A 57,671-nucleotide genomic window follows, 5' to 3' on the forward strand; every position below is an offset into this window, starting at 1 on the left:
CCCTGGCTGTCCATGACATTGACGTTGCAAGGCAAGATGGCCATTGCCCGGTCAACGATATCCTGCGCCAGGTCATGGTCGAGTTCGAACATTGCGGGGTCCTTTAGGTGTTTGGCTTTTGGGCTCGGGCACAGCAGCCTGGGCCAAGCGCTGTGCAAAAGCACAAAGACAGGCTGGCCGCAGTCCCCGAGACTCGTCAGGGCGAGCGCCGGAACAGGCGACGCGGCGAAAACCATAACAACAGAGAACCCGATCATGGCACACAGCCCCGCCCCTGACCAAGGCACGGACACCACCCGCAACGCGCTGTACCGGCGTATCACCTTGCGGCTGATTCCGTTCATTTTCATCTGCTACCTGTTCAACTACCTGGACCGCGTCAACGTCGGCTTTGCCAAGCTGCAGATGCTCGACGCCCTTAAATTCAGCGAAACGGTGTACGGCCTTGGCGCCGGCATCTTCTTCATCGGCTACGTACTGTGTGGCCTGCCAAGCAACCTGGCCCTCAACCGCTTCGGCCCACGGCGCTGGATCGCGCTGATGATGATCGCCTGGGGCAGCCTGTCCACCTGCCTGCTGTTCGTCACCACCCCTGCCGAGTTCTACACCCTGCGCCTGCTCACCGGCGCTGCCGAAGCCGGCTTCTTCCCGGGTGTGGTGCTGTACCTCTCGCGCTGGTTCCCGGCGGCCAGGCGCGGCCGAATCATGGCCCTTTTCATGTCGGCGATCCCGGTATCGGGCCTGCTTGGCGGGCCGTTCTCCGGCTGGATCCTCGAACATTTCGCCGCCGGCCAGCACGGCCTGGCCGGCTGGCAGTGGATGTTCCTGATCCAGGGCCTGCCGACTGTGGCCTTGGGCGTACTGGCGGTATTCCTGCTCAGTGACGGCTACCAGAAAGCCGCCTGGCTGAGCCCAGCTGAACGTCAGCTGATCGCTGCCGACCTGCAGGCCGATGCCGCAAGCAAACCGAGCACCACCAGCGACAGCGTGCTGGCCGTGTTGACCAACCCGCTGATCTGGACCTTCGGCTTCGTCTACTTCTGCATTCAGAGCGGCGTGTACGCGATCAACTTCTGGCTACCCTCGATCATCAAGAGCATGGGCTTCGACAACCCGCTGCTGATCGGCTGGCTCAGCGCCATCCCGTACCTGCTGGCGGGTGTGTTCATGATCCTTTGCGGGCGCTCGGCCGACCTGCGCAACGAGCGCCGCTGGCACCTGGTGGTGCCAATGCTGATGGGCGCCGTCGGCCTGCTGATTGCGGTGAACTTCGCCGGCAACCCGAGCATTGCCATTCTTGGCTTGTCGATCGCCACCATGGGCGCGCTTACCGGTTTGCCGATGTTCTGGCCAATGCCGACTGCGCTGCTCAGTGCCGGAGCCGCCGTGGCAGGTCTGGCGATCATCAACTCGGTAGGCCAGATGGCGGGGTTTCTCAGCCCGTACCTGGTCGGGTTCATCAAGGACCAGACCGGCTCAACCGATGCCGCACTGTATTCGCTCGCGGCGTTGATCGTATTGGGTAGCCTGGTGGCCTTGCGTGTAACGCGAGCGGGTTCGCTGAGTACTGCACGGGCGAGTTGAGGCATTGGCCGGCTTGCCCACACCCACAGGTTTTCAAGCCTGTGGGCGCGGGCAAGCCTGCAAAGAGGCCCACCCAATCCACACCCTCCACCGATCGTCAGCTCAACGCATCCCCTTCTCGCCCCAGGCGTCAAATGGTTCCAAAGGCCCCTTTGGAGAAGCCCCATGACCCAGTACGCCGTGGCCCGCTTGGCCCAGCTCGACGAACACCGCCCCCTGCGCGTGCAGGCCGGTAGCGAAGAACTCATCCTCGTCCGCCAAGGGGAGCAGGTACACGCTTATCAAGGCAACTGCCCCCATGCCGGGGCCCCACTCGACGAAGGTGTAGTCTGCGGTGGCCTGCTGGTCTGCCCTTGGCACAAAGCTGCGTTCGCCGTTGACGACGGCGTGGTTTGTGAGCCGCCTGCACTCGCCGACCTGCGCCGCTACAAGGCGTGGATCAAGGGCGATGAAGTCTGGGTCGATGACCAGCCCCTGCCGGCAACCGAACCGCCCAGACACAGCGATGCCCGCTGTTTTGTGGTGGTCGGCGCCGGTGCCGCCGGCAGCGCCGCCGTCGCCACCCTGCTGGCTCATGGCTTCGCTGGGCGGCTGGTATGGATCGATCAGGAGCGCCAGCCGGCCTACGATCGCACAGCACTGAGCAAATTCGTGATTGCCGGGCAGATGCCGCCCGATGAGGTCCCTGCGCTGCTCGAAGCCGACGCCCTGCGCAAGGGCCTGCTGGAGCGCAAGTACGGCAAGGTACGCACCCTGAACAGCCAGAAGCGCCAGGTCACCCTCGCCGATGGTCAGCAGATCGATTACGACGCCTGCCTGCTGGCAACCGGCGGTAAAGCACTGCGCCCAGACATTCCCGGTGCCGACTTGCCCGCGGTGTTCACCCTCCGCTCACTGGAAGATGCTGCACAGTTGCTCGATGCCGCCGAGCCTGGCCAACCGGTGGTCATTGTCGGCGATGGCTTCATCGGCCTGGAGGCAGCCTCGGCGTTGCGCAAGTATGGCTTGCAGGTGCACGTGGTCTCGCGCCACGAAGTCCCTCTGGCCCGACAGTTGGGCGAGCGGATCGGGCGCTGCATTCGCGCGCTGCATGAACGGAAAGGCATCACCTTCCACGGCCCCACCGAGGTCGAGCGGATCGAAGGCCTGGACAAGGTCGAAGCGGTGCAACTTGCCAATGGTGAACGGCTGCAGACCCCCTTGGTGCTGCTCGGCACCGGGGTAAGGCCCGCCACCGCGTTCCTTCAAGGCGTGCCGCTTGGCGAGGACAAATCGGTGAGGGTCGACGCAGAAATGCGCGCAGCCGACGGTTTGTGGGCCGCCGGTGACATCGCCACGTTCCCGCTCACGGGGCGCCCGGTGCGCATCGAGCACTGGCGCCTGGCCCAGCAACACGGGGTGATCGCCGCCGCCAACACGCTTGGCGAACAACGCCGTTATGCCGATGTACCTTTCTTCTGGACCTACCAGCATGGCCGTACCTATGAAGTGCTAGGCCATGCCAGGGACTGGAACCGCATCGAATTCGTCGGTGAGCCGGAAAAAGGCGATTTCGTTGCCTTGCAATGTGTGGATGAACGCGTCGAGGCCGTTATCGCCAAGGGTTACTCCGATGCCATGGCGACGCTGTCGCAACGCCTGAAGCGCCCATTGAGCCTGCAGGAGGCTTTGGCGCTCATTGGCTGAGGGGTGCCTTTCAATGCTTCCCGGTTGTGTGTAAAACAGGTAGGTCAGCCGACTGCATAAGGACCCACGCGCATGATCTACCGCCCCCTCGGCCACAGTGGCCTGCAGGTTTCCGCCCTTACCCTGGGCAGCATGATGTTCGGCGAGCAGACCAGTACCGAGGATGCCCTGCGCATCATCGACAAGGCCTGGGACCAAGGCATCAACTTCATCGATACCGCCGACGTGTACAACGCCGGGCGCTCGGAAGAAATCGTCGGTGAAGCCGTGGCGCGCCATCGCCATGACTGGATCGTCGCCAGCAAGGTCGGCTTCGGCCCGGCCGACGGCCTGCCTAACCGCAGCGGGTTGTCGCGCAAGCACATCTTCAATGCCGTGGATGCCACGCTGACCCGCATGGGCATGGACTACCTGGACATCTACTACCTGCACCGCGAAGACCACAAGGTACCGCTGGAAGAGACCGTGCAGGCCATTGGCGACTTGTTGCGCCAGGGCAAGATCCGCTACTGGGGGGTGTCCAATTTCCGTGGTTGGCGCATTGCCGAGGTCTGCCATGTTGCCGAGCGCCTCGGTGTGCCCAGGCCGGTAGTCAGCCAGCCGCTGTACAACATCGTCAACCGCCAGGCCGAGCCCGAACAGCTCACGGCCGCCGCCGCCCATGGTCTGGGCGTCGTACCCTTCAGCCCGCTGGCCCGGGGCGTGCTCAGTGGCAAGTATGCGCCGGGCGCGGTGCCGGATGCCGGTAGCCGCGCAGGGCGGCAGGACAAACGCATCATGGAAGTGGAGTGGCGCCAGGAGTCGCTGACCATTGCCCGGCAGATTCAGACGTATGCAGAGGCCAAGGGGGTGGGCGTTGTCGAATTCGCCATTGCCTGGGTGTTGAATAACCAATGGGTCAGTTCCGCGATTGTCGGGCCGCGGACCGAGGAGCAGTGGGATACCTATGGCGGCGCATTGGCGGTGAAGATTACCGCGGAGGATGAGGCATTCATCGATTCGTTGGTAACGCCAGGGCATGCGTCCACGCCGGGCTTCAATGACGTGGCGCATTATGTGAGTGGGCGGCAGGCACGCAGCTGACGCATTGGGGAGCCCTGAGCCGGGCTCCCGGTCCCCCCTTTCCCCAATCACCCCGGTATCGTGCGCACCATTGGTTTTCCTCCTCTGGAGCTGCAATGAAACTCTTGCAACCGCTGCAAATCGGCCCACTCACCCTGCCCAACCGCGTATTCATGGCCCCCCTCACCCGCCTGCGCAGCCTGGAGCCGGGTGATGTACCCACCGCACTGATGGCCGAGTACTACCGTCAGCGTGCCAGTGCTGGCCTGATCATCACTGAAGCCACGCAAATCTCCTTCCAGGCCAAGGGCTATTCGGGCTCGCCCGGCATTCACAGCGCCGAACAGATCGCTGCCTGGAAGCACATCAACGAAGGCATCCATGCCGATGGCGGCCACAGCGCCGTGCAGGTGTGGCACACCGGGCGGGTGTCGCATACCTCCCTGCAACCTGGCGGCGAGGCACCCGTGGCCCCTTCGGCACTGCCGGCGGATGCACGCACCACCCTGCGTGACGCGCAAGGCAACCTGACGCGCGTGGAAACCTCCGCCCCCCGGGCGCTCAGCGAAGCGGAGATCGCTGGCATCGTCGCCGACTTTGGCCAGGCCGCGATCAATGCCTGTGAAGCCGGCTTCGACTTCATCGAGTTGCACGCCGCCCACGGTTACCTGCTGCACCAGTTCCTCACCCCCAGTGCCAACCAGCGCGAAGACCGCTACGGCGGCAGCGTTGAAAACCGTGCGCGCATTGTGCTGGAGGCGGTGGATGCGGCCATTGCCAACTGGAGCGCCGACCGGGTCGGTATTCGCGTGTTCCCGTTGGGTGGTTTCAATGGTGTGGACAATGGCGAAGACCAGGAAGCCGCCGGCCTGTACCTGATCCGCGAGCTGGCCAAGCGCAACCTCGCCTATCTGCACCTGTCCGAGCCGGACTGGGCCGGTGGCAAGCCACTGCGTGACGAGTTCCGTCAGGCCATTCGCGCCGCCTACCCCGGGGTGATCATCGCGGCCGGTGCCTACACCGCCGAGAAAGGCGAAGACCTCATCGGGCGGGGTTTGATCGATGCCGTGGCGTTCGGGCGCGCCTACATTGCCAACCCCGACCTGGTGGAGCGTCTGCGGCTGCAAGCGCCGCTGAATGAGCACCGGGCGAAGTTCGATTACGCCAATGGGCCTGAAGGGTATACGGATTATCCGTTCCTGAAGCAGGCTTGATGCAAAAACGGGCGCTCTTGCGGGCGCCCGTTTTTTTTCGTGTCAGCCCAGTTCAGCCAGCGCCTGCGCGGCATAGGCATGTGACCGCTGCCGCGCCAGCGGGTCATGGATGCGGCAGTCGATCATCAGCTCGTCCGCCCCGGTCTGCTCGATCAGCGAGCGCAGCCCTTCCCTCACCCGTTCAGGCCCTCCGGCTACGGTGCAGGCCATCACCTGCTCGAGCACGGCGCGCTCGTGGTCCGGCAAGCGTTCGATGTAACCCTCTTGCGGCTTGGGCAGCAAGCCAAAGCGCCCGACATGCAGGTCCAGCATCCACTTGCGGTGGGAGCTGGCCAGGTAGTGCGCCTCAGCATCGCTGGCAGCGGCGAACAGGTTCATGCCAACCATCACATAGGGTTTGGCCAGTTGCGCGGAAGGCTGGAAGTTGGCGCGGTAATGGGCAATGGCCTGCAGCAGGTAACGCGGGGCAAAGTGCGAGGCGAAGGCATAAGGCAGGCCCAGCTTCGCCGCCAGGTCAGCACCGAACAGGCTGGAACCGAGGATCCACACCGGCACATCGTGCGCACCCGGTACGCCGCGCACCCGGCGTTTGCCGTTGTCCGCCAGGTAATCACGCAGCTCGGCGATGTCCTGGCTGAAATCACGCTCTGGCGCGGCGCCGCGCAATGCACGCACGGTCGGCCCCGACGTGCCTGGTGCACGGCCCAGGCCCAGGTCGATACGGCCCGGGTGCAATGTATCGAGGGTGCCAAACTGTTCGGCCACCACCAACGGCGCATGGTTGGGCAGCATGATACCGCCAGCACCCACACGAATGTGTCGGGTGGCGTTGGCGATTTCGTTGATCACCAGCGACGTGGCAGCCGAGCCAATGCCCGGCATGTCATGGTGCTCGGCGATCCAGTAGCGGCTGTAGTGCTGTTGCTCGACATGCCGCGCCAGCTGGCGGGATTCTTCGATCGCGTCGGCGAAGGTCTTGCCTTCGCCGATCATGACCAGATCCAGTACGGACAGTGCAGTCATGGGGTCTCCAGAGGGATTATCAGTGGCTGCCAGTTTCCATGCTGCGCCGCCAGCGATAAACCCAGTTTCAGGCCCGGCATAGGGGCCTGGCATTCCCCAATCAGTATTCCCAAGGCACGCCTGGCTCCCAGCTGGCCACCAACAAGTCGATGAAGCCGCGTACCCGAGGGGACAGGTGGCGCTTGCTTGGGTAGACGATGCGAATGGGGTCTGCCGGGGGGCGGTAGGCGTGCAGTACTTCCACCAGATTGCCAGCGCGCAGGTCGTCACCGGTGATATAGGTAGGCAGATGAATCAGGCCAAAGCCGGCCCGGGCGCCGTCAAGCATGGCCTCGGAACTGTCGATGTTCAGCCGCCCGGGATCTTCGCACAGGTGCAGCCCCGCTTCTGTGTGAAAGCGCCAGGGCATGGCCTTCTCGCCCGCCAGGAAGGCGATCTTGTCATGGCCATAGAGGTCGCCGGGCATCTGCGGTACACCGCGCTTCTCCAGATACGCAGGCGAAGCACAGGTCACGAACTGCTGCCAGGCGACGGTGCGCGTCAGCAATTGCGAATCTTCCTTGGGTGCACCGATGCGCACGGCGACGTCCACACCCTCTTCGACCAGATCAACGAAACGGTCGGTGAAGCGGATATCCGCCCGCAGTTCGGGCCATTGCTTGAGGTACTGGTCGAGGACCGGCAGGACATGGCGCTGCCCGAGCGACAACGGCGCGGTCAGACGCAGGGTGCCAGTGGGCTTGCCCCGGCGCAGGGCCATGGTGCTTTCGACCTCGTCCAGGTCATCCAGAATCTGCCGCCAGCGCTCGAACGCCACCAGGCCTTCATCGGTCAGGCTCAGCTTGCGCGTAGTGCGGTTGAGCAGACGCACCGCCATGCGGGCTTCCAGGCGGGCGATGCTCTTGCCCACCGCCGAACGGGTCAGGCCCAGGCTGGCAGCCGCAGCGGTGAAGCTACCGGCCTTCGCGGCGCTGACGAAGGCGGCGATGTCGCCGAAGCGGTTGGGTTCCATGGTGTTTTCCTGACGCTGATCGAACCGCCATAGATGGGTGCAATTTCAGGCAATGCAAGGTTCCTGATCTATGGGGGCGGCCTTGCAGCTTCGGTTTGCCAGAGGTAGCGATCTGTCCAGTTCGCCAGCGGCAGTGGCGGCTGCTGGTCGACAATGCGTCGCCAGATAAGCATCAGCTCTTGAGCGTTGAACAGCGAGCCAGGCCCGCTGCCTCGCCACGGCGAAGGCACACCGACCATCCACTGCCCTTGATGATCGCGCTGAGCCATGTTGAAGCGAAAGGTGTAATTCCCCGGGATCCCCATGCGCAGGTCGGTGACCACCAGTGCGTCGCCAATCTGGTCATAACGCAGCCAGTCATCGGTGAACCAGCGCAAGCGCTGGTGCAACGGGTCATCGTTCAGTGCTTGCGCCAGTTCCAGGTTGCGCGACAAGCGTTGCATTTCGGGTGGTTGCTGGTCGAGCATGCTGCTGATGCCTTCGTAGTAATCGCCATCCGGGGTCTTGGCCAGCACCCGCCAGACCAGGCTGTTGAATGCCATCGGCACGGCACGCACCTCACTCACGACGATACCTTGCTGATCCAGTGCCGACTGGAAGCGCTGTTCGGCAGCCATGCGCCCCGCCAGGCCGAAACCCAGGTAGCAGGTACTGAACACCAGGGCCATGGTCAGCAGGCGGGTAGCCCTGCGGGTCACGCCCTTCATGAGAGTGAAGACCACCGCAGCCAGCAGCGGCACGGTGTAGACCGGGTCGATAATGAACACCGCCGCCCAGCTTTCCGGGGTGGTGTGCAAAGGCCAGAACAACTGCGTGCCGTAAACCGTGAAGGCGTCGAGCACCGGATGGGTTACCAATACCAGCCAGAACGCCAAAAAAAGCCTGGGCAAGGTATACCCCTTGCCGGGCCAGCGCCTGTTGACCAGCCAGGCCAACAGCAAGGCCAGGCCGGTGAGCACGAACAACGAGTGGGAGAAGCCGCGATGATAAGTCATCTGCGACACCGGGTCGGCATAGCGAATGATCACATCCAGGTCCGGCAGCGTGCCCAGTGCTGCACCATACAGCAGCGAGCGTCGGCCCTGGATGCGCCCGAGCACGGTCCCTTGCAGCGCCGCGCCAAGTACGGCTTGGGTGATGGAGTCCAAGGTGGGGATTCCTGAAAGAGTCGTTTCCGCACGCTACCCCCATACACCCCTGATGCGCAATTCTTCTGGATGGCTCAGAACAGCTGCCAGGTGTACACCAGCGTCAGGCGGTTCTCGTCGATATCACTGCGGTAGTTGGAGCGCGCCATGGCGTTTCTCACCCGTATCCCCAACCCTTTCAGTGCCCCGCTCTGCACCGCATAGCCGATATCCAGATCACGCTCGCGATCACGCCCTTCGTAACCCAGCCCGGTATCGACATTGTTACCGGTTATGTAGCGCACGGTCGCTGTCAGGCCCGGCACGCCCATGGCGGCGAAGTTGTAGTCGTAACGCACCTGGTACGAGCGTTCGTCGGTGTAGGCAAACTCATAGGTCGGCACCTCGTTGCCCAACGGCGAGATGTTGGCGAATACCCGTGGGAACGGGCTATCGCCATAAATGCCCTGGTAGCCGGCATGGAAGCTGTGCCCGCCATGCCGGGCAGTGAACAGCGAGAAGAACGCCTGGTTGTCGATGTTGCCCAGCAGCGCATCGCCTTGCTCACGCGCGGTGAAATAACCCAGGTTGGCACTGAGTACCCAGTCGCCGACGGGTTTGCTGTGCTTCAGGCCAACAAAGCCTTGTTGGTAGATGTCCTCCAGCTGACCGTACCAAAGGCTGACGCTGCTCTGATTGGCATTGAACGCATAATCCCCACCCACATAGTTGAACGCGTCGCTTTCGGCCTGTCGCATCGGCACATGGCCGAGCATCGCGTTCATCTTGCCGTCGCCACCTTCGTTGCGCAGGTGGGTGCTTTTCAAGTGCCCGGCCTGCATAGTCAGCCCGTCGATTTCCGACGAGCTCAAACTCACGCCCTGATAGGTGGGTGGCAACAGGCGAATATCACTGAAGGTCAGCACCGGCAGGTTCGGTTGCAGTTCACCTGCACGCAGTTCGGTTTTTGATATCCGCGCCTTGAAGGTCGGCGCCAGGCGGCTGTACTCGTCGGCAGCGCGGCCGTCGCCATGCACCGGCAACAGGCCGGTGTTGGTGCGGTCTGGACTGCTGTCCAGCTTGATCCCCAGCAAGCCCAGGGCGTCCACGCCGAAGCCGACCGGGCCCGGGGTGTAGCCACTTTTGAAATCGAGGATGAAACCCTGGGCCCACTCCTCGGCCTTGGACTGTTTGTTGGCCCCGACAATGTCGGAAAAATCGCGGCTGAAGTAGTAGTTACGGGCACTCAGGGTGGCCTTCGAGTCCTCGAAGAAGCCGCCTTCGGCAGCCAGCAGTGGCTGGCTGAGCAATGTCAGGCCCAGGGCAACGCAAGGGGTGTGGTTCATTCCGAAGCTCTCTTGATCTTGTTTTTATGGGTAAAGCGTTGGAAACACGGCAGTTCATGGGGTACGGCGCAGCACCTCCCGGGCACGTGGCTGGCGCAGCCTCAGCAGCGCGTGCGCCAGCAGGCCGAACAGCAGCCCCCAGAACGCTGCCGACAGGCCCAGAAAAGCCACCCCCGAAGCGGTGACCAGGAAGGTGAACAGCCCGGCGTCGCGCTCGGCCGGTTCTGCCAGGCTGCGGACCAGGGCTTCGCTGATGGCGCCATACAGGGCCAAACCGGCCAGGGCCGCGATCAGTACGGCGGGAAAGGCGGCGAACAGCGACATCAAGGTGGCCCCGGCAATGCCCAGTAGCAGGTACAACGCACTGCCAGCCACCGCAGCTACGTAGCGCCGTTGCGGGTTTTCATGGGCCTCATGGCCGGTGCACAGGCTGGCGGTAACCGCCGCCAGGTTCAGCCCGTGGCAACCGAACGGCGCCAGTAGCGCTCCGATCAGGGCACTGGCGCTAATCAGCGGGCTGGCCGGCGTGGGGTAGCCAGCGTTGCGCAGTACCGCCATACCCGGCATGAATTGCCCGGTCAGCGCCACCAGCACCATCGGCAGCGCCAGGCTGAATACCGCCGCCAGGCTGAACTGGGGGGTGATCCACTGAGGTGAGGCCAGTTCCAGCACCAGTGCCTCGCTGCGCAACGTACCGCTGGCCACGGTCACCAGCATGCCCACGACCAGCACCGCAGCCACGGCATAGCGCGGCTGCACCCGACGCATCAGCACGTAGGTGACGAACATCGCCAGTACCAGCAGCGGTTGCACCGGCAAGGCGCGGAACACCTCGATGCCAAAACTGAACAGGATCCCGGCCTGCATACCGGCAGCGATAGAACCCGGCAGGCGCGCGATGATGCGGTCGAAGGCCCCGCTGATGCCGATCAGCAGCAGGACCAGGTTGGCCACCAGGTAGGCGCCCACGGCCTGCGCCAGGCCCAGTTGCGGCAAGGCGGTGACCAACAGCGCCGACCCCGGGATCGACCAGGCGATCACTATCGGCACGCGGTAGCGCAGGCTGAGCAGCGCACCGAGCACCGCACTGCCCATGGACACGGCCCAGACCCAGGATGACAACTGCTGGTGCGACAGGCCGGCCGCTTCGGCGGCGTGGAAAATGATCACCAACGGGCCGGCGTAGGAGATCGTCGTGGCAATGCTGCCGGCGACGATGGCCGACACAGAGCAGTCCTTGATCAGCGTATTCATGTAGCTTCTCGCAAGCCAGCGGCCGGCCTTTGTGGCGGGCTCTTGTTTGGGTGTTGGCTGCTTCGCGGGCTTGCCCGCTCCCACAACGACTGCACAGGCTTCACCTGTGGGAGCGGGCATGCCCGCGAAACAGCCCACTCGGTGGATCAGGCCTCCTGCAAAGCCCGCGGCCGCCCGCTGCGCTGCTCATCGGCACCGCCCTGGGCCTGCTGCAACTGGAAGTCGAACTTCAGCTCGGCATGCCGACCCTCCGGCCCTTCGACGAACACCACCTCCCCGACCAGCCCATCCCGTGTGGCATAGGCAAAGTCATCCCACAGGTACTTGTCCCCCGACAGGTTTATCTGCGTGGTCAGGTGCCGGTACCCTGGCGCCGAGATAAAGAAGTGCACATGCGCCGGGCGCTGGCCATGACGGCCCAGCAGGTCCAGGCATTCCTGGGTTGGCCCCTGCGGGTCGCAGCCATAGCCCGATGGCACGATGGAGCGCGCACGGTAGCGCCCCTGGGCATCGGTAACGATGCGCCGACGCAGGTTGTACGCCGACTGGCTTCGGTCGAAGAACGAGTAGGTACCACGGGTATTGGCATGCCACAGGTCGACCGTGGCACCCGGCAGCGGGCGTCCGTGCGGGTCCAGCACCTGGCCTTCCAGGAACATCACCGTGGCCACGCCCTCCTCGCTGCCGTCGTCCATGCGCACTTCACCTTGGGCAATCGGTGCGCCAGCCACGTACAACGGGCCTTCGATGGTGCGTGGAGTACCGCCAACGCGCCCTGCCTCCTGGTCCTTGGCATCCTGCAGAAGGTCGAGGAAGTGTTCGATGCCCAGCCCCGCCACCAGCAACCCGGCTTCGCCGCGACCGCCCAGGCGGTTGAGGTAGTCGACGGCGTGCCAGAACTCGTCTTCGCTGATGTCCAGGTCTTCGATCAGCCGCGCGGTATCCTGCAGCAGGCGCTGCACGATGCGTTTGAGGCGTGGGTTGCCGGCCGCATTACCAAAGCCTGCGGCTTGCTCGAAGAACTGCTGTACCTCGGCATTATGGGAAATGTTCACGGTCATGGGGGTTACCTCGTCTTGTTCTGTTCGGTTCAGGCCTGCGCCGCCAGGGTCTGGGCGTGGCGCCGACCACTGGCCAGGTGCACGGCCATGGCCAGCGCAGCGATGGCGCCAGGGATGGCAAAGGCGATGAAATTGAGTTGCAGTGGCAGGTTGATGCCCATCAGCGCACCGCCCAGCAGCGGGCCGACGATGGCGCCATTACGGCCAATGCCCGAGGCCCAGCCCAGGCCGGTAGAGCGCACCGACAGGCCGTACATCTGAGCGGCGCCGGCATACAGCAGAATCTGCGTACCAATGGTGGTGGCGCCGGCAATGAAGATCAGCAGGTACAGCACCGGCATCGGGCTGTTTACCCCCAGCAGGCTGATCGACAGTGCGGCGGCAATGAAGAACGCCACCTTCACCTTGACCAGGTTGTAGCGGTCGCCCAGCCAGCCGCCGAGGATCGCCCCGGCCATGCCGCCAAAGTTCAGTGCCAGCAGGAATGACAGGCTTGAGCCCAGGCTGTAGCCGGCGTTGGCCATCAGTTTTGGCAGCCAGGAACTCAGTGCATAGACCATCAGCAGGCAGCAGAAGAACGCAACCCACAGCGCCAGGGTGCGAATCGCCAGGCCATTGCGGAACAGTTCCAGCACCGAAGCGCCGCTGCCTTTGCGGTCGGCCGCCTGAAGCACATCATCGGCCTGGACATCGCAGTCCGGGTCCAGCCGTTTGAGCAATGTGCGTGCTTCCTCGATACGGTCTTGGCGCACCAGGAAGCCGATGGATTCAGGCAGGTAGTAGAGAATCACCGGTAACAGCAGCAGTGGCACCGCTGCGGCGAAGAACATCGACTCCCAGCCAAAACGCGGCAGCATGAAGATACCGACACCTGCCGACAGCATGCCGCCCAGCGAATAGCCACTGAACATGATCGCCACCAGCGTGCTGCGCAGGCGCTTGGGCGCGTATTCGTTCATCAGCGCCACGGCGTTGGGCATCAGGCCGCCACAGCCCAGGCCGGCGATGAAGCGGTAGATGCCAAACTCGCTCGGGCTGCTGGCAAAGCCGTTGAGGATGGTCGCCCCCGAGAACAAGGCGAAACAGATGGCAATGCCCTTCTTGCGCCCGATGCGGTCGGCCAGGCTGCCGAAGGCCAGGGCGCCGAACATCATGCCGAACAGCGCATAGCTGCCCAATGCACCAGCCTGCAACGGGGTCAGGCCCCACTCTTTCATGATGACCGGCAGTACCACACCGTAGATGAACAGGTCATAGCCGTCGAAAATCAGCAGCAGGCCGCACCAGGCCATGACCATCCAGTGAAACGGGGTAAAGCGCGCATTGTCGATGATCGGGTGTACATCAAGGGTTCGCATGGCATCTGTCGCTCTTGTTTTTGTTGTGGAAGAAAGCTTTTGCCTTGAGGTTGCAGTTCAGCCGAGGTCGCCGCCCCCAACCGGCAGGGTCACGCCGGTGATGTACGAGGCTTCGTCGGACGCGAGGAACAGAATGGCCCCCACCTGCTCGTCGATGCTGCCGTAGCGGTGCATCAGGCTGCTGTCGAGGGTCTGGTCGACGATCTGCTGGTACCAGCGCTTTTCCTGCTCGGTTTGCTCTGCACTGTTGCGCGGTACGCGCCGGGGCGGCGCTTCGGTGCCGCCGGGCGCAGTGGCGTTGACGCGGATGCCCCGGCCGGCGGTTTCGAAGGCCAGGCAGGCAGTGAGCGCGTTGACGCCCCCCTTGGCTGCGCCGTAAGGCACACGGTTGACGCCGCGGGTAGCGATAGACGAGACATTGACGATGGCGCCACTGCCACGTTCGAGCATGTACGGCAGCGCGGCGTGGCAGCACCACAGGGTGGGGAACAGCGAGCGGCGCACCTCGGCCTCGATCTGCTCGACTTCATAGTGTTCGAAGGGCTTGGCCCAGATGGTACCGCCCACGTTGTTGACCAGGATGTCCAGACGGCCATGGGTTTCCACCGCGCTGGCGATGACCCGGGCGCAATCGGCGTGTTGTTCCAGGTCGGCGGTGAGGGTGAGCATGCCCTCGCCAGCCAGTTCGTGGACCAGCTCGGAACGGTCTACCGCGACCACGTGTGCGCCTTCGGCCTTGAGCCGCCAGCACACGCCCCGGCCGATGCCTTGGGCGGCACCGGTGACCAGGGCGACCTTGCCTTGGAATCTGTTGTTCATATGCAAATCTCCAGTTCGCGAGAGCCCCTGTGGCAGCAATTGTCTTGCTCAAAGCCGGAAAGGCTGCGCGATCACTGTGGGAGCGGGCATGCCCGCGAACACGGGCGAAGCCCGCGCCATCCACCGCGCTGCCTGCTTCGCGGGCTCGCCCGCTCCCACAGGGTCGGCGTATTGCTTTGAATCAGGGGGCGTCAGGCCGCAGCCGCAAACTTCTCGTAGTAGAAGTTGGCCGGGGTAATGCCCTGCTCACGCACGTACTGGCTGACCGCTTCCACCATGGGTGGCGGGCCGCACAGGTACACATCCACATCGCCGTCATTGAGGTGGCGTGGCTCGATGTGCTGGGTGACATAGCCCTTCTGCGGGTACTGGCTGTCCGGGTTGGCGACGCAGGCGCTGTAGGTGAAGTTGGGGATACGTGCCGCCAGCGCTTGCAGGCGGTCGAGTTCGACCAGATCAAAGTCGTTGGTCACGCCGTAGATCAGGTGCAACGGGTGCTCGCTGCCCTGCTCGGCGATCTTCTCCAGCATCGCGGTGAACGGTGCCAGCCCGGTACCACCGGCCAACAGCAACAGCGGGCGCTGGATCGGCCGCAGGTAGAAGCTGCCCAACGGCCCGGCCAGGCTCAGGCTGTCGCCGGCTTTGGCAAGGTTGGTCAGGAAGCTGCTCATCAGCCCACCCGGTACGTTGCGGATCAGGAAGCTGACTTCGCCGTCCTTCTGCAGCGAGCTGAACGAGTAGGCCCGGCTCTGCTCGCTGCCCGGCACCTTCAGGTTGACGTACTGCCCCGGGAGGAAGGCCAGACGGCTCAGGGCCTCACCCTTGATCGACAGGGCAATGGTGCTGACTGACAGCTGGCGAACATCGCTGATGGCGGCCTCGAAAGTGGCCTGCTCGGTCTTGCACAGCTGCGACGAAGCCGGGATGCGGATGACGCAGTCGCTTTCGGCACGCATCTGGCACGTCAGCACGTAGCCTTCGGCGATTTCGTCTTCGCTCAAGGCGTCTTCGATGAAGTTGTCGCCAAGGTCATAACGACCGGACTCAGCCTTGCACTTGCAGGTCCCGCAAGCGCCATCACGGCAATCCAGCGGAATGTTCATGCCTTGGCGGTATGCGGCGTCGGCCACGGTTTCCTGACCGGTGGCTTCAATGAAACGGGTAACCCCGTCTTCGAAATTCAGTGCGATCTGGTAGCTCATGTTGCACCTCGCGGGCGAGCCGGGCCACGGCGCGTCACAAGACGCACCGGGCAATGCTCGAAAAACCCTGTATCAGATGTGGTAGATGTCGATGACCTGGCGGACGTAGTCGTTCTTCAGCACCACCTTCTTGGCCTTGATCAGCGGCTGCTCGCCGCGCAGGTCGAGGGTGTAGAAGCTGGTGCCGAAGTAACTGTCGGTGGTCTTGTAGCGGAAGCTCAGGGTGTGCCAGTTGAAGCGCACCTGGCAGCTGCCCTCGCCCTGCTCGACGATCTCGATGTTGCTGATGTTGTGCGAGGTGCGGGTGTCGGGCACGGTCGCACTGGAGCGCTCGGTCTTGATGCGGAACACACGGTCTTCCAGGCCGCCACGGTTGCCGTACCAGATCAGCGAGATTTCGCTTTGTGGGTCTTCGGTGAGGGTGTCGTCATCGTCCCAGCTCGGCATCCAGAAGCTGGCATCGCTGGCATACAGTTCCAGCCACTGGTCCCACTGGGCATCGTCCAGGTAGCGCGCTTCGCGGTACAGGAAGTCGCGCACGGTGTCATACAGGCTCATTGCACGGCCTCCACGGGGATCAGCTGCTGTTCGTCCTTGAGGGCCTGGATCATGGTGTCCTGCCAGTACTTGTGCTGCAGCACGAACAGGCCTTCGTCCTCGGTGCGCACGCCCGACAGCAGGGGTTCGAGTTCAATCTCCTTGGCCGCCTCATCGGCGCCTTCTACCCAGTGTTTGGCGCCACGGGACATGTCGTTCCAGCCAGTGCCGCCACCATAGCCGGTCTGGCACGAGCGGAATTCTTCCAGGTCGTCCGGGGTGGCCATGCCGCTGACGTTGAAGAAGTCTTCGTACTGGCGAATACGCTTGGCACGGGCATCGGCGCTCTCGCCTTTCGGCGCGATGCAGTAGATGGTGATTTCGGTCTTGTTCACCGAAATCGGCCGGGCAACGCGGATCTGCGAGCTGAACTGGTCCATCAGGTACACGTTGGGGTACAGGCACAGGTTGCGCGAGTTTTCGATCATCCAGTCGGCGCGCGCCTGGCCGAAATCAGCGGCCAGCTGGTCGCGGCGCTCATAGGCCGGGCGGTCTTCCGGGTTGGCCCAACGGGTCCACAGCAGCAGGTGGCCGTGGTCGAAGGAATAGAAACCGCCGCCCTGCTTGGCCCAGGCGCCAGCACTCATGGTCTTGATCTCGTCACCCGCCTCGCGCTGCTTGCGCTGGTTCTGGGTGGCGGCGTAGTTCCAGTGCACGGAGCTCACGTGGTAGCCGTCAGCGCCATTTTCGGCGGTGAGCTTCCAGTTGCCTTCGTAGATATACGAGCTGGCACCGCGCAGCACTTCCAGGCCTTCAGGCGACTGATCGACGATCATGTCGATGATCTTCGCCGACTCGCCCAGGTGCTCGACCAGCGGCTTCACGTCGGCGTTCAGGCTACCGAACAAAAAGCCCCGGTACGACTCGAAGCGTGCCACCTTGGTCAGGTCGTGGGAGCCGTCGCAGTTGAAGCTGTCGGGGTAGCCGGCGTTGCTCGGGTCTTTCACCTTCAGCAGTTTGCCGCTGTTGTTGAACGTCCAGCCGTGGAACGGGCAGGTATAGCTGGAACGGTTGCCGCGCTTGTGCCGGCACAGCATGGCACCGCGGTGGCTGCAGGCGTTGAGGAAGGCATTGAGCTCACCGTCCTTGTTGCGCGCGATGAAAATCGGCTGGCGCCCCATGGTCAGGGTGAGGAAGTCATTCTTCTCGGGGATCTGGCTTTCGTGGGCCAGGTAGATCCAGTTGCCCTCGAAGATGTGTTTCATCTCCAGGTCGAACAGCCGAGGGTCGGTGAACATCTCCCGCTTGCAGCGGTAGATTCCCTTTTCACGGTCGTCCTCGAGCATGGCATTGAGGTAGTCGAATCCCAGGGACATGGCCAGGGTCTCCCTTGTTATTGTTTAGACCTGGTCAGGTTAGGGAGACGGCTGGCGGGGGACTATCCGGATTGTGCAAAGCGCTATCCAAAAATTCTATTTCGGCGTATTCAACCACTCACGCTTGACTTTTGCCCGGCGTATCGACGCGATCATTCTTGAATGAAGAGATTTAATTTTCTGCAACTCAACAGAAAGTTTTTGCTCGGCCACCAATCTGGGGTCGGTGTTATCGAGAGTCTTGTAATTTCTTATATCTGTACGCAGCACATTTATATCCCTGGTAGTGCTCGCGCCCGCCGCTTCGACTGGGACAAGGTCTACGTCCACGAAATGTGTGCGGGTCCTTAATTCATCCACCCACTGGCCATTATTGGTCCTCTGATAGGCAAGCACATCTGCAGTGGAACCTCCAGACGATTTAGCCACACTCGATGCCATTTTTAAAATCGGGGCTCTGCGAGCCCGTGTTTCATCCGCTATGGTTTCCAGTCTATCGTCCATTAGATAATTTAATTTACGTTGCGCATCGGTAATCGTTATACCGACGTTTTGCCTGGCCTGCACAGGTTGTTTTTGCCTTCCAAATAAACCTTTGGGCATGTGTCCACTTGGGTCGATCTTGTTAATAGGATCCCCAGCACAATAACTGTAAGCATTAAATCCGCCCTCGCCGAATGGACTGAGACTGTCCGGAGCATTAAAGCGCATAACCCATCCTGAAATGAATGCTCGGTACCCGCTCCCGAGCAGATAGTATCCGGTCGATGGCTCTTTACGCTGACCACTGTATCGCAACAACGAAGCTCCAGCCTTGTCATTGTCGTAGCCATACGCGGTGTAATTCATCGAACACGGTTCGTACCCCATCAATCGCATAACCGAACCTTGTGCATCCGTAGCATAAATCGCTGCGTGACCATCATCACGTTGCGCTAGCGCGCGACCTGCAGCCCGCAACAAGACCGATGCACCGGTATGTTTGATCAGCGCGAGGCCCTCCGGGGAGTAGAAGTACAGATTTTGCGACTTCGCCATGATTGCCACCATTTAGCAGACATAGCGCAAATGATGGTTTGGCAGCAAACTTCTAGCAACTGGCAAAAATACCAGGTCGACACACCAGAGGCCTCACAGACGCCGTTTCAAGGTATGCGAAGGCAGCTCCCCAAACTGCTGCCGATAAATCTCGGAAAACCGCCCCAGATGAAGGAAGCCGTAATCCAGGGCCAATTCCGTCACGCTGCGCACGCCACACGTCGGGTCGCTCAGGCAGGCATGCACCCGTTCCAGTTTCCGCTGGCGTACGTAATGCTTGGGCGTGATGCCCAGGTGCTGGTCGAACAACGCATACAGCGAGCGTAAACTCATGCAAGCCTGCTCTGCCAGCACTTCAGCCGACAATTCCAGTTTCAGGTTGCGTTCGATGTAATCAAGAATGCGCTCTAGCCCGGCCTGCGGGGCACTGAGGCTCTCGCGGCGGATATTGGTGCTCATCAGGGTCAGCAGCTTGCTGGCGACAATCTGGCTGTAATGGCCCTGCACCCTGGGCAGCGAATCGCTCACTTCCGCCTCATGACAAACCATGGCCAGCAGGTTCACGAAGCCATCCAGCTCATCCAGCCGGTAATGATTGCGCAAGAACCGCACGCCCCCATCAGGCCGCTGCCAGCGCTGCTCATCGCAGATCGAGTCCAGCAGCCGGGTCGGCACCTTGAGGATGAACTTCTCGCAGTCTTCTGAGTAAGTCAGGTCAACCGGGTCGTCCGGGTTGATCAGCAGCAACTCGCCCGGCACCAGGTGCTGCTCGCGCTTGTGCCCGCGCCACAGGCAGTTGCCATTGAGCAAGACTTGCAGGTGGTAGATGGTTTCCAGCGCAGGCGACGTCACGCGAACACTGCCGCCATAGCTGATACGGCACAGGTCGAGCTCGGCGAACTTGCGATGGCTGAGGCTGGCCTGGGGGTGGGTGGTGCGGGACAGACCGATGCAATGCTGGCCTACATGCTGGTTCACATAATCGGACACAGCGTAAGGGTCGGCGTGGTGAAACACGCTACTGCGCTCGCTCAGCAGGCGGCTTTCCATAGGCAAGGCACTCGGTATCGTTATTGTTCTGGTCGCCGCGCCCTACCGCCTTGTGGGCTGTGGTTGCGGTCATCACGGTCATTCTATCGGGCTGGCAGCGCGTCGCAGGGGCAGGCGACAGCCGGCGGACAGGAACACTACAGCAAAAAGGCGGGGGTTGGGCAATGCAACGATGGGATTGGCTGGGCGGATACCGGACAGGTCCGGCGTCATGCGTGTTCGTTTATCGAACAGTATCTTCCGGTACTCGCGTGGCCTGCACATAGGGGCGGACCAAGCGCTCCAGGTGCCGGCGGTACGGGCTGGCGTGTTCAATAATCTCGTCGATGCCGATCGGGTAAATGTTGGCGCATCTCAGCTCTAACGTCAGGTGCAGGCCATTGGACAAACTTGCTTGCACTCCTCATGGCGGGTGATAGTGCCGACCATCCGCGCAACATACACCCCTCATTGACAGTGATGCTCTTGTCTCGGTCGAGTGCAGTATATAGGAGGCGGTCCACTAATTATGGCCTGACGGTTAATAAGCCCCTTTACGTAGAAAGCTGGAGACTTCAAATACTTAGCTACCAAGCGGCGAAAATAAGGTTACTCGAGATTGATACTCAACCTGGCGCCGCAAATTTCCGAGAACTACTATCCACCAAACATTTCACGCTCAGCCCTAATCCAAGCAGTAACTTTCATCAACTCAGGAATCCTAGCGCCGCCAGAGGCAATATTACTAGCATAAGCATCAAACAAATAATCATCTACATCACTCCCCCCGACAGGAGGGGCGACAACACGCTTGATAAAATTAAGAACATCCAGATCTTCCGGCAATATATTTCTGTCAGATGAAGGCGACCCCCTCAAGCGAGCAAGCACAGTCAACTTCGAATTACGCTCTACAAAAGGTCTTAATTCAGGGTTGGACTGAATTATATCTTGCGGCGGTATCTTTTTATTCCTCATTATTAAATATTTATCTCTTAATTCGGGACCCTCCAGTTTGAAGGTGATATTTTGCTGCTTGGGGTTCTTAACGGGAACATTACTGGGTGAGCTCGATGAGGGCTTCGATGGGGCTGTCTGTGATAATTTTATTACTAGCTTCGGCGACCCTGGGGACTGCCCTGTAGGGTCCGAGTAATTTACAGGATCTCCGGCGCAGTAAGAATAGCTGTTGATACCACCTTTCAAAAACGGGCTCAAGACATCGGGTGATGCGAAACGCATCAAAGCTGGTAGATACAATCGTTTACCTACCCCTAGATGATACCCGCTTACAAGCTCGTCTAAATGATCACCATTGTAATTCAACACGTAGCGATAGCCATCACCCCCAATAGCCCCGTAGGGCGTGTACGATTGCGAACGTTTCACGATCAATGACCTTAGAGAACACCATTTCCCTTGAATTCTAGGCTGTCATACACTCACTGCAACTGGCAAAAATGCCAGTTGCGGCCCGACGAAACGTTGATTCGCCCATGAACACTCATCAACTCAGTCCTCATTCATGCATGGTCATTTCGCAAAGGGCGTGCGGCAGAGACCTCTTACTGCACCGGCAGGAAGTTCATCAGCAACAGGCTCTGCGCGTAATTCAAGCCTATGCGCCGATAACGCTCATCCAGCAACTCGGCCAGCAAATCCAGCCGCGCGACGATCTTGCCGAACTCAACGGCAAAACTCAGGTTGCTGCCCTCCTCCGAGATTTCGTTCGAGAACAGCAGCAACACCCCATTGGCATCTTGCCGCTGGCTGAGCATCCATGTTGCCTTCTCGATATTGCGCGCGGCGTTGTTGACGAACAGGGGGTCGATGGTATCGGTCATGTAGAACTCGGTACGCCCGCCATGCGCGGTGATCAGCATGCTGCCAATGGCGTAGATGAAGGCACCGACCCGGTCCCCACGAAACTCCGGGCTCAGGGCGTAGCTCAATGCCGCCAGATCACGGCGGTTGCCCAGTTGCGGCAGCGGCCGGCGCTGTTCGATGGCAATGCGGATCTGTCGCTCGGCGGTGGCGGCGTCCAGGTAGCCAGACATCTTCCACTGGCTGGGGTTGCGCAGGTACAGCTTGTTCATCAGCAGGTACAGGCTTTGCAGGTTGTCGCGCATCGACAGCGTGGCCAGGCGGTCGACGCTGGTCTGGAACAGCTCGCTGGGTTTGCCGTTGCCGAGCTGGTTGACCATGTCACGGCCCTGCTGCTGCGTACAGGCGCACAGGCATGCCAGGGCACCTGTCAGTAGCAGGCGGGGGAGGAAATTCGGGTAGCTTGCAACCATCGGCACCGGGTCGATATTCGGCGGCTGCGCCGGGAGTCAGCGCGGCCTGGCCAAGCATAGAGCCCGAAAATGGGAAAAAGTGCGGTGGCTGGAGAGAATGGAAACCTGTGGCGGCCTCTTCGCGGGTAACCCGCTCCCACAAGAAGGGACTCGCCCGCGAAGAGCCTAGGAGCGACGAACCCGGATCACATGGCGTGGCGCAACATCTCCACCACCTGCGCATGCAGCGCAGGATCACCACAGGCCACCACGCACCCGCCATCCTGCGCCGAACTGCCATCCCACGCCGTGATCACGCCACCCGCCCCTTCGATGATCGGCATCAGTGCCTGTACGTCATACGGCTGAAGGCTCGCTTCGACAATCACGTCGACAAAGCCCGACGCCAGCATGCAGTAGGCATAGCAATCACCGCCATAACGCATCAACCGCGCCTTGCCGGCGACCGCTTCGAATGCCGCCTTGCGCTCGGCGGTGTCGAACATGTCCGGCGTGGTGCACATCAGTGTGGCGGCAGACAGGTCGGCGCAGGCACGCGTCTTCAGGGGCGTGCCACTGCGCCAGGCGCCTGCCGGGGTACCCACGAAACGTTCGCCGGTGAACGGCTGGTTCATCACCCCCAGCACGGGGCGGGTACCGTCATTCAGGGCAATCAAGGTGCCCCACAATGGCAAGCCGGTAATGAAGGCGCGGGTGCCATCGATCGGGTCCAGCACCCAGGTCAACGGGCTGCTGCCCACTGCAATGCCGGCTTCTTCGCCAAGAATGCCGTGCTCGGGATAACGCGCCTGGATCAACTCACGCATGGCGTCTTCAGCGGCCTTGTCGGCCACGGTCACCGGGTCGTACAGACGCCCGCCCTTGTCCTCGACATCCAGGCTGGCGCGGAAGTACGGCGCGATCGCTGCAGCGGCAGCATCGGCCAATTGCTCGGCAAAGGCGCGATACTCAACGATCTGTTCAGCACTCAGGGACATGGGACGGGCCTCGTGACAATGATGGGGCACGCATCATACCCGACACATCGCCCCGCTGTACGCTGCGGCAGTCTAGACTGAAACTGATCAGGTCACCGGGGGGCTGCCACACGTGGAGGTGTGCGATGAGCCAGTTCAAACGTCTGTTCGTCATGCTCGGCCCGCAAATGCGTCATACGCCTGCGCTGCAACGCGCGGCGGCGTTGGCAGAGTCCAGCGGTGCCCTGCTGGATATCAATGTGTTCGTCGACGACGTCGACACCTTTGGCTTGATGAGCGATGGTCGTGAGCGTGAGCGGCTGCTCAGCGACAACCGCCAATGGCTGGCGGATGAGGCCGAACAGCTGAGCGATGCCGGCGTGGACGTGTCCACCGAGCTGTTGTTGACCCGCGACCCGCTGGGCAGCGTACTGGAACGGGTCGAACGGCTGGGCTGCGATCTGCTGGTCAAGGACGTACAGCACGAGCCCGTACTCAAACGCCTGCTGGTCACGCCGCTGGACTGGCAGTTGCTCAAGGACAGCCCGGTCGCCGTGCACTTGGTCAGCGACATTCGCCTGCCCCTGCCACGGCAGATCGCCGCCGCGGTGGACCTGAACAGCCATGGCGCTGGCGAGCACCTGGACGAGCAGGTCATCCACTGCGCCCATGACCTGGCCCTGCAGTGCAACGCCGAACTGCACCTGCTGCATGTGTGCGACGCGGCCAAGACCCACATCGCCGACTTCGGCGCCGGTACGGTCACCATGCCCGGCTTCGACAGCAGTGTGCGAACCGCGCAGCGGGCGGCGTTCAACCGCCTGGGCGACCATCACCAGATCCCGCTGGAGCGCCGACACTTCCTCGAAGGGGCTGCGATCAGGGCCATTGCCCAGTTCGTCGGCCACAACCGGGTGGACGTGATCGTCATGGGCAGCCACCGGCATGACACCATGCAGACATTCCTCGGCGGGACAACGGCGCATGTGCTGGAACACCCGCTGTGCAATGTGTTGGCGATCAAGGCTGTTCGCTGAGCTTCAGCAGGCTGCCCCAGGGGCCAGGCAGGAATAACCTTGTATTGCGAAGAGGCACTTCCAGCCACGGAGCAGCTTATCACCTGTCGGCCCCTTCGCAGTGCCTGCAGGCACTGGTGCCACTGACGCTTCATCTTCCTTGGTTTCTGGTACACCAGTGCCACTCAAAATTAATGCATTTGATAATGATTCGTAGTATGTTCGCGGCATTTCCCGACCCAGCCCTTAGCGCCCTATTCAAGGACCGTACCGTCGATGCGCCGCACGTTCGTTTCGCTTTGTGTGCTTCATGCTGTCTCCCCGCTGGCCTTTGCCGAGCCTGAAACGCTCAGCGACCCTAACCAGATCGAACTCCAGGCCCTGAGCATCACCAGTACTGCCGACAGCGAACGCGCCGACGGCCCGGTCGAAGGCTACAAGGCCACCCGCTCGGCCAGTGCCACCCGCACCGACACGGCGCTGCACGAAACCCCGCAATCGGTCAGCGTGGTGCCCAAGGATGTGCTGGTAGACACGGGCGCCACGCGCCTGCAGGAAGGCCTGGACTACGCCGGTGGTGTCGGCCGCGCCAACAACTTCGGTGGCCAGGGCCTGACAACCTTCACCGTGCGTGGCTTCACGACCGGCGAGTTCTATCGCAACGGCTTTCCGATCAACCGCGGCTACCCCAACGCCCCGGATGCCAACACCGTCGAGCGCCTGGAGGTCATCCGTGGCCCGGCCAGCAGCCTGTACGGCCGTGGCGACCCCGGCGGTACGTTCAACGTGGTCAGCAAGCAGCCGTTGCCGGAGTCCAAGGTCACCCTTGGCAGCCAGTTCGATGACCAGGGCATGCACCGTGCCACCCTCGATGCCACCGGGCCGCTGAGCCAGGACGGCTCGCTGGCCTACCGCCTGAATGTACTGGGTGAAGGCGGCGACAGCTTCCGCGACGATGTCGAAAGCGAACGCTACGATGTCGCCCCGGTCATCAGCTGGCAGGTCAATGACGCCACGAAGATCACCTTCGAAGGCGATTTCATGCGCAACAACCACCCCCTCGATCGCGGCCTGACCCGCTACCCCACCCAGACCGGCAGCGCCTCGCGCGATACCTACATCTGGGAGAAAGGCAGCGACAACCTGCTGCACAACGACAACAACATGGCCCAGGTGCGCTTCGAGCACCTGCTCAACGACAACTGGACGCTGGGCGGTGGATTCCAGTACCTCGATGGCTCGCTCAAGGGTAATGCAGTCGAGGGGAGCAATTTACTGGCAGACGGCCGCACCCTGCAGCGGAACTTCAACTACCGCAAGCTGGAATGGACCGACCGTGACTGGCAATTGAACCTGACCGGGCATTTCGATACCGGTACGCTCAGCCACACCCTGCTGACAGGCATCGAGTACGAGAACTATCACTACAGCTCCATCATCCGACGTTCCAGCGCGTCCTACCCGATCGACATCTACGACCCGGTACTCGGCCAACCGAGACCGGCGCTGGATACGGTCCCAACGACCTGGGACAGTGAGAACCTGCAGACCTGGGCCTTCTTCATCCAGGATCAGGTGGCGCTGACCGAGCGTCTGAAGGCGTTGGCTGGTGTACGCTTCGAGCGCTTCGAGCACGATTACGACGATAAGCGACCTGCCAATCGGGACTTCAGCAAGGGCGAAAACGGCGTCACGCCACGCTTTGGCCTGATCTACGACCTGACTGACACCGTGGCGGTCTATGCCAATACTGCGCGCTCGTTCAAGCCCAACACAGGCACGCCTGCCAGCGGCGGTGGCTTCGACCCGGAAAAGGGCAAGTCGTACGAGCTGGGTGTGAAATGGGAAGCGTTGGACCGGCAGCTGAGCGTCGACGCGGCGATCTATCAGATCACCAAGGAAAACGTCCTGACTCGCGACCCGAACGACTCGACCAATACCTACAGCATTGCCGCCGGCGAAGTGCGCAGCCGTGGCCTGGACATCAACGTCGCCGGCAACCTCACCCCCGAATGGCGCATGATCGGTGGCTATGCCTACGTCGACGCCGAAGTCACCAAGGACACCACCCTGCCCAAGGGAACGCACCTGGCCAATATCCCACGCAACACCTTCAGCCTGCTGAACACCTACGAGTTCCAGGATGGCCTGGCCAAAGGCCTTGGCCTGGGCGTAGGCGTGAAGTATGTAGACGACCGTGCCGGGCAGACATCGACGGCCACCTACACGATGGAGCGCTACAGCGTGGTCGACCTGTTGAGCTTCTACAAGGTCAACGAACACGTGCGGTTGAATCTGGACGTGAAGAACGTGTTCAACAAGGGGTATGACGAGGGGGCGTTCAACAGCTACGTATACCCCGGCGCACCGCGCACGGTGCAGGCCGGCGTTTCCTATACCTTCTGAATTGCCGGGGCCGCGCCGCGGCCCCGTAATGTCAGAACGCTGTGCTGTAGAACAGCGAGTACGACTCTATGCCGTCGTTTGGCTGCTTTATCCCGGCGTTGGAGTAGTGCATGGCACGGATGCCTACCTTCTGTTCTCCCGGCAACTTCAGGCCAAAGCCGATACGGTCTTCAAAGTTGACCGCCGACCCCAGTCGCTGGTCGCCCACGTCGGTCTTTGAAAACGCTGCCAGGCCAATCCCTGCCTCGATGTAAGGCGTGTAGGTAAAGCCGCTGAACTCATACGTGAACACCGGGCTGAACGACAGCGAATGCGCACCACTGGCATCGCCACCTTCCCAATAGGTGTAGGCCGCATCCCAGTAACCGCTCACATGGCCGGTGCTGCTTTCCAGCCATTTCTTGTCCCAGTCGAACGACATGCCGATACGGTAAGTCATGTCACCTTGGCCGGTGGCGCCCACGGCGCCTGATATCTGCGCAGCCTGGACCAGATCGGCCCCGGCAAAGGCCAGCACTGCTACGGCCAGCGAAGCTGCTAGACGGGTTTTCATCAACGACTCTCCTGATGGTCTACACGGCAAGCGGGGGCTTGGGCCCCTCGATGTTTTGCGCTGACCGGTGCATCCAGACCGGTCATACGAAGTAATACTTTTCTGATTATTGTCCAGATAATCAGAAAGTTGGAAGTGTATTGCCACTATTGGCTAAATCACTTGGTAAAGATGTGCCTGCCGGGCACAGGAATTCGCGAGGCGTGACCTGACCCCAGGCAGGAGTACAGGCGTACTCCTGCCCGACTTTTCATCAACGCCAGTTAAGGTTAACGGTCGTGGGCGCCTTGCCCGTGACGGCCGCCCACTGCTGCACCGCCTGGCCTTGGGCATTGCCAATGACCTTGTATTTGCCGGGAGGCAATTGCACATACAGCAGCGGCCCGGCATCGCTGACACTGAGTACGGGCTGGCCCTGGGCATTCTGGATATCGACGGTGGCCCCGCTCTGGAACTTGCCTTCCGGGCCGGTCGAAAGCTCTACGTGCAGGTCATAACCCGTGGTCTTGCGCAGGGCATTGGCCTCGTCCTGGCCGATACCGCCCTGCAGGTAGCGCACGCCATTCTGCTCCTGCGGTTGCAACTGCACGGCCTGCATGTCGATGGGGGCATTGAGGTCGGCAGCGGCGGCCAGGGTCCATGGCAGGGCCAGGGTGATCAGCAAGGCAGCGCCGAGCGCATAGTGATGGTTACGCATGGTACGACCCTCCTTTCGAGGATGGCTTACCTATTATCTGATCCTCCCAGCGAAAGGGTGTTCGTGCTGATGCCTGGTCATGGCGGTGAAATTCACTTCAGAAAATCAGGTTATCTAGTGAAAACATCAGCTTGCGCGGCCTTCTTCAAGCAACTTCACGAACATGCTCAAACTGCGCGAGACCGTACCTCGTCGCCAGACCAGCCAGGTTTTCAGATAGCGGAAGTCCTCCGACATTGGCCAGGCGCTGACGGTGCTGCACCCGGGCATATTGTCGAGCATGCTGCGCGGCAGCATGGCCAGGCCGGCACCCGCACTGACGCAGGCCAACATACCGTGGTACGACTCCATTTCGTGAATCTTGCCCGGTACCGCCTGGTCCTGCACGAACCAGTTTTCGAAGTGATGGCGGTATGAACAGTTGGCGCGGAAGGCGTAGATGCTTTCACCGTTCACGTCCTGGGCGCGGGTCACCGGTGTATGGTTGAGCGGCGCAATGACCATCATCTCTTCCTCGAACACCGGTATGCCCTCCAGCGTCGGGTGCAGCACCGGGCCGTCGACGAACGCCGCCACCAGGCGGCCAGACAACACGCCTTCGAGCATGGTCCCGGAAGGCCCGGTGGACAGGTCAAGGTCAACCTTGGGGTAGCGTTGGTTGTAGGCGGCCAGCAACGCCGGAATGCGCACCGCCGCCGTGCTTTCCAGCGATCCGAGGGCAAAGGTGCCCTGCGGGTCTTCACCCGCCACGGTCAGCCGCGCCTCATGGACCAGGTCGAGGATGCGCCGGGTGTATTCGAGGAAGTTCCAACCCGCAGGCGACAGGCGCAGGCGGCTCTTTTCCCGAATGAACAGTTCTACACCCAGGTCCTCCTCCAGTTGCTTGATGCGCGTGGTCAGGTTCGACGGCACCCGATGGATGTGCTGCGCGGCGGCGCTGATGCTGCCCTGCTCTGCCACGGCCTTGAAGATCTCCAGTTGCACCAGGTCCACAGGCATTCTCCAAACGTGAATGTTTCGCTCATTATTATTCAGTTTTCATTAAAGCCATAGCCCACTAGTCTGGCCTCATTGATTAACAACAACGAGAGTGTCCCGCCATGAGCGCGATCAGCAGCCTGACCCACGCCATCTCCCTCGACCCGTACAGCGGCGAGCAGATTGGCGCCTACCCGTTCGACACCGACGCCGCACTGGAAGCGGCGCTGCAACGTGCCAAGGTTGGCTACCGCCAGTGGCGCCAGGTGTCGCTGGGTCAGCGCAGCGAGTACCTGCTGGCCCTGGCCGGCACCCTCGAAGCCAAGGCTGAAGCTTTCGCGCACATGATCAGCCGCGAAATTGGCAAGCCGATCGCCCAGGCTCGCGGTGAAGTCAGCAAGTGTGTAGGCCTTTGCCGCTGGTACGCCGAGCACGGCCCGGCCATGCTCGCCGCCGAGCCGACCCAGGTCGAAAAAGCCCGTATCGAATACCGCCCGCTGGGCCCGATCCTGGCCGTGATGCCGTGGAACTTCCCGGTCTGGCAGGTGCTGCGCGGCGCCGTGCCGGCGATTCTGGCGGGTAACACCTACGTGCTCAAGCACGCACCGAACGTAATGGGCAGCGCCTACCTGATGGGTGAGCTGTTCAAGGATGCCGGCCTGCCGGAAGGCGTGTTCGAAGTGTTGAACGTGACCCCGGATGGCGTCACCCGCGCCATCAACGATCCGCGCATCGCCGCCGTGACCCTGACCGGCAGCGTGCGTGCCGGCATGGCGATTGGTGCACAGGCCGGTGCCGCGCTGAAGAAGTGCGTGTTGGAGCTGGGTGGCTCCGATCCCTTCATCGTGCTGGCCGATGCCGACCTGGATGCTGCCGTCCAGGCCGCGGTGATAGGCCGCTACCAGAACACCGGCCAGGTGTGCGCCGCCGCCAAGCGCCTGATCGTGGAAGCCAGCATCGTCGACGCGTTCACCCACAAGTTCGTTGAAGCCACTCGCCAGCTGAAAGTCGGCAACCCGCTGGAGGACGACACCTATATCGGCCCGATGGCCCGCTATGACCTGCGCGACGAGTTGGATGGCCAGGTTCAGGCGACGTTGGCCGAAGGCGCCACGTTGCTGCTGGGCGGCAACAAGGTCGAAGGCGTGGCCAACTTCTACGCACCGACCGTGTTCGCCAATGTCACCCCGGACATGACCGCGTTCAAGCAGGAGCTGTTCGGCCCGGTAGCGGCGATCATCACTGCACGCGATGCCGACCATGCCGTGGAACTGGCCAACGACAGCGAGTTTGGCCTGGCCTCGACCATCTACACAGCCGACTACGCGCTGGCCGAACGCATGACCGCTGCACTGGATACCGGTGGCGTGTTCATCAATGGCTACTGCGCTTCGGACCCCCGCGTGGCGTTTGGTGGCGTGAAGAAGAGCGGTTTCGGCCGTGAGCTGTCGCACTTTGGCGTGCGCGAGTTCACCAATGCCCAGACCGTGTGGCTGGACCGTAACTGATTCATGACCCTGGGGCTGCTTTGCGGCCCCAGATGCTTCAATCCCGAACCTGGTCCTTGACCCAGTCCAGCATCCCCCCCGGCACGATCAGTTCATGCCGCGCCCGCGAACAGGCGGTATACAACCCCGCCAGCATACGCGCCCGTTCATTGCGGTTACCCGCCACCTGTGGCGCCACCATCAGCTCCGGCGACACCATCACCCGGGCAAACTCCATGTTCTTCACATCACGTACTCGCCCCAGGAACAGCTTCGGCGCCTTGTCCCAGCGGTAGCGGCTCTTGGCCTTGGCAAAGTGCTCCGGCGTGTAGCCTTTGCGCAGCATGTTGGCCACGGCGACGAACGCTTTGTCATCGCCCTTGTCCTGTTCCAGCGCCTGCCAGCTGGCATAGCGGAACAGCATCGGGTGGCGCGGCCGGGTGCCGTAGCGGTACAGCTCGATGCAGTCCTCGACGAACAGCTCAAAGTCCTTGCGGGCGCTTTTCAGCAACAAGAACGGCACCCCCTGATGCGTCAGGCGCTGGAACCAGCCAAACAGGCCCCATTCATCATCGACGATAAGCGCCGTGGGCTGTTCCGGCACCATCACCGTATCGAAGAAGCTGACCCGAGTGTAGTGCTCGGCGCTGCCACTGAAGGCCGCCTGGATCGTGGCCGGGTGCGCCTGGATCAACGGGTTGAGCACATTGTCCATTGCCGGCCCGGCGCGCAGTGAATGGTCGATGCAGCGTTGCCGGATGAAGCTGCCATGGTGCGGGCTGAGGCCGTTGAGGTTTTGCAGTTCGTCACCCAGGGTAATGATCGACTGCGGACTGCGATCGAGTACCGCCAGCATCGGTGCCGACAGCTCGTGGGCTTCGTCGACGATGACATGGGTATAACGGCTGTCGATGACATGCTCGGTCAGCGACAGCAGCTTGACCCGGTGGTAGTCACGCACCGGCAGCTGAATGTCCCGCGCCGACGGGCGAATCAGCTCTTGCCAGTACAGGCGTGCCTTTTCCAGCAGCACCTCCTGATCCAACGGCGAGGTGCCAGGCCCGGCCCAGGGCAAGTGGTGCAGCTGAAGCTGGGTATCGGCACTGTGGCAGAACGTGCGCACGGCGCGGATGCACAAGGCAACCACGTCACGCGCTGCGAGCGGGCCGATATCAGGGATGGCCAGCCAGCGCACCACTTGCGCTTCCTGGGGGCGCCAGGACAGCTTGGTGCGGTACGGATCGCGCAATCGCCAGCCGTTGCTGGTGAGGTCACGGTTGAGCAGCTCGTCAGCCAGTTGGCCGAAGGTCAGCGCGGTATAGGCGGAAGCGTCCTTGACCCGCGCCTGCAGCGCGCGCAACTGCCCTTCGGTCAAGGCCAGCAGCAAGGTGCGCTGTGGCTCCAGCAGCCGGGCGAACTGGTGAATCAGGAAGGTTTTGCCGGTGCCGGCGAAACCTTGCACAGCCACCGACTCGTCGACGCCACTGAGGAATTCACGCAGCAGGCGGTTCTGCTGGTCGCTGAGCATCAAGTCACTGGCCAGGGACGGCAGGTACACCGGGTGCAGCGGCGTGGCCCGTTGGCGGTAGCGGTCGGCGAACTGGAAGTTCCACTGGCCTTCGTCATCCAGCCATTCGTCCGCCTGGTACTGCACTTCGGCCGACAGCAGTGCAATGCCGTTTTCGCCCAGCATGCCCAGGCCCATGGCGAACGCTTCGCGATCGAATTGCTGCGCTACCTGGGCCTGGAAGCGCCCAGGGGCGACACCTTCGACTTCGTTGGCGATGCGCACGATTTCGGCGAAACGACGCTCCTGCGCGTCGGCCGAGGCGGTGGCAGGCTGGCGTGGCAGGTTTTGCACGAACAGCACGGTAGCGGCATCGACAACACTGGCGGTGGTGAAGAACTCGGTAACGGCCGCGCTGGCGAGGCGGTCGGCCTGGTCGCTGGGCAAAGGCAGATAGAACATCGGCACCTCGGGTGAAATCAGGGCGGCACGATAGCAACTTTTGGCGTGGAATGCTGGGTTCAGTGTTGCCTGGGCTGGCCGCTTCGCGGACTTACCCGCGCCCCAGGCAACCTGCGATTCACGAAACCATGCTGGTGCTGTGGGAGCGGACGAGCCCGCGAAGAGGCCGGCAGCCCCGCCTCCACCTCAAACCCTGCAGCGCTTCAATGTTTCACTGGGAAACTCCTTGAACAACTGCCGGTAACTCTCTGAAAACCTTCCTAAATGCCAGAACGACCAGCGCATCGCCACCTCGGCCACGGTCACGCCGCCACCGCGCAACAGATCACGCCGCGCACCGTTGAGCCGGCGCAGGCGCAGCCAGTGCGCCGGCGGCATGCCGGTAAACGCCTTGAACGCCTGCTGCAACTGGCGCAGGGAAACCCCAGCCACGTCTGCCAGCTCAAGCAGGTTCAGCGTCTCTTCCGGGCAATCGGCCGCCCATTCGCTGACCCGGTGCATGATCGCCCTTTCCTCGTCCCGCCGCCCCAGGGCCACGCCCTGTAAACGTTGGCTGGCGTTGTCGAGAATGAACAGGCAGTCCTCCAGCAGCTGCTCAGCCAGGGCCTGCCCTTGCAACGGGCAACCCTCCTCGCCCAACCGGTTCAAGGTGGCGCTGAGCCAGCTGCCGAACAGCGCATTCTGGCCGCTGCCCAGTGGCACCATGAACAACCCTTCCAGGCGCTGCGGGTCCAGCCCATGGCGGGCCAGGAAGGCCTGGTCGAACACGACCGCCACCTCCTGGTAGTTCTCCGGCGTGATCCAGATATTGCGGCTTTGTTCGTTCAGCAGGTACAGGCTGTTCTCGCTGCGGTCGAAGCAAAACGCCAGCGAGCCGCTTGGCGCGCGGAAAAACTGCTCCACCCGGGTGTTCAGGCGCTCTTCGTACACCTCCACACCATCCAGCCCCAGACACCGCAGCTCACCGCTGAAGTACCCGGGCGACATTTGCCGGTACTGCTGCTGCCAGCCAGGGGTGGCGCGCACTTGCTCGGTGACGTCAGTGGTGTGGAAAGCCTGGACCTTCAACGCATTGGCGGTTGTCACACATCGTCCTGTATGCACTCTTTTGGTGCATTCGATACTGAAGAAAGTGGATAGATCGCCCCGGGGGGCTGCGCCCAAGATAGTCTCCAGCGCGTCACCTGGGAAGCGTAACGCCTTCGCAACTGTTCAACGGTTTTCGCAAGCGCCCACGCTCCCCCACTAAAACCCAACCAAGAGGTCTGTATGAACGCCCCCTTCGATCAGCTGTCCACCTGGCTGAAAGAACACCGGATCACCGAAGTCGAATGCGTGATCAGCGACTTGACCGGCATCGCCCGCGGCAAGATTGCGCCTACCGCCAAGTTCCTCCATGAGCGAGGCATGCGCCTGCCAGAAAGCGTGCTGCTGCAGACGGTCACCGGCGACTACGTCGACGATGACATCTATTACAACCTGCTCGACGCCGCCGACATCGACATGGTCTGCCGCCCTGACCCCACTGCCGTTTACCAGATCCCGTGGGCGATCGAGCCAACCGCGATCGTGATCCACGACACCTTCGACAAGCAAGGCAACCCTATCGAGCTTTCGCCACGCAACGTGCTGAAGAAGGTGCTCAAGCTGTACGCCGACAAGGGCTGGCAGCCAATCGTCGCACCCGAGATGGAGTTCTACCTGACCAAGCGCTGCGAAGACCCGGACTTGCCACTGCAGGTGCCACTGGGGCGTTCAGGCCGTGCTGAAAGTGGCCGTCAGTCGTTCTCGATCGACGCCGCCAACGAATTCGACCCACTGTTCGAAGACGTCTACGACTGGTGCGAGATCCAGGGCCTGGACCTGGATACGCTGATCCACGAAGACGGCCCGGCGCAGATGGAGATCAACTTCCGCCACGGCGACGCGCTGGACCTGGCCGACCAGATCACCGTGTTCAAGCGCACCATGCGCGAGGCCGCGCTCAAGCACAACGTGGCCGCCACGTTCATGGCCAAGCCGATCACCGATGAACCCGGCAGTGCCATGCACCTGCACCAGAGCGTGGTCGACATCGCCACTGGCAAACCGATCTTTGCCAACGAAGACGGCAGCATGAGCCAGCTGTTTTTGCATCACATCGGCGGCTTGCAGAAGTACATCCCCAAGCTGCTGCCGATGTTTGCGCCCAACGTCAACTCGTTCCGCCGCTTCCTGCCGGATACCTCGGCACCGGTCAACGTCGAGTGGGGCGAAGAAAACCGCACGGCCGGCCTGCGCGTGCCCACCTCCAGCCCTGAGGCGATGCGGGTGGAAAACCGCCTGCCGGGCGCCGATGCCAACCCGTACCTGGCCATCGCTGCCAGCCTGCTGTGCGGCTACCTGGGCATGGTCGAGCAGATCGACCCTAGCGCACCGGTGCAGGGCCGCGCCTATGAACGCCGCAACCTGCGCCTGCCGATCACCATCGAAGATGCGCTGCAGCACATGGAAGACTGCGAAACCGTGCAGCAGTACCTGGGCAAGCAGTTCGTCCAGGGCTACGTGGCGGTCAAGCGCGCCGAGCACGAGAACTACAAGCGCGTCATCAGCTCGTGGGAGCGTGAATTCCTGATGCTGAGTGTCTGATCCACCGCGGGGGTGCTTTGCACCCCATGCACAGGCAAGCCTGCTCCGAACTCGAAGAACAAGACCAACGAGGTGTTCCCATGCGTCATCTGCAAGCCCTGATCCCCGCTGCATTCACCCTGCTGTTCGCCACCACCACCCAGGCCGCGCCCACGGTCAGTGTGTACAACTGGACCGACTACATCGGTGACACCACCCTGGCCGACTTCCAGGCCAGCAGCGGAATCAAGGTGGTCTATGACGTGTTCGACTCCAACGAAACCCTTGAAGGCAAGCTGTTGGCCGGGCGTACGGGTTATGACGTGGTGGTACCGTCCAACCACTTCCTCGCCCGCCAGGCCCAGGCCGGCGCCTTCCTGCCGCTGGACCGCAGCAAGCTGCCGAACTGGCAACACCTGGACCCCAAACTGCTCAAGCAACTTGAACAGAACGACCCCGGCAACCAGTACGCCGTGCCTTACCTGTGGGGCACCAATGGCATCGGCTACAACGTCGACAAGGTCAAGGCGGCACTGGGTGTGGACCATATCGACTCGTGGGCAGTGCTGTTCGAGCCCGAAAACCTGAAAAAGCTCAAGCAGTGCGGCGTGGCATTCATGGACTCGCCCGACGAGCTGTTCCCGGCCGTGCTCAACTACCTGGGCATGGACCCGCGCAGCGAAAAACCGGGCGACTACGCCAAGGCCGAGGCCCGCCTGCTCGAACTGCGCCCCTACATCACCTACTTCCACTCCTCCAAGTACGTCTCTGACCTGGCGAACGGTGATGTCTGCATCGCGTTCGGCTACTCCGGCGACGTGTTCCAGGCTGCCAACCGCGCCGTAGAGGCGAAAAACGGCGTGAAGGTCGCCTACAGCATTCCCAAGGAAGGCAGCAACCTGTGGTTCGACCTGCTGGCCATCCCCAAGGACGCCAACAACCCCGAGCAGGCCCTGGCGTTCATCAACTACCTGCTCGACCCCAAAGTGATTGCCAAGGTCAGCGCCACGGTCGGCTATGCCAACGCCAACCCGGACGCCAAGGCCTACATGGATGCATCGCTGGTGAACAACCCCGAGATCTACCCACCCCAGGAGGTGCTGGACAAGCTGTACATCTCCAGCACCCCGAGCCCGAAAATCATGCGCGTCATGACCCGCTCCTGGAGCAAGATCAAGTCCAACCGCTGAGTCGAGAACGCTCATGTCTTTCAATACCCAACACACCGCCTCGTACTACGCCGCCACAGCGCGCGACGCGGCACCCTACCCCAGCCTGGACAGCGAACTGACGGCCGACGTATGCGTGATCGGCGGCGGCCTGACCGGGGTCAATACCGCCCTGGAGCTGGCCGAGCGCGGCCTCTCGGTGGTACTGCTGGAAGCCCGACGCATCGGCTGGGGCGCCAGTGGGCGCAATGGCGGCCAGCTGATTCGCGGTATCGGCCATGATGTCAGCGGCTTTGCCCGGCATGTCGGCCAGGACGGTGTGCGCTACCTGAAGCAGGCCGGCATCGACTCAGTGGAACTGGTGGCCGAGCGCATCGCCCGCTACGGCATTGCCTGCGATCTGCGCTGGGGCTTCTGCGAACTGGCCAACACCACGGCGCAGTTCGCCGCCTTCAAGGAGGAACAGGACGACCTGGCCGCCCTGGGCTATCGCCATGAAACACGCCTGGTCAGCGCCGGGCAGTTGAACGAAATCGTCGCCAGCGACCAGTACGCTGGCGGCCTGGTCGACATGGGCTCGGGCCACCTGCACCCACTTGATCTGGTCCAGGGCGAAGCACGCGCGGCCCACGGCCTGGGCGTGCGCATTTTCGAACAAAGCCCGGTGCTGCGCATTGAGCACGGGCCCAGGTTGACGCTGCACACGGCGCGCGGCAAGGTGCGCGCAAGCAGCCTGGTGCTGGGCTGCAACGCTCACCTGGATGAACTGGAACCGCGCCTGAGTGGCAAGGTGCTCCCGGCCGGCAGCTATGTGGTGGCCACCGAACCCTTGCCCGAAGCACTGGCCAGCAGCCTGATCCCGCAGAATATGGCGCTGTGCGACCAGAAGGTCGGCCTGGACTACTACCGCCTTACCGCAGACCGCCGCCTGCTGTTCGGTGGCGCCTGCCATTATTCTGGTCGAGACCCCAAGGACATCGCTGCCTATATGCGGCCCAAGGTGCTGAAAGTATTCCCGCAACTGGCGAACGTGCGCATCGACTACCAGTGGGGTGGCATGATCGGTATCACCGCCAACCGGTTCCCCCAGGTCGGGCGCCTGAACCAGCACCCTAACGTGTATTACGCCCAGGGCTATTCCGGCCACGGGCTGAACGTGACGCACTGGACGGCGAAATTGCTGGCCGAAAGCATCGCCCTCGGCCACAGCCACGGCCTGGATGTGTTCAGCGCCGTGCCGCACCTGACCTTCCCCGGCGGCAAGGCCCTGCGCTCCCCCCTGCTGGCACTGGGCATGTTGTGGTACCGCTTGCGTGAGGCCCTGGGTTGAGTGGGCCGCAACGTTTGCAGCGCCCCTCAGGGCGAGCCACGCACTGTGTTCTTTTCAAAGAGGATTGCCCCGTCCACTGGCCAACTGCCTCGCACCTGCTAGCGTTGTTGTGGCCGACCTCTCATGGATGCCTTTTCATCATGAAATCATTGCCTCGCATTACCCTGTTGTGCGCCGCGCTGCTTGCCGTGGCCGCCTGCTCCAGCAACCGCGTGGACCCCAAGGATTACTCCGGCTTCCTCAAAGACTACAGCCGGCTGCAAGAAGCCAAGAGCCCGTCGGGTGACCCGGTGATGCGCTGGATCGACCCCAAGGTCAATATCAACCAGTACAGCCAGGTGTTCGTCGAGCCAAGCCAGTTCTACCCCAAGCCGCAGCCCACAGCTGTTATCTCGCAGCAGACGCTGCAGGAAATCACCCGCTACTTCAACGAGGCCCTGCGCCGCGAAATGGGCAGCGTGATGCCGTTGGCCAAGGGGCCTGGCCCGGGCGTGATCGTGGTGCGCCCGGCGATCACGGCAGTGTCCACCAGTAACGAGGGCCTCAGGCCTTACGAGGTGATCCCTATCGCGCTTATCGCGGCAGGTGTGAATACCGCCATGGGTGGCCGTGACCAGGACGTGGATGTCGGTGTGGAGGCAGCGTTCCTGGACGGTGCCAGCCAGAAGGTACTGGCCCAGGTGGTCCGCAAGGGCGCGGGCCAGGAGCTGGAGAACGATACCCAGAAGCTGACCTTGAATGACGTCAAGCCGGTGCTCGATGGCTGGGCCAAGGACATGCGTGCGAGCTTCCTGGCAGCGAAGCAGAAAGGCCGCTGAGTCAGCGCTGACCCAACAGGTCAGCGCAACCTGGTTAAGGAGCGGCCCATCGAGACACAAGGCCGCTCCAGTTGACCGCGTTAAACATCAGCACTCGACAAAAGCGACCGCCAAACCGCCGCGCGAGGTTTCCTTGTAATTGGCATGCATGTCCGCCCCGGTATCACGCATGGTGCGGATCACCCGGTCGAGCGAGATGAAGTGCTCGCCATCCCCCCGCAGCGCCATCTGCACAGCATTGATCGCCTTGACCGCAGCAATCGCATTGCGCTCGATGCACGGCACCTGCACCAGGCCACCCACCGGGTCGCAGGTCAGCCCAAGGTTGTGCTCCAGGGCAATTTCGGCGGCGTTTTCAAGCTGGGGCGGCGTAGCGCCCAGTACCTGCGCCAGGCCGGCAGCAGCCATCGAACAGGCCGAGCCCACCTCCCCCTGACAACCCACCTCGGCACCGGAAATCGAGGCGTTCTTTTTGCACAGGATGCCAACCGCCGCTGCGCCAAGCAGGAAGTCCACCACATCAGCATCGCAGGCATTGGGGTTGAACTTCATGTAGTAGTGCAACACCGCCGGGATAATGCCGGCTGCCCCGTTGGTGGGCGCGGTAACCATACGCCCACCGGCAGCATTTTCTTCATTGACCGCCAAGGCGAACAGGTTGACCCACTCCATGGCGCCAAGGGTCGAGCCGATCACGTTGGGCTTGCCCAGCTCCTGTAGGCTGCGATGCAACCGCGCGGCGCGGCGCTTGACGTGCAAACCGCCCGGCAGGATGCCCTCGTTGCGCAGGCCGTTCGCCACGCACTCACGCATGGCCTCCCAGATGCGCAACAAGCCTTCGCGCACCTCGGCCTCCGGGCGCCAGGCGCATTCGTTGGCCATCATCAGTTGCGCCACGCTCAGGTTGTGGGCCTTGCACAACGCCAGCAGTTGGGCACCACTGTCGAACTCATAAGGCAGCATCACGGCATTCGTTTCGCTTGCCGGCGCATCGATCTCGGCTTGCTCGACGATGAAGCCGCCGCCCACCGAAAAATAGGTCTGGCTCAACAGGCTGCGCTGCCCGTCCATGGCTTCCAGGCTCATGGCATTGGGGTGATAAGGCAGGCTCTCGTCGAGCAGCAGCATGTCACGGCCGTAGTCGAAGGCCAGCGGATGGCTACCGTCGAGCATCAGGCAGTGCTCTTGCAGGACCTGGCCGATGCGCGACTCGATCGTGGACGGGTCGATGCGGTCCGGCCACTGGCCCATCAAGCCTAGCAGGCACGCGCGGTCGGTGGCATGGCCAACCCCGGTAGCCGACAGCGAGCCATATAGCCGCACTTGCACGCGCGTTACCTGGGCCAGCAGCCCCTGCTCACGCAAGGCCTGGGCAAAGGTAGCTGCCGCCCGCATCGGGCCGACGGTATGGGAACTGGACGGCCCGATGCCAATTTTGAAAAGGTCGAAAACACTGATAGCCATGCTAATGCCTGACCCTACCCTGATATGCATCCAGGGTAGGGTTGTCTGAAGAAATTGAGCGTTATTGCGATTTTGCGCGATACTGCCGCGCTGGCTCACGGATGACCAACGAAACTTCCTAAGCAAGCCTTTAGTGGTACTAAACGATGCGACGACAACTCAATGGTCAGATGTTCGTCTGGCTGCATGTATTTGCCTGCGCAGCCCGGCACTTGTCCTTCACCCGTTGTGCCGAAGAGCTGCACATCACCCCGGGCGCGGTCAGCCAGCAGATGCGCCAACTGGAAGAGCGCCTGGGCTACCGGCTGTTCCTGCGCCGGGCGCGCGGCGTGGAGCTGAGCGCCGAGGGGCAACGCCTGGCCCAGACGGTGGCCGAGGCCTACGGCAGTATCGAAGCCGAGCTGCTGCGGCTGGACGCGGGGGAAATCCGCGGCACATTGCGTGTGCGTTCGATCCCCTCGTTCCTGGCCAAATGGCTCACGCCGCGCTTGCCGCGTTTTCAACAGCGCTACCCGGATATCGAACTGCGCCTGGTCGCCGAAGACAGTGCCCAGGCGCTGACCCCGGGTGATTTCGATCTGGCCATCGATCTGAACGATGGAAGCTACCCAGGCATGCTTTCGACGCCGCTGCTGGACGAGCAGATCTTCCCGGTGTGCTCACCTGCCCTGCTGCGCGGGCGCCCGCCGCTGCACGGCCCCGCTGACCTGGCGCACTACCCGCTGCTGCATGACATCACCGCCTGGCGTGGCAGTTCGGAATATGCCGAGTGGGAGTTCTACCTGGAAGGCATCGGCGCCGCCGGCCTGGATGTGCGGCGCGGGCACACCTTCAACCGCAACCACCTGACCATCGAGGCGGCGATTGCCGGTATCGGCGTGGCGATTGCCCGCCGCACGCTGCTCAATGATGAACTGGAACGCGGGGCACTGATCGTGCCGTTTGGTGTACCGATCGCCAACCACAAGCGTTATGTGGTGCATTACCCGCCAGGCGGCTTGAACCAGCCAGGTGCGCGGGCGGTGCATGACTGGCTGGTGGAAGAAGCGCGGGGGTTCAGGGCGTTGCATCCGTTGAACAAGGAATAACCAGCTGGGCGCGCTTGGTGCAGGAGCGCTTCGCTCAATAAGCCTGCTTACCGGTGAAGGCATTGAGCGTGCGCACCAGGATCACGAAGTCCAGCCACAACGACCAGTTGTTGATGTACTCGATGTCCGAGTCGACTCGCTGGATCATTTGCTCGATATCCTTGGTCTCCCCCCTGAACCCGCGCACCTGCGCCAAACCTGTCATGCCGGGCTTGATATTGTGGCGGGCAAAGTAGTCAACGATATCCTGCGAATACAAGGTGTCATGTTGCAGGGCATGTGGCCGCGGCCCTACCAGGGACATTTCCCCGGTCAGCACATTGAACAGTTGTGGCAGTTCATCAAGGCTTGTACGCCGGATAAAGGCGCCGACCCGGGTCAACCGTGGGTCGTTCTTCTGCGCCTGCTTGACCACACCTGCTTCCGGTTGGTGAACATGCATGCTGCGAAACTTCCAGATGCGGAACGATTCTCCTGTCCAGCCGGTACGTTCCTGGCGGAAGAACACCGGCCCGCGGCTGTCGATCTTGATGGCCAGCGCAACAGCCAGCAATACGGGGGATGCAAACAGCAAAATCAACGCGGCCAGCACCCGGTCTTCAAGGTTTTTCAAGAACAGGCTCATGCCCGTCAAGGGTGTCTCCGACAAGGTCAGCACCGGAATGCCGGCAATTTCCCGCACGCTGTGGTTGATCAGGCGCAACGAGAAGATATCCGGCACCCAGTTCACCGCAATGCACTTGTCGAGCAACTTGAAATACACGTCGTTGATGACCTCGGAGCCACCCAGTGGCGTCACCAGATACACCGTACGAATGCCGTGTTGGGCCACCAGCTCGTCGAGGTCGCCAATATGCCCCAGCACCGGCAGGCGCTGCTTGCCCTCGGCACTCTCCAGCCCCTGCCCATCGCCTTTGTCGAGCAGCACGCAACCCAGCACCCGCTCGCCAAACCACGGGTTGTTGCTGATTTTCTGATACAGGAAGTTGGCCAGGTCACCGTTGCCGATGATCAGGGCATTGTCCAGGCGCGCATGCGCGCTAAAGCGCTTTTGCAGTTCGCGCACGGCAAAATGCAAGAATAACTGGGCGACATAACCAATGACGAACAGTTGCACCACCAATAGCCGTGAATAGGTTTCGCTCTGTTTGGTCAGGAACGCCATGACGACCAGGAAGCAAAACGTTGCCGACCAGGCCTTGAACAGGCGGAACGCCTTGATCGAAAGCCCGACGTTGGTGCGGTAGATCGCGTAATGATCATAAATGACTGCCAGTGCGCCAATCAGCAGCAGCAGCATGATCACGTAATCGGATGTGATATAGCCGAACTGGTCGTAGATCAGGTACCAGGCAATACCGGTGACGGCAATACCATCGAGGCCGGCCTGGATGGCGTTACTGACACTGCTTCTTCTCTGGAGTAAGGAACGACTGCTTCTGGGTTCGAAAACCATTTCAGACCTCATCAAGATGAGCGTAGCAAGTGCCTTCCATCAAACAGCAAGACTTGAAAACAGACTTAAGCAAAAACCGTGCAGCAGGCGCGTGGCGCCCTCAAGCGATTGATATCACTGTAGCAGCCACCCGGCGCTGGCGTACCCGGGATCACCGCTTTTGCGATTTTTGGCCGATTCATAGGGCCCGCCTGGCCGAAACCGCCGCCCGCCGGTACAACAGGGTGCGCAACAGGAATAGCGGATTGCCCACCACATAACGCATGAACAGGCGTTTGGGCTCGCGCAGCAGGCGGTACAGCCACTCGCCCCCCAAACGCCGCAGCCATTCGGGGGCACGGCTGACCTTGCCGCCGAGAAAGTCCAGGATCGCCCCACCGCACACGATCAGGCATGGCCCGCCAGTGGCTGCCAACGCCGCTGCCACCGCTTCCTGCTTGGGCATGCCCATGCCCAGCACGATCAGCTCGGGTTGCTGGACGCGGGCCAACTGCAGATAGGTTTGCAGGCTGGCGAAGCCATCGTGAACCGACACTGGCACGATGCCGAATTCGGCTTTACAGCGCTGCACAGCCTGGTCCAGGTAGGGTTGCCGGGTGCCCCAGAAGGCGACCTTGCGCCCTCGGTAAGCAGCCATGAGCCTGGGAATGAAGTCTGTGCCGTTCATGTTGAGCCCGGGTTCCAGGCCCAGGCAGCGATACAGGATCGCCATGCCGGCACCATCGCGCAGCAGCACATCTGCGGCCGACAGCGCCTGGCTGTAGCCACCATCGCGCACCACCAGGTTCATCGCATGGGCGTTGACGAAGCCCAGAACGGTGGCCGTATCCGGTGTGGCCAGGCGATCGAGCAGGTGCTGCACGGCGGCGTCATCAGCGATCACTGCCAGCTGGTCGATCACACGCTTCCAGCGATTCTGCCACTGAGCCATCAGTCGTCATCCCGTTTTGAACGCACCCATTCAACTTGGCGCTTGATCAGGAAACTCAGGTACAAGGGAATTTTCCTGGCCGCGTAAAACGGCGCGTACAGCAGCACCGAGAACGGTATCACTTCACGGCAGAAGCGCGCCCAGGCCAACACAACGGCAAAGGCCAGCAAGGCCAAACCGGTAAAGGCGAGCCACGCGGGTGCCGCCAGGCCGAACAGCAGGTACGCCAGCCAGGTCACCAGGTTAAGCCCGAGCAAGGTCAGTACCAGCAACGCCAGGGGCGGCACCAGCAAGTCCAGGGTCAAGGCCGCCAGGCTAGCGTTGCGCTGGGTGATGGCAGCCATCGCCCGCTTGGGTGCGTCGGCAAGCATCAACCCCAGATGGCCATGCTCCCAGCGAGTGCGTTGGCTGTTGAGGCCCTGCTGGCTAAGTGGGAACTGGCTAGTGACCAGTGCCTCGGGGCAGAAAGCAGGAGGTTTGCCCTGCTGGCAAAGGTCCAGGCCCAGCTTCACATCCTCGACCAGATGACCATTGGCCAGGTTGATCAGGCTCAGATCGTGCCAGCCGAACGCCATGCCCGCGCCCATCAGTTGGCATGGCAGGCCCAGGCGCGCCCAGCCGCGTGGCCGCACCAGGTTCTTGACCCGCCAGGCAAACTCGGCAACTTGCACCCGCAACCCGGCACCTGCCGGTGCACGCATCAGATACAGCGACTGTACCGGGCGGGCAAGTGCGTGGCAGCGGCGCGCCAGGCAGTCGATCGCCCCCTCGCCCACCTGGCAGTCGGCATCCACCACGATGACCACCTCGGGCGGCCGCTGAGCCAGGTGGCGCACGCCGAAATCCAATGCGTAACCTTTGCCGCGCAAGCGCGTATCGTGGCGCTCTACGACTTCGGCGCCGGACGCGCGTGCCAACCGGGCCGTGTCATCCGAACAGTTGTCTGCCACGACCAGCAAGCGGTCGCCGTCCAGCAGTTGCGGCGTAACGCTGGCCAGCATCGCACGAATGACCAGCGCCTCATCGTGGGCGGGCACCAATACCGCCACTCGCGGGCGCTCGCCAATGCCCTTGGGCCTCGACCGCGCCGGCAGGCAAGCCAGCAACACTTGCAGCAACAGCACCGACACCGGTACCAGGACGATGATCGCCAACAGGCCCAGTAACCAACCCAATACACTTATCATGCGTATGCCTTGAAATAGTCGGCCAGCCTGGCCGCCTCGGTATCGATGTCATGCCGTTGCACGACACGCTGGTAGGCCATCTCGCCCATGCGCTGCAGTACCTCGGCCGGTTGCGCCAGGCAGTCGGCCATGGCTGTTGCCAGCTCGTCCACGGCACCGGCTGGGAACAGCCAGCCGTTCTCGCCAGGCCGCACCAGCTCGGGGATACCCGCTACATAGGTAGTGAGCACGGGCCGGCGCAAGGCCATGGCCTCCATGATGACCACGGGCAAGCCCTCGGCGAAACTGGGTAGCACCAGCGCACGGGCGGCCAGGATTTCCTCGCGTACCTGCGCACTGCTGATCCAGCCAGTGATACGCACTTGCTGCTGCAAGCCGTGCCGGGCAATCAAGGCCTCGATCTGCTCGCGCATTTCACCGTCACCCGCCAGCACCAGCTCGAAGGTGATCGACCGGGCAGCGAGACAGCGCGCCGCTTCCAGCAACAGCAGCTGGCCCTTCTGTTCGCACAGGCGCCCGACACACACCAGCCGTGGCGCCGACGGCACAGCGACCGGCGCCACCTCATGAAAGCCACGCTCCAGGCCGCAGTGCACCACCTTCACCTTGCCCCAGTGCTCGTGCGCCACCCAACGGTACAGCTGGCTGCGCCCGTACGAGCTCACCGCCGCGACAAAGGCGGCGCGGCGCACCTTCTCACCCATGTGCAAGAACTGTGGTTTGTCGAATTCTTCCGGCCCGTGCACGGTAAAGCTGTATGCCGGCCCGCCCAGGACGTTGGCCAGCATGACCACTTCCGTAGAGTTGGTGCCGAAATGCGCGTGCACATGTGTCGCCTCCCCTGCCTGCAACCACTGCAGCACCTGGCAGGCTTCGGCCAGGTAGACCAGGTGGTAGGGCCAGGCACGGTCGGCCCGCAGGCCAAGGCGCATGGCCAGCCACAGCGCCTGGAAGAACCGCCGCGGCTGCGTACGCAGTACCTGCCACGTCGGTGCCAACAACCCCTTGAGCCCACCTTGCAATACGTAGCGGGTCTTGCCCCGTTCGCTTGCGTCCTCGGCATCCTGCACTTCGGCGTCCCACCCACGCAGGGCTATACGTTGCACCTCGACCCCTTGGCGCTCCAGCGCCAGAATTTCGCGACGGATGAAACTGTGGCTGACTTTCGGGTACTGATTGATGAAGTAAGCAATGCGCATACGAATCCAGATCCAAACCCGCTTGATGACCAACCTTCCCTGGCAACCTTCACTTCAGGCTGTCGACTACGGGCGGTCTGTCTCCTGCCGATGCACTCACAGCAAATGCATCCCCCTGTTTTCCTTGTAGTCCAAGGTTGTGATTGCTGCTTGGCAATGCTGCCTGCAAACGGGTGAAAACATCGTCAAGCAATGCCTGCCGGCGGCGGTACATCGCCCGTTTCTTGGTCGGGATGTCAGCTTCCGCCCGTTGCGCCGGCACTAACGGCAGGGAAAAAAAGTCGTCTCGGTCAGACGCTGTGGCGCCGTGTTCTTGCCAGATCACGTCGTAGTTGGCCGCCAGGTCCTGGCCCTTGTCGCTGCCAAAATAGGGATGGCGATGGTGCCGGCAGGCGTCGCTGACGGCATACAGCTGTGTCACACCCAAGGTTCTGCCCAGGCATTTCAACGCTTCGAGCAACAGGCTGCGTGGCCGCAGCCCTTCGAAGTCCTTGGTCAGGTCACGGTAGATGGCCAGCGAGGTTTCGCTGTCGATACCTTTGTGGATGCCCTGCACCGCACCAATGAACAGGCAGGTCTCACCCTGGCTGCGGCCCAGGGTGAAGGCCAGGGATGCCACACGCAGGTCGGCCTGGAACAGGTTCAACACTAGCTCGCCTTCACGCTTGAACCAGATTGGCCGGTCCAGTACCAGGCAACAGCCCGGCGAGTGGCTGGACAGGTCACACAGCCTCAGGCTTTCGTCGCGCCCCAGCAACAGCAACGCCGGGAACTGCCCAGCCATCAATTCAAAGTGCGAAGCCACCACCTCCAGACGCTGCGGGGCCTCCCAGCATTGGCTGATGTAAGGCCATTGCACGACACCGATACAATCCACACCCAGCCGCTGCAGACCATGCGGGCCCAGCGCCGCCGTCATGCGCTGCATGAACCCGTTCAGCTCAGGCCACTGCCTGGCGATCTGCCGTGCCAACTTGTACTTGTTGTGCATCGCCCGCAACGAGTAACCCGGTTGCAAGGTAAACACGCTTTTGACGAGGGTGCCGAGCATCATGGGTTTCTCTCACTTGTACTCGATCAAAGCCGATTTGCCAGCCGCAAGGCGGTGGCGCAGGAACTTCAGTTGGCCGAGCATTTCCGGGAACTTGCCCAACACCAGGAACACAGCCTGCAGCCAGTTCTCGCGCGTCCACTTGCCGCCGCGGCGCGCCAGGCGCACGGCCTGCAGTGGGTAGATCAACAGCAAGAGCAGGCCCCAGCCGCCCAGCAGCAGGCAGGCCAGCGCGATCATCAAAGGTATACCCAGGCCCCACAACCAGGCCCGACGTGACTCACGCAGCCAATGCCGCTCGGGTGGCTGGCCATGCAGGTAGGCGCCCTCAGCATAGGCATGCCCAGCGCGCAGGCTACGCCGCCACCATTGGCTGAAACGCGTCATGCCGGCATCGTGCAGGGTCATCTCGGCAGCCAGTCGCCAGACTTTCCAGCCGCGGGCCCGCAAACGCACGCACAGTTCCGGCTCTTCTCCGGCGATCAGGTCAGGACGGAAGCCACCCACGGCAGCAAAGGCGTCTGCCCGCATCAGCGCATCGCCGCCACAGGCCTTGGCCTCACCGACCGGGGTATCCCACTCCAGGTCGCACAGCAAGTTGTACACCGAGCGCTGCGGGAAGCGCTCACGCCGGCGACCACACACCACTGCCACGGCGGGGTGCTGCTCAAGAAAAGCCTGCGCCGTGGCCAGCCAGGTGGCATTCACCTCGCAGTCGCCATCGACGAACTGTACCAGTTGCATCGATGGCAACAGGCGCTGCAAGGCGGCAAAGCCTTCATTTCGGGCGCGTGCGGCGGTGAACGGGATACTCATGTCCAGCGCCAGCACGACCACGCCAAGGTCGGCGGCCAACTGCAGCGAACCATCGGTGGATCCCGAGTCGACGTACATGACCTTGTCCGCCCCCTGCGCCAGCGAAACAAGGCAGCGCTCGAGACGCTGGCCTTCATTGCGGCCGATCACCACCACGCCGATCACCGTTGCCATAGGCCTCACTCGACCGATGCCGTGGCGGCCGGTTGCCGGGCCTTGATGATGGCCGGCACCCCCACTGCCAGTGAATTGTCAGGCACATCTACCAGCACGACGGCATTGGCGCCGATGATCACGTTGTTGCCGATGCGAATACTGCCCAGCACCTTGGCCCCGGTGCCAATGTCGACGTTGTTGCCGAACACCGGGGCAATCGGCTCGTCGACATTCTTCAGGCCCACCACCACGCCGTTGCGGATACGGCAGTCATCGCCGAAGCGGGCATAGCCGCTGACAACGATGCCGCCAAAATGATCGATGACGAAGTTGCGCCCGATCACCACCTCGCACGGCAGTTCGATACCGGTGATGATCTGGACGAATTTGAACAGCACCTTGTAGATGAGCGAGCACAGTTTGCGCAGCAGTGCCGGGCGCAGCGTATAACGCCAGCGGCCAAAGCGGTACACCAGCAATACCCAGAAACCCTGGGCGCCCCAGTCCCCGCCATGGGCCCGCAGGTCGGCGCGAATATTATCGAACATGGCTCCACCTACCTTGTCGGTTGGCTGGCGTACCGGGTCTTGAACAGCAAAGACCAGGTTGCCCGGCAATGACGCCAGCAGGCCTGAATGGCGCCCCAGCCGCGTCGTTTCAACAGCGCCTTGAGTGCCAGCACCAGGTCGCCCAGCGTGACCAGCAGCATGTGCAGGGCAAGCCCCGCCACCCCATGATGCTTGCGGAAGTACAGCAACTCGCTTTCGATCTGATAGGACGAGATCTGCCGGCTGGCGGCCTCCAGCTCCGCCACCGACTTGGAGCTTTCGCCACCGATGTGCACCACCGTGGTATGCGGGTAGAACACCACTTTCCAGCCCGCTTCCTTCACCCGCTTGCAGTGGTCCACCTCCTCGTAATAAAGGAAGTAGCGCGGGTCGAACAAACCCACCTTGTCGAGTACTTCGCGGCGCACCAGGTAGAAGCAGCCGGGCAACCAGTCACACTCGCGCACCGAAGCGTGGTCCCAGTTCATGTCGTCGACCATCTTCACCCCTGGGAAGAACCGCCCCAACCCGGTGCGCCCGACGAACACATTGAGCGGCGTGGGGAAGTAGCGACAACTGGGCTGCAGGTCGCCATCGCGACCCTCCAGGCGCACCCCCAGTACGCCGCACTCCGGGTGGGCGTCCATGTAGTCGAGCGTTTTTTGCAGCGAGTCGGCGGCAACGAAGGCATCGGTATTGAGCAGCAAGGCGTACTTGCCCTTGAGGTGCGCCAACAACTGGTTGTTGGCCCGGCCGAAACCCACGTTCTGCTTGTTGCTCAGCAGCAGTGCCTCGGGGCACACCTGGGCCATGCGCTGCACCGAGTCATCGCGCGAGGCATTGTCGACCACCAGGTAACTGGCCAGGCGCTCGCTGTCGGCCCGGCGCAGCGCATCGAACATCGGCTGCAACAGTCCAGCGGTATTGAAGTTGACCACCATGACATCCACAGGTTTGCTAGCCATTTCAGCTGTCCCCGAAGAAATACTGACGTCTTTGCGCCATCAGTAACGGTTCCACTTCCGGGTCGTAGGCACCGTTGCGCTGCTTCACCAGATCGATCCATGGGTAGGCTTCGCAACGTGCCTCGACCCGCTTGATCAACTGTTCGGTGGTACAAATGAACTCGGCAGGGTTGCCACCATAGACGGTGCCTGGCGGCACGTCCTTGGTCACCACCGCCCCTGCCGCCACGATGGATTCGGGCCCGATGGTCACGCGCGGCATCACGATCGCACCATGGCCGATGAAGCAGTTGTCCTTGATGTCGATGAAACCGACCGAATCCAGGTGCTTGCCAAAGCGATGCTCGATCAGCAATACCACCCCGTCATGACCGATCAACGTGCAGTCGGACAAGCCTACGCTGTTACCGATACGTACCAGCGACGGGTCGAGAAACTTGCAGCCTGTATTGACGTAGAAATTGCTGCCGACCGAATGAAAGTTGCCCCACCGGGCCAGATAGGCCCCCCATTCAAGACCAGATGGGTTGCAGAACCTCCTGTAGAATTTGCCACCTCGCCCGGTTGCATGGGCGTAGCGCGCCACTGCCTTGCGTATCCATCCTTTCATACTGCCTGGCCTCGCGATCTGAACAATCTGGAGTCTCCTGAGGCGTTCCGGTCTCGTTTTTCTAGGTGCTGACCGCATCGCACTCACCCGTGTACAACCTTCATCACGCCGCGGCGCCGCTGGCCGCTTTCATCTTGTTATCGAGGTGGTCGGCCAGCCGCAAGGCAAATTGCAACAGCGGCATGGTCGGGTTGGAGGCGCCGCCCTTGGCAAAAATGCTGCTGCCGGCGACATACAGGTTTTCGGTACCGAACACCTTGCAATTGGCATCGACCACACCGAACTGCGGCGAGGCGGCCATGCGCGTGGTGCCCATGTGATGGGCATGGGGTGCCATTCTCAGCGGTATCGAGGTGTCGTAAACGAAATCGTTGAGCTTGACGAACCCCAGGTCCATGTCGGCGAACTGCTTGGCCAGTTCGCTGCCAATGCACTTGATGGTGTGCCGGTCTTCGGCGCTAAGCACCCAATTGACATTGACCTTGGCCACGCCCAGCGCATCCTTCTTGTCCAGCAGCGAAATGCGGCTGTGCAGGTTGGGAAACTGCTCGATCATGGTGCCGATCACGCCGTCACCAGGGCAGCTGAACTTGGCGACGAAGGCGACCTTGCTGGCAAACCCCATGTCGCAGGCCAGGCTCTCGAGAAAATACTTCACCTCGGCAGTGCGGCCATAAGTTTGCACATCGGCCAGCAAGGAGGCGGTGACATTGCCTTTACCGGCCTTGTACTCGTCGACGAAAGCATCGGTGGTGTAGTATTGGCGCGGCTCTGGGTCCTGCCCGGACTTGAGGATGAAAGTGCCCATTTCGATATTCAGGTGTTCCATGAAACACCCGCCGACCAGCCCTTCCTTGCTCACCACGCCTGCGGCCACCAGGGTCTCGCTGTTCAGCAACTGCCGGGCATTCTCGATGGCACCTGTGGCCAGAATGAAATTTCCAGCCACCAGGCGTTGACGATTGCACTCATAGTCAGACAAAACCACCGCAGCCAGGTGGCCGGAAGCCTTGTCGAACTCCAGGTCAACGCAATTACAGTTGATGAACACATCCAGGCCTGGGGTCTGCTCCAGTGCTGTAGCGTACTTCTGCGCAAAGCGTGTCGGCGTGCTGAGCAGAAAACGGTCCGCCTCGAAGTCACCGCCGTTGAGGCCGGCATTCATCGCGCGAAAATCCGAGCCAGGCGCCAGATCGACGATCTCCATGGCTGCCGGCAGAAAGCCTTCGATCTCCGAATAGGGAATTGGCCAGCCCGGCAAGACGCCTGGCGGGGCGACGGAAAAATCCGAAGGGGTGAATGGTCGGCACCGGCCAGCCCAGTGATTGGAGGTGCCACCCAGGTAGCGCAGGCGGGTTTCCTCGGCATACAGTTCCAGGCCGGTGGATGAGCACGCGTACAAGTCTTGCGAGTGCGGCGCATATTCGCGCCCCCCGCCTTCGGCGATCATTACGCTCCAGCCGGCGGCTGCCAGGCGCAAGCCCAGGGTTATACCCGCCGGGCCGGCCCCGATGATGCAGAAATCATAGTGATCGCGCAGCACCTTCTGCTGCTCAAAGTCCTTGATCATGCTGACGCGTTCCGGAAGTAGCGGGACGGCAATACCCAACCGTTGATTACCACGAACCCGGGCTTTTCGACCGTCTTGCCCGCAACGGCCGCCGAGGCGCCGAACACCGCGCCCCCCGCGCCGAGCAAGACACAGCTCTGGAGAAAGCCTCTACGACCCAATTGCGCAGTACAAAAAGTGAGCTTCCCCATGTTCCCGTGACCTGTAGCCATGAAAGTTACACCCGGCAAACTGCGCTACAGCCAGTTGAAAAAGGCCGTCAACAGTGCCCCGCACAGCGCCCCGACCAGCAACATCGGCAGTACCACCAGTTCACGTTTGAGGCTGAAGATATCCAGTTTGCAGTTCACATACACAACCAGCACCAGCGTTGGCACAGCATGCAGGGCAACCCCCCAGATAGCCCACTCCACCCCGCCAATCGCCAGTAACAGCGGCAACAGCCCCCATAACGAGACCAGGCGGATGATGTTGTCCATGGCCTGGTACTTGGTCAGGCCCAAGGCAATCCACACCTGATGAGCCAAGGTATAGCGCAATACGATGAACGACAGCGAGAGAATCGCCAGCATCGGCCCGGCTTCGCGGTAGCGATCGTCATACATCCAGCCGATCAGCAGCGGGCTGGCGGTCAGGAAACCGCCACAAATGAACAGTACCAACAGGTCGACCAGCAGCCGAAAGCGGAAATACAGCGCTTTCAGGCGCGGCTTATCGTCGGCCCGGGCCGCTTCGCTGAAAGCAGGCAGCGCCACCGCGCCGACAATTTTCATGAGCGCGGTCTGCACCGCACCCAGGATCAGCACGGCGATCGAATACACACCCAGTTGCGCCGCCGACATGCTGGCACCAAACCACATGCGGTCGCCGTACATGGCCAGCACGCCGACCATCGACGACAACAGGATCCAGCGGCCAAACACGATCAGCTCGGTCAGCGCCGAACGGTCCCAGCGCAGGTGGTTGTTGGGCCCCTCCAGGGCGGTATGCCCCAGCACGGTCCAGACGACCGCCGAAACCAGGCCTGATAACACCAGCGCCCAGATCGAATGGGTCAGCAAGCCCAGCACCAGCATCACCACCAGGCCGGCCACCTGCGAGGCAAGGTCGACCAGTACCACGCGCTTTTGTTGGAAAGTGCGTACCGCCACATCTATCTTGGTGGACTGGAAACCCCAGATGGCCGCCGACAGGCCGGTGACCGCCAGCACCATCGGCAGGACGGGCGCGGCATAGGTCGAGTCGGCCGGCCACAGCTCAGCCAGTTGGGCCAACCAAGCTCCCAGGGCCAGCAGCAGGGTAAGGGCAAACAGCAGGAAACCGCGGATGATCTGCACGGTCCAGGCGGTGTTGAGAAAGTCCGGATCGTCTCCGCGGTGGCTCTGGATGATGTTCTGGCGCAGGCCGACATCGGAAAGCAAATGCAGCAGTATCGAAACAGTGGTGGCGATGACCATCACCCCGAACATTTCCGGCAGCAGCAAGCGGGCCATGATCAGATTGCCGCCCAGGCGCATCGCCTGTGAAGCCACCTGCGAGACCAGGTTCCAAGACCCGGCCCTCAGGGCCCGCTTGCGCAGGCTCGCGGCGGCTGACACATCAATCGACGGCATGACTTCAATCTCTGACTGATTGGCTAAAAGTCACTATAGTTTCAATTAGCCACGATGCTAGCCGTTGCCCACCAAGGGAAAGGTGTACATAGCCGATGCCTGAACATTTTCGTGCGTTGATCGTCATCCTGTTTCTGGCGAGCGTGGTCTTCCTGATGGCCCGGCGGCCTGCCACCGACCTGATTCCGCTCAGCGACTACAAGCGCCGGCGCAATCTGTGGTTCCTGCTGACCCTGCTGGCTTTTTTCTCCCACAGCTTCTGGCTGTACCTGGGGGTGGGCGCGGTCGTCCTGTTGCTGGCCGGGCGCCGCGAGCACAACCCCATGGCGCTGTTCTACATGCTGCTGTTCCTGATCCCGCCAGCGTCGGTGCAGGTGCCCGGGTTTGGCGTGGTCAATTACCTGGTCGACCTTAACCATATTCGCCTGCTGACCCTGTGCGTGCTGCTGCCGGCCGCGCTGTACCTGCGCCGCCAAGGTGACACCCTGCGCTTTGGCCGCACCTGGGCCGATAAACTGCTGGCGGCCGGCCTGCTGCTGATGAGCGTGCTCTATTTGCGCGAAACCACCCTTACCGACACGCTGCGCCAGGCGCTGTACCTGTATGTCGACGTTCTCCTGCCGTATTACGTGGCCAGCCGTGGCCTGCGCCAGATCAGCGACTTCAAGGACACCCTGCTGGCCTTCGTGCTCGCCTCCTTCGTCATGGCGCTGATCGCTGTGGCCGAGTATGTGCGCCACTGGCTGTTGTACAGCGCCCTGGTCGACGCCATGGGCGTGCCATGGAGCATGTCCGGCTACCTGAGCCGGGGTGGTGCACTGCGGGCAAGCGTCACCACCGGCCAGGCGATTGCACTGGGTTACGTGATGAGCGTGGCCATCGGCCTGTTCCTGTTCGTGCAGGGCTATGTGCAACGCCCGCTGCACAGGGCCATGGGCGCCCTGCTGCTGGCCGCCGGGCTGTTCGCGCCATTGTCGCGTGGCCCGTGGATCGGCGCGGTGGTCATCGTGGTGGTGTTCATCGCCCTGGGCAAAGGCGCCGTCAAGCGCCTGGCGCTGCTGGGTGCGGCAGGCATGCTGGCGTTGCCCTTGCTAACCGTCGTGCCTGGGGGCGAAAAGGTGCTGGACCTGCTGCCGTTCATCGGTAACCTCGAGAAAGAGAACATCACCTACCGCGAGCGGCTGATGGACAACTCGTGGATCGTCATCCAGCGCAACCCGTTGTTCGGCTCCTTCGACTTCCGCAACACACCCGAAATGCAGGCGATGATCCAGGGCGACGGCATCATCGACATCGTCAACACCTACATCAACCTGGCATTGCGGGTCGGCCTGGTCGGGCTAGGCCTGTTCCTGGCGTTCTTTGCCGTCGTGCTGCGGGGTATCCGCAAGGCCATGCTCAGCTTTGCCGACAAGGACGACGAGCGACGACAGCTCGGCCGGGTGTTGCTGGCAACGCTGATCGGCATTCTGGTCATCATCTTCACGGTCAGCAGCATCACCTTCATCCCGGTGGTGTACTGGTCTATCGCTGGCCTGGGCGTGGCCTACATCCAGATGGTTCGCCGGCTGCACAATAGCCCGGCCGTGGAACTGGCAGAACCCGACCTACAACCCAGGTAATGTTCATGAATAGGCTGTCCCTGCGTCATTACGTGCGCCTTTCGGCCATTGCCGGCCTGGCCCTGCTGCCGCTGGCCAGCTGGGCTTCAGACTGGCAGGTCAGTGTCGATGAGCAAAATGGCTTGCCTACCGTGACACACGGCGGTGGCCCGGTCATGAAGGCCAAATTCGATTTCTGGGCTGCCAACTGGAGCTGGACCGGTTTCTATACCGACTTCAAGGTCAATGGCCCTTATCACTACACGCTGCGGGGGAAGAACAAGGAACTGGACTTCGACCTGCAGGCTGACATCCGTAAGGAACAGGCGCAAACCCTGAGCTGGGCCTTCGACCTCGACGCCCACAGCCGCCAGAGCGGTGTCATGGGTGGCGGCCTGGTGTTCCAGTTCGACCCGGCGCAAATCGCCGGCGACATGGGTGCCCCGCAATTGTTGCCCGACAACCGCGGCTGGACGTGGGGCAAGGCTGACCAGGGGCGACGCATCGAAATGCGCTTCGACCCGCCACTGGCCAAGGTCTATTTCGAGCGCGGCAACCCGTCCGAGCTGCGCGCATTCCTCTACAAGGACCCGATCAGCGCCGGCCGCCAGCAGCTCAAGGCCGTGCTCAACGTGACCGGCGACATCGAACTCGGCCCGACACCCAGCGAGCGCTTCGGCCTGGCAGACCCCGCCAAGTGGCCTGATGACCAGCTGGACTGGCGCACCTCGCCGGTGGACCTGTCGTTCCTCAACGCAGCGGAAAAACCCGCCGGCAAGCGTGGCTTCGTCAAGGCGGTCGGCGACCAGTTGATGTTCGCCGACAACACCCCGGTACGCTTCTGGGGCACCAACCTGACGGCCTACTCGCTGTTCAAGAGCCCCGACGTCGAAATCCGCCAACAAGCCAAACGCCTTTCGGCACTGGGTTTCAACCTGGTGCGCCTGCATCACCACGACTCGCCCTGGGTCAGCCCCAACGTCTTTGGCGACGGCACCTTGGTGCGCGATACCCAGCAGCTCAGCGCCGAATCGCTGCGCAAGCTCGACCTGTGGATCAAGTCACTCAAGGACGAAGGCATCTACATCTGGCTGGACATGCATGTGCAGCGTGCGTTTACCGCCAACGACCACATCGAAGACTTCAAGGAGCTGCCCGAGCAGGACGGTCGCGTCGACCTGAAAGGTTACGCCTACGTGAATGACAGTATCCGGCAAGCGATGAAACGCTTCGCCGAGCAGTACCTGACCCATGTGAACGAGTACACGGGCCTGGCCTACAAGGACGACCCGGCCATCGCCGCCGTGCTGATCACCAACGAGAATGACCTGACCCAGCATTACGGCAACGCCCTGATGCCGAACAAGGATGTACCCCGCCACAGCGCGCACTACATGACGGCGGCCAAGGCCTTTGCCAAACAGTTTGACCTGCCCGCCGACCTGACCTGGCGTGCCTGGGAGCATGGGCCGTCGAAGCTGTTGCTCAACGAGCTGGAACAACGCTTCAATGCCGACATGATCGCCCACTTGCGCAGCGTGGGCGTGAAAGTCCCCATTGCTACCACCAGCACCTGGGGCGGCAATGGGCTTAGCGCACTGCCGGCACTGAGCGTTGGTGATGTCATCGACGCCCACAGCTACGGCGACACAGGCCAACTGGAGAAGAACCCGCTGACCAGCGACGGCATGATCGACTGGATTGCTGCCGCCCAGGTCGTCGGCAAACCGCTGACCGTCACCGAGTGGAACGCCGAGCCCTTCCCGCTGCCTGACCGTCACTCGCTACCAATTTACATCGCCGGCACCGCCAGCCACCAAGGCTGGGACGCCATGCTGCAATACGCCTACAGCCAACAGGCGTTCAACCCGGGTTGGCGCACGGCGGACAACTGGCACGCGTACAACGACCCGGCGATGATCGCCACTCTGCCCGCCGCTGCCCTGCTCTATCGCCGTGCGGACGTAAGACCAGCCACCACTCGCTACGTGTTCGCACCGACACCTGCCACCCTTTACAACCAGGAAATCACCCCGCGTAACTCACCGCTGCTGCGCACGGCCATGGAAAAGGGCCAGTTGCAGATCGCCCTGCCACACACGCCGGAATTGCCTTGGCTGAAACCCGCGCCCATCCCGGCAGACGCGCAGGTGCTGCACGACCCGGGGCAAGCGCTGCTGGCCGCCGATGCCACCGAGTCGGTGACCGACACAGGCGAACTCAGGCGCAACTGGCAACAAGGCATCTACACCATCGACACGCCACTGACCCAGGCCGCCAGCGGCTGGCTGGGCGGCCGCCCGATCAACCTGGGTGCCATTCAGATACAAACGAAAACGCCTTACGCCAGCGTCGTGGTCCAGAGCCTGGACGGCAAGCCACTGGGCCAGTCGCGCGAGCTTCTGCTGTCACTGGGCACCCGTGCCATGCCCAAGGCCGATGACAAGACGCCGTTCAATGTCGAGCCCCTTGAAGGCAGCCTGGACATCAAGGCACCCGCCGGCCTGAAACTGTTCGCCCGCGATGCACGGGAGCAGCTGAAGCCGCTGCCGGTGGCCTACAAGGATGGGCAATACAGCATTACCTTCGACGGTACCTACATGTCCAACTGGCTATTCTTGAAATAGAGCATATGGCCATCTACGCTCAGGTCACCTGTAGCTGATCATCCCACCTGCACGTGTCAGGGAGTGTTCACTGCGTCTGTAAACAGCAGATTCCAGGAGGTGGGGATGAAATATCTGGTTGTGGGTGGTGCGGGCTACATTGGCTCGCACATGGTCAAGCACCTGCTCGCCGCCGGCCATGAAGTGCTGGTGGCGGACCTGGTCTCACCTGGCCCCGGTATCCAGTGGGCCAAGCTCGACATCGCCGACGAAGCCGCACTGGATGTGCTGTTTGGTGTGTGCCGCTTCGATGCGGTGTTCCACTTCGCCTCGTTCATTCAAGTGGGCGAGTCGGTCAGTGCCCCCGGCAAGTACTACCAGAACAATGTCGCAGCCACCCTTTCCCTGCTGCAGGCCATGGTCAATGCCGGCATCAGGCACCTGGTGTTTTCTTCAAGTGCCGCCGTATACGGCAACCCGCAGTACGTGCCGATCGATGAAGCACACACCAAGGGGCCGATCAACCCGTATGGGTTGAGCAAATGGATGGTCGAGCAGATTCTTGAGGACTTCGACCGGGCCTATGGTTTGAAGTCGGTAAGCCTGCGCTATTTCAATGCAGCGGGCGCTGACCCGGAAGGCCAGCTAGGCGAGCGTCACGAGCCGGAAACCCATCTGATCCCGTTGATCCTGCAGGCTGCATCTGGCCGGCGCGAGGCGGTGACAGTGTTTGGTCGCGACTACGACACGCCGGATGGCACCTGCATACGCGACTACGTGCATGTGGCAGACCTGGCGG

General features: G+C 62.1%; 49 protein-coding genes (2 of these 49 running past the window's edge). 15 read left to right on the forward strand and 34 right to left on the reverse strand.

What is annotated here, in order from left to right; all coding sequences use genetic code 11:
• Window positions 1-92, reverse strand: the 5' end (the start) of a protein-coding gene (locus ACI7M0_RS13135) for a sugar diacid recognition domain-containing protein (protein ID WP_129931720.1). The gene continues 1,006 nt to the left of window position 1, outside the view; 92 of the gene's 1,098 nt are visible here — the first part of the coding sequence; its start codon is at window positions 90-92; the stop codon falls past the left edge of the window.
• Window positions 93-255: 163 nt separating this feature from the next.
• On the opposite strand from ACI7M0_RS13135, the gene ACI7M0_RS13140 reads away from it, so the two are divergent.
• From ACI7M0_RS13140 to ACI7M0_RS13155, 4 genes are all read left to right on the forward strand, one after another.
• Window positions 256-1,584 carry an MFS transporter gene (locus tag ACI7M0_RS13140; RefSeq protein WP_129931719.1) on the forward strand — a complete coding sequence of 443 codons (1,329 nt, stop codon included), beginning with the start codon at window positions 256-258 and terminating at the stop codon, window positions 1,582-1,584.
• A 165-nt stretch (window positions 1,585-1,749) separates the two neighbouring features.
• A complete protein-coding gene (locus ACI7M0_RS13145; protein WP_129931718.1) occupies window positions 1,750-3,270 on the forward strand; it encodes an FAD-dependent oxidoreductase in 1,521 nt (506 codons plus the stop codon).
• 72 nt (window positions 3,271-3,342) lie between these two features.
• Window positions 3,343-4,353, forward strand: a complete 1,011-nt coding sequence (locus ACI7M0_RS13150; RefSeq protein ID WP_129931717.1) for an aldo/keto reductase — start codon at window positions 3,343-3,345, stop codon at window positions 4,351-4,353.
• 95 nt (window positions 4,354-4,448) lie between these two features.
• Window positions 4,449-5,546, forward strand: a complete 1,098-nt coding sequence (locus tag ACI7M0_RS13155) for an alkene reductase (protein ID WP_129931716.1) — start codon at window positions 4,449-4,451, stop codon at window positions 5,544-5,546.
• Window positions 5,547-5,588: 42 nt separating this feature from the next.
• Here ACI7M0_RS13155 and ACI7M0_RS13160 read toward each other — a convergent pair whose 3' ends face one another.
• The 16 genes from ACI7M0_RS13160 to hisN all read right to left on the reverse strand — a co-directional run bounded on the left by ACI7M0_RS13160 (window position 5,589) and on the right by hisN (window position 23,002).
• Window positions 5,589-6,569, reverse strand: a complete 981-nt coding sequence (locus ACI7M0_RS13160) for an LLM class flavin-dependent oxidoreductase (RefSeq protein ID WP_019751643.1) — start codon at window positions 6,567-6,569, stop codon at window positions 5,589-5,591.
• A 100-nt stretch (window positions 6,570-6,669) separates the two neighbouring features.
• The gene (locus ACI7M0_RS13165; RefSeq protein ID WP_064491971.1) at window positions 6,670-7,581 is read right to left on the reverse strand and encodes a LysR family transcriptional regulator; all 912 of its coding nucleotides are present in this window, start codon (window positions 7,579-7,581) and stop codon (window positions 6,670-6,672) included.
• 68 nt (window positions 7,582-7,649) lie between these two features.
• Entirely contained in the window at window positions 7,650-8,729 is a 1,080-nt protein-coding gene (locus ACI7M0_RS13170) for a metal-dependent hydrolase (RefSeq protein WP_129931715.1), read from the reverse strand.
• A 74-nt stretch (window positions 8,730-8,803) separates the two neighbouring features.
• Window positions 8,804-10,054 carry an OprD family porin gene (locus ACI7M0_RS13175; protein WP_047602859.1) on the reverse strand — a complete coding sequence of 417 codons (1,251 nt, stop codon included), beginning with the start codon at window positions 10,052-10,054 and terminating at the stop codon, window positions 8,804-8,806.
• A 54-nt stretch (window positions 10,055-10,108) separates the two neighbouring features.
• On the reverse strand, window positions 10,109-11,308 hold the full coding sequence (locus tag ACI7M0_RS13180; protein ID WP_129931714.1) for a benzoate/H(+) symporter BenE family transporter: 1,200 nt from the start codon (window positions 11,306-11,308) through the stop codon (window positions 10,109-10,111).
• 146 nt (window positions 11,309-11,454) lie between these two features.
• Window positions 11,455-12,369 (reverse strand): catechol 1,2-dioxygenase, encoded by a 915-nt coding sequence (gene catA / locus ACI7M0_RS13185; protein WP_129931713.1) that lies wholly within the window; start codon window positions 12,367-12,369, stop codon window positions 11,455-11,457.
• Between the two features lie 29 nt (window positions 12,370-12,398).
• Window positions 12,399-13,727: an aromatic acid/H+ symport family MFS transporter gene (locus ACI7M0_RS13190; RefSeq protein WP_129931712.1), complete on the reverse strand. Its 1,329-nt coding sequence runs from the start codon at window positions 13,725-13,727 to the stop codon at window positions 12,399-12,401.
• Between the two features lie 57 nt (window positions 13,728-13,784).
• The gene (locus ACI7M0_RS13195) at window positions 13,785-14,546 is read right to left on the reverse strand and encodes a 1,6-dihydroxycyclohexa-2,4-diene-1-carboxylate dehydrogenase (RefSeq protein ID WP_129931711.1); all 762 of its coding nucleotides are present in this window, start codon (window positions 14,544-14,546) and stop codon (window positions 13,785-13,787) included.
• Window positions 14,547-14,737: 191 nt separating this feature from the next.
• Window positions 14,738-15,748, reverse strand: a complete 1,011-nt coding sequence (gene benC / locus ACI7M0_RS13200; RefSeq protein WP_010954050.1) for a benzoate 1,2-dioxygenase electron transfer component BenC — start codon at window positions 15,746-15,748, stop codon at window positions 14,738-14,740.
• 72 nt (window positions 15,749-15,820) lie between these two features.
• Window positions 15,821-16,306, reverse strand: a complete 486-nt coding sequence (gene benB, locus ACI7M0_RS13205; protein ID WP_004576276.1) for a benzoate 1,2-dioxygenase small subunit — start codon at window positions 16,304-16,306, stop codon at window positions 15,821-15,823.
• Window positions 16,303-17,661: a benzoate 1,2-dioxygenase large subunit gene (gene benA / locus ACI7M0_RS13210; protein ID WP_004374325.1), complete on the reverse strand. Its 1,359-nt coding sequence runs from the start codon at window positions 17,659-17,661 to the stop codon at window positions 16,303-16,305. Before benA ends, benB begins: the two co-directional genes overlap by 4 nt.
• A 96-nt stretch (window positions 17,662-17,757) precedes the next feature.
• A complete protein-coding gene (locus tag ACI7M0_RS13215; RefSeq protein ID WP_256658106.1) occupies window positions 17,758-18,699 on the reverse strand; it encodes an RHS repeat-associated core domain-containing protein in 942 nt (313 codons plus the stop codon).
• 93 nt (window positions 18,700-18,792) lie between these two features.
• Window positions 18,793-19,749 carry a benABC operon transcriptional activator BenR gene (gene benR, locus ACI7M0_RS13220; RefSeq protein WP_129931709.1) on the reverse strand — a complete coding sequence of 319 codons (957 nt, stop codon included), beginning with the start codon at window positions 19,747-19,749 and terminating at the stop codon, window positions 18,793-18,795.
• A 636-nt stretch (window positions 19,750-20,385) separates the two neighbouring features.
• Window positions 20,386-21,117, reverse strand: coding sequence for an RHS repeat-associated core domain-containing protein (locus ACI7M0_RS13225; protein WP_256658104.1), 732 nt, complete (start codon window positions 21,115-21,117; stop codon window positions 20,386-20,388).
• A 176-nt stretch (window positions 21,118-21,293) separates the two neighbouring features.
• Window positions 21,294-22,025 (reverse strand): hypothetical protein, encoded by a 732-nt coding sequence (locus tag ACI7M0_RS13230; RefSeq protein ID WP_014591013.1) that lies wholly within the window; start codon window positions 22,023-22,025, stop codon window positions 21,294-21,296.
• 185 nt (window positions 22,026-22,210) lie between these two features.
• Window positions 22,211-23,002 carry a histidinol-phosphatase gene (gene hisN, locus ACI7M0_RS13235; RefSeq protein ID WP_104887599.1) on the reverse strand — a complete coding sequence of 264 codons (792 nt, stop codon included), beginning with the start codon at window positions 23,000-23,002 and terminating at the stop codon, window positions 22,211-22,213.
• A 125-nt stretch (window positions 23,003-23,127) separates the two neighbouring features.
• On the opposite strand from hisN, the gene ACI7M0_RS13240 reads away from it, so the two are divergent.
• Together ACI7M0_RS13240 and ACI7M0_RS13245 are read left to right on the forward strand one after the other, a co-directional pair.
• Window positions 23,128-24,018 carry a universal stress protein gene (locus ACI7M0_RS13240; RefSeq protein ID WP_104961736.1) on the forward strand — a complete coding sequence of 297 codons (891 nt, stop codon included), beginning with the start codon at window positions 23,128-23,130 and terminating at the stop codon, window positions 24,016-24,018.
• 255 nt (window positions 24,019-24,273) lie between these two features.
• Window positions 24,274-26,403, forward strand: a complete 2,130-nt coding sequence (locus tag ACI7M0_RS13245; protein ID WP_129931707.1) for a TonB-dependent siderophore receptor — start codon at window positions 24,274-24,276, stop codon at window positions 26,401-26,403.
• A 31-nt stretch (window positions 26,404-26,434) separates the two neighbouring features.
• Here the strand turns inward: ACI7M0_RS13245 and ACI7M0_RS13250 are convergent, their stop codons facing one another.
• From ACI7M0_RS13250 to ACI7M0_RS13260, 3 genes are all read right to left on the reverse strand, one after another.
• A complete protein-coding gene (locus tag ACI7M0_RS13250; RefSeq protein ID WP_020193020.1) occupies window positions 26,435-26,956 on the reverse strand; it encodes an acyloxyacyl hydrolase in 522 nt (173 codons plus the stop codon).
• Between the two features lie 253 nt (window positions 26,957-27,209).
• Window positions 27,210-27,653 carry a carboxypeptidase regulatory-like domain-containing protein gene (locus ACI7M0_RS13255; protein ID WP_129931706.1) on the reverse strand — a complete coding sequence of 148 codons (444 nt, stop codon included), beginning with the start codon at window positions 27,651-27,653 and terminating at the stop codon, window positions 27,210-27,212.
• A gap of 126 nt (window positions 27,654-27,779) precedes the next feature.
• Window positions 27,780-28,646: a putrescine utilization regulator PtrR gene (locus ACI7M0_RS13260; protein ID WP_004374302.1), complete on the reverse strand. Its 867-nt coding sequence runs from the start codon at window positions 28,644-28,646 to the stop codon at window positions 27,780-27,782.
• Window positions 28,647-28,753: 107 nt separating this feature from the next.
• Between ACI7M0_RS13260 and ACI7M0_RS13265 the strand changes: the two genes are divergently transcribed.
• Window positions 28,754-30,139: an aldehyde dehydrogenase family protein gene (locus tag ACI7M0_RS13265; RefSeq protein WP_104961739.1), complete on the forward strand. Its 1,386-nt coding sequence runs from the start codon at window positions 28,754-28,756 to the stop codon at window positions 30,137-30,139.
• Between the two features lie 37 nt (window positions 30,140-30,176).
• Here ACI7M0_RS13265 and ACI7M0_RS13270 read toward each other — a convergent pair whose 3' ends face one another.
• Both ACI7M0_RS13270 and ACI7M0_RS13275 read right to left on the reverse strand, forming a co-directional pair.
• Window positions 30,177-32,087: an AAA family ATPase gene (locus tag ACI7M0_RS13270; RefSeq protein WP_129931705.1), complete on the reverse strand. Its 1,911-nt coding sequence runs from the start codon at window positions 32,085-32,087 to the stop codon at window positions 30,177-30,179.
• 186 nt (window positions 32,088-32,273) lie between these two features.
• A complete protein-coding gene (locus tag ACI7M0_RS13275; RefSeq protein WP_129931704.1) occupies window positions 32,274-33,173 on the reverse strand; it encodes a helix-turn-helix domain-containing protein in 900 nt (299 codons plus the stop codon).
• Between the two features lie 183 nt (window positions 33,174-33,356).
• Between ACI7M0_RS13275 and ACI7M0_RS13280 the strand changes: the two genes are divergently transcribed.
• The 4 genes from ACI7M0_RS13280 (at window position 33,357) to ACI7M0_RS13295 (ending at window position 38,011) form a co-directional block, all read left to right on the forward strand.
• A complete protein-coding gene (locus ACI7M0_RS13280; protein WP_010954037.1) occupies window positions 33,357-34,715 on the forward strand; it encodes a glutamine synthetase family protein in 1,359 nt (452 codons plus the stop codon).
• Between the two features lie 80 nt (window positions 34,716-34,795).
• Window positions 34,796-35,884, forward strand: coding sequence for a polyamine ABC transporter substrate-binding protein (locus ACI7M0_RS13285; RefSeq protein ID WP_010954036.1), 1,089 nt, complete (start codon window positions 34,796-34,798; stop codon window positions 35,882-35,884).
• Window positions 35,885-35,897: 13 nt separating this feature from the next.
• Window positions 35,898-37,193 (forward strand): FAD-binding oxidoreductase, encoded by a 1,296-nt coding sequence (locus ACI7M0_RS13290; RefSeq protein ID WP_129931703.1) that lies wholly within the window; start codon window positions 35,898-35,900, stop codon window positions 37,191-37,193.
• Between the two features lie 140 nt (window positions 37,194-37,333).
• Window positions 37,334-38,011, forward strand: coding sequence for a DUF3313 domain-containing protein (locus ACI7M0_RS13295; protein ID WP_064492796.1), 678 nt, complete (start codon window positions 37,334-37,336; stop codon window positions 38,009-38,011).
• An 87-nt stretch (window positions 38,012-38,098) separates the two neighbouring features.
• On the opposite strand, the gene ACI7M0_RS13300 is transcribed toward ACI7M0_RS13295, so the two are convergent.
• Window positions 38,099-39,475: an L-serine ammonia-lyase gene (locus ACI7M0_RS13300; protein ID WP_129931702.1), complete on the reverse strand. Its 1,377-nt coding sequence runs from the start codon at window positions 39,473-39,475 to the stop codon at window positions 38,099-38,101.
• A gap of 146 nt (window positions 39,476-39,621) precedes the next feature.
• On the opposite strand from ACI7M0_RS13300, the gene ACI7M0_RS13305 reads away from it, so the two are divergent.
• Window positions 39,622-40,563 (forward strand): LysR substrate-binding domain-containing protein, encoded by a 942-nt coding sequence (locus ACI7M0_RS13305; RefSeq protein ID WP_012052371.1) that lies wholly within the window; start codon window positions 39,622-39,624, stop codon window positions 40,561-40,563.
• 34 nt (window positions 40,564-40,597) lie between these two features.
• Here the strand turns inward: ACI7M0_RS13305 and ACI7M0_RS13310 are convergent, their stop codons facing one another.
• The 11 genes from ACI7M0_RS13310 to ACI7M0_RS13360 all read right to left on the reverse strand — a co-directional run bounded on the left by ACI7M0_RS13310 (window position 40,598) and on the right by ACI7M0_RS13360 (window position 52,665).
• The gene (locus tag ACI7M0_RS13310; RefSeq protein ID WP_004374281.1) at window positions 40,598-42,019 is read right to left on the reverse strand and encodes an undecaprenyl-phosphate glucose phosphotransferase; all 1,422 of its coding nucleotides are present in this window, start codon (window positions 42,017-42,019) and stop codon (window positions 40,598-40,600) included.
• Window positions 42,020-42,197: 178 nt separating this feature from the next.
• On the reverse strand, window positions 42,198-42,950 hold the full coding sequence (locus ACI7M0_RS13315) for a WecB/TagA/CpsF family glycosyltransferase (protein ID WP_010954030.1): 753 nt from the start codon (window positions 42,948-42,950) through the stop codon (window positions 42,198-42,200).
• Window positions 42,950-44,137, reverse strand: coding sequence for a glycosyltransferase family 2 protein (locus ACI7M0_RS13320; RefSeq protein WP_129931701.1), 1,188 nt, complete (start codon window positions 44,135-44,137; stop codon window positions 42,950-42,952). The genes ACI7M0_RS13315 and ACI7M0_RS13320 overlap by 1 nt, the downstream gene beginning before the upstream one ends.
• Window positions 44,134-45,336, reverse strand: a complete 1,203-nt coding sequence (locus ACI7M0_RS13325; protein ID WP_129931700.1) for a glycosyltransferase — start codon at window positions 45,334-45,336, stop codon at window positions 44,134-44,136. The genes ACI7M0_RS13320 and ACI7M0_RS13325 overlap by 4 nt, the downstream gene beginning before the upstream one ends.
• A gap of 49 nt (window positions 45,337-45,385) precedes the next feature.
• Window positions 45,386-46,390: a VirK/YbjX family protein gene (locus ACI7M0_RS13330; protein ID WP_129931699.1), complete on the reverse strand. Its 1,005-nt coding sequence runs from the start codon at window positions 46,388-46,390 to the stop codon at window positions 45,386-45,388.
• A gap of 9 nt (window positions 46,391-46,399) precedes the next feature.
• Entirely contained in the window at window positions 46,400-47,377 is a 978-nt protein-coding gene (locus tag ACI7M0_RS13335; protein ID WP_129931698.1) for a glycosyltransferase family 2 protein, read from the reverse strand.
• 5 nt (window positions 47,378-47,382) lie between these two features.
• Window positions 47,383-47,907: a serine O-acetyltransferase gene (locus tag ACI7M0_RS13340; RefSeq protein ID WP_064492801.1), complete on the reverse strand. Its 525-nt coding sequence runs from the start codon at window positions 47,905-47,907 to the stop codon at window positions 47,383-47,385.
• An 8-nt stretch (window positions 47,908-47,915) separates the two neighbouring features.
• Entirely contained in the window at window positions 47,916-48,872 is a 957-nt protein-coding gene (locus ACI7M0_RS13345; protein WP_010954024.1) for a glycosyltransferase family 2 protein, read from the reverse strand.
• 1 nt (window position 48,873) lies between these two features.
• Window positions 48,874-49,482, reverse strand: coding sequence for an acyltransferase (locus tag ACI7M0_RS13350; RefSeq protein WP_029615442.1), 609 nt, complete (start codon window positions 49,480-49,482; stop codon window positions 48,874-48,876).
• Between the two features lie 103 nt (window positions 49,483-49,585).
• A complete protein-coding gene (locus ACI7M0_RS13355; protein ID WP_129931697.1) occupies window positions 49,586-51,052 on the reverse strand; it encodes a GMC oxidoreductase in 1,467 nt (488 codons plus the stop codon).
• A gap of 236 nt (window positions 51,053-51,288) precedes the next feature.
• Window positions 51,289-52,665 carry an oligosaccharide flippase family protein gene (locus ACI7M0_RS13360; RefSeq protein ID WP_104961746.1) on the reverse strand — a complete coding sequence of 459 codons (1,377 nt, stop codon included), beginning with the start codon at window positions 52,663-52,665 and terminating at the stop codon, window positions 51,289-51,291.
• A gap of 95 nt (window positions 52,666-52,760) precedes the next feature.
• Between ACI7M0_RS13360 and ACI7M0_RS13365 the strand changes: the two genes are divergently transcribed.
• The 3 genes from ACI7M0_RS13365 to galE all read left to right on the forward strand — a co-directional run.
• The gene (locus tag ACI7M0_RS13365) at window positions 52,761-54,287 is read left to right on the forward strand and encodes an O-antigen ligase (RefSeq protein WP_129931696.1); all 1,527 of its coding nucleotides are present in this window, start codon (window positions 52,761-52,763) and stop codon (window positions 54,285-54,287) included.
• A gap of 5 nt (window positions 54,288-54,292) precedes the next feature.
• Entirely contained in the window at window positions 54,293-56,893 is a 2,601-nt protein-coding gene (locus tag ACI7M0_RS13370; protein WP_129931695.1) for a cellulase family glycosylhydrolase, read from the forward strand.
• A 105-nt stretch (window positions 56,894-56,998) separates the two neighbouring features.
• Window positions 56,999-57,671, forward strand: partial view of a UDP-glucose 4-epimerase GalE gene (galE, locus tag ACI7M0_RS13375; protein ID WP_104961748.1) — the 5' portion only. It continues 293 nt past the right edge of the window; 673 of the gene's 966 nt are visible here — the first part of the coding sequence; the start codon lies at window positions 56,999-57,001; its stop codon lies beyond the right edge, outside the window.

Origin of the sequence: Pseudomonas sp. 10(2024), from assembly GCF_045164175.1 — a bacterium.
GTDB lineage: Bacteria > Pseudomonadota > Gammaproteobacteria > Pseudomonadales > Pseudomonadaceae > Aquipseudomonas > Aquipseudomonas alloputida.

What these genes read in the sequence shown, in the direction of transcription:
- ACI7M0_RS13290 (WP_129931703.1), top strand. Translation starts at nt 35,898, where the DNA reads ATGTCTTTCAATACCCAACACACCGCCTCGTACTACGCCGCCACAGCG.
- ACI7M0_RS13325 (WP_129931700.1), bottom strand. Translation starts at nt 45,336, where the DNA reads ATGCGCATTGCTTACTTCATCAATCAGTACCCGAAAGTCAGCCACAGT.
- ACI7M0_RS13350 (WP_029615442.1), bottom strand. Translation starts at nt 49,482, where the DNA reads ATGAAAGGATGGATACGCAAGGCAGTGGCGCGCTACGCCCATGCAACC.
- ACI7M0_RS13150 (WP_129931717.1), top strand. Translation starts at nt 3,343, where the DNA reads ATGATCTACCGCCCCCTCGGCCACAGTGGCCTGCAGGTTTCCGCCCTT.
- ACI7M0_RS13360 (WP_104961746.1), bottom strand. Translation starts at nt 52,665, where the DNA reads ATGCCGTCGATTGATGTGTCAGCCGCCGCGAGCCTGCGCAAGCGGGCC.
- ACI7M0_RS13285 (WP_010954036.1), top strand. Translation starts at nt 34,796, where the DNA reads ATGCGTCATCTGCAAGCCCTGATCCCCGCTGCATTCACCCTGCTGTTC.
- ACI7M0_RS13180 (WP_129931714.1), bottom strand. Translation starts at nt 11,308, where the DNA reads ATGAATACGCTGATCAAGGACTGCTCTGTGTCGGCCATCGTCGCCGGC.
- ACI7M0_RS13335 (WP_129931698.1), bottom strand. Translation starts at nt 47,377, where the DNA reads ATGGCAACGGTGATCGGCGTGGTGGTGATCGGCCGCAATGAAGGCCAG.
- benB (WP_004576276.1), bottom strand. Translation starts at nt 16,306, where the DNA reads ATGAGCCTGTATGACACCGTGCGCGACTTCCTGTACCGCGAAGCGCGC.
- ACI7M0_RS13145 (WP_129931718.1), top strand. Translation starts at nt 1,750, where the DNA reads ATGACCCAGTACGCCGTGGCCCGCTTGGCCCAGCTCGACGAACACCGC.
- ACI7M0_RS13165 (WP_064491971.1), bottom strand. Translation starts at nt 7,581, where the DNA reads ATGGAACCCAACCGCTTCGGCGACATCGCCGCCTTCGTCAGCGCCGCG.
- ACI7M0_RS13345 (WP_010954024.1), bottom strand. Translation starts at nt 48,872, where the DNA reads ATGGCTAGCAAACCTGTGGATGTCATGGTGGTCAACTTCAATACCGCT.
- ACI7M0_RS13195 (WP_129931711.1), bottom strand. Translation starts at nt 14,546, where the DNA reads ATGAACAACAGATTCCAAGGCAAGGTCGCCCTGGTCACCGGTGCCGCC.
- benC (WP_010954050.1), bottom strand. Translation starts at nt 15,748, where the DNA reads ATGAGCTACCAGATCGCACTGAATTTCGAAGACGGGGTTACCCGTTTC.
- ACI7M0_RS13265 (WP_104961739.1), top strand. Translation starts at nt 28,754, where the DNA reads ATGAGCGCGATCAGCAGCCTGACCCACGCCATCTCCCTCGACCCGTAC.
- ACI7M0_RS13280 (WP_010954037.1), top strand. Translation starts at nt 33,357, where the DNA reads ATGAACGCCCCCTTCGATCAGCTGTCCACCTGGCTGAAAGAACACCGG.
- ACI7M0_RS13140 (WP_129931719.1), top strand. Translation starts at nt 256, where the DNA reads ATGGCACACAGCCCCGCCCCTGACCAAGGCACGGACACCACCCGCAAC.
- ACI7M0_RS13370 (WP_129931695.1), top strand. Translation starts at nt 54,293, where the DNA reads ATGAATAGGCTGTCCCTGCGTCATTACGTGCGCCTTTCGGCCATTGCC.
- ACI7M0_RS13305 (WP_012052371.1), top strand. Translation starts at nt 39,622, where the DNA reads ATGCGACGACAACTCAATGGTCAGATGTTCGTCTGGCTGCATGTATTT.
- ACI7M0_RS13355 (WP_129931697.1), bottom strand. Translation starts at nt 51,052, where the DNA reads ATGATCAAGGACTTTGAGCAGCAGAAGGTGCTGCGCGATCACTATGAT.
- ACI7M0_RS13160 (WP_019751643.1), bottom strand. Translation starts at nt 6,569, where the DNA reads ATGACTGCACTGTCCGTACTGGATCTGGTCATGATCGGCGAAGGCAAG.
- ACI7M0_RS13365 (WP_129931696.1), top strand. Translation starts at nt 52,761, where the DNA reads ATGCCTGAACATTTTCGTGCGTTGATCGTCATCCTGTTTCTGGCGAGC.
- ACI7M0_RS13190 (WP_129931712.1), bottom strand. Translation starts at nt 13,727, where the DNA reads ATGCGAACCCTTGATGTACACCCGATCATCGACAATGCGCGCTTTACC.
- ACI7M0_RS13340 (WP_064492801.1), bottom strand. Translation starts at nt 47,907, where the DNA reads ATGTTCGATAATATTCGCGCCGACCTGCGGGCCCATGGCGGGGACTGG.
- ACI7M0_RS13155 (WP_129931716.1), top strand. Translation starts at nt 4,449, where the DNA reads ATGAAACTCTTGCAACCGCTGCAAATCGGCCCACTCACCCTGCCCAAC.
- ACI7M0_RS13310 (WP_004374281.1), bottom strand. Translation starts at nt 42,019, where the DNA reads ATGGTTTTCGAACCCAGAAGCAGTCGTTCCTTACTCCAGAGAAGAAGC.
- ACI7M0_RS13215 (WP_256658106.1), bottom strand. Translation starts at nt 18,699, where the DNA reads ATGGCGAAGTCGCAAAATCTGTACTTCTACTCCCCGGAGGGCCTCGCG.
- benR (WP_129931709.1), bottom strand. Translation starts at nt 19,749, where the DNA reads ATGGAAAGCCGCCTGCTGAGCGAGCGCAGTAGCGTGTTTCACCACGCC.
- ACI7M0_RS13315 (WP_010954030.1), bottom strand. Translation starts at nt 42,950, where the DNA reads ATGGCTCAGTGGCAGAATCGCTGGAAGCGTGTGATCGACCAGCTGGCA.
- ACI7M0_RS13245 (WP_129931707.1), top strand. Translation starts at nt 24,274, where the DNA reads ATGCGCCGCACGTTCGTTTCGCTTTGTGTGCTTCATGCTGTCTCCCCG.
- ACI7M0_RS13270 (WP_129931705.1), bottom strand. Translation starts at nt 32,087, where the DNA reads ATGTTCTATCTGCCTTTGCCCAGCGACCAGGCCGACCGCCTCGCCAGC.
- ACI7M0_RS13250 (WP_020193020.1), bottom strand. Translation starts at nt 26,956, where the DNA reads ATGAAAACCCGTCTAGCAGCTTCGCTGGCCGTAGCAGTGCTGGCCTTT.
- ACI7M0_RS13230 (WP_014591013.1), bottom strand. Translation starts at nt 22,025, where the DNA reads ATGGTTGCAAGCTACCCGAATTTCCTCCCCCGCCTGCTACTGACAGGT.
- ACI7M0_RS13255 (WP_129931706.1), bottom strand. Translation starts at nt 27,653, where the DNA reads ATGCGTAACCATCACTATGCGCTCGGCGCTGCCTTGCTGATCACCCTG.
- ACI7M0_RS13320 (WP_129931701.1), bottom strand. Translation starts at nt 44,137, where the DNA reads ATGATAAGTGTATTGGGTTGGTTACTGGGCCTGTTGGCGATCATCGTC.
- ACI7M0_RS13240 (WP_104961736.1), top strand. Translation starts at nt 23,128, where the DNA reads ATGAGCCAGTTCAAACGTCTGTTCGTCATGCTCGGCCCGCAAATGCGT.
- ACI7M0_RS13300 (WP_129931702.1), bottom strand. Translation starts at nt 39,475, where the DNA reads ATGGCTATCAGTGTTTTCGACCTTTTCAAAATTGGCATCGGGCCGTCC.
- ACI7M0_RS13295 (WP_064492796.1), top strand. Translation starts at nt 37,334, where the DNA reads ATGAAATCATTGCCTCGCATTACCCTGTTGTGCGCCGCGCTGCTTGCC.
- ACI7M0_RS13175 (WP_047602859.1), bottom strand. Translation starts at nt 10,054, where the DNA reads ATGAACCACACCCCTTGCGTTGCCCTGGGCCTGACATTGCTCAGCCAG.
- benA (WP_004374325.1), bottom strand. Translation starts at nt 17,661, where the DNA reads ATGTCCCTGGGATTCGACTACCTCAATGCCATGCTCGAGGACGACCGT.
- ACI7M0_RS13330 (WP_129931699.1), bottom strand. Translation starts at nt 46,390, where the DNA reads ATGATGCTCGGCACCCTCGTCAAAAGCGTGTTTACCTTGCAACCGGGT.
- hisN (WP_104887599.1), bottom strand. Translation starts at nt 23,002, where the DNA reads ATGTCCCTGAGTGCTGAACAGATCGTTGAGTATCGCGCCTTTGCCGAG.
- catA (WP_129931713.1), bottom strand. Translation starts at nt 12,369, where the DNA reads ATGACCGTGAACATTTCCCATAATGCCGAGGTACAGCAGTTCTTCGAG.